This is a genomic window from Serratia sp. HNCC26DJ206 (genome assembly GCF_057180605.1).
Genome location: NZ_JBXUGP010000007.1, coordinates 56,639 through 114,309, shown reverse-complemented (window position 1 = coordinate 114,309; position 57,671 = coordinate 56,639). Strand labels below are relative to the sequence as shown.

Below are 57,671 nucleotides of genomic sequence, written 5' to 3'. Positions count from 1 at the left end.
CTGGCATTGCCAGCTCAAGATAGCGTTGATGCAGTGCGGCTACACAAGGCTCAATTCCCTGAGCTGTGCCGCTATTGTCAATAACGTCGTCGGCAACCGCCAAGCGCTGTTCACGCGTGGCCTGTGCAGACAAAATGTCCTGTGCCTGTTGGTGGCTGATACCGTCACGGGCGATAGTTCTGGCGAGCTGCGTCTCTGGATCAACATCGACAACCAAAACGCGATCGGCACGATCCTGCAGATGGTTTTCCACCAGTAACGGTACTACCCAAAGCGCATAGGGGCCGTTGATCGCTGCCAATTGACGCCGTGTTTCCTGATGAATCAGCGGATGCAGTAGCTGGTTAAGCCAGGTTTTTTCGTCAGGATGACTGAAGATACGCTGGCGCAAGGCCGAACGGTTGAGTGAACCATCGGCTAGCAACATTTCATTACCAAAATGTGCAGAAATAGCCGCTAATGCAGGGCTTCCTGGTTCAACAACCTGACGGGCGATCACGTCAGCATCAACGATGGCCACGCCGAGACGCGCAAAAGCGTCTGCAATGGTCGACTTGCCGCTGCCGATACCGCCTGTCAATGCAACAATGTAGGCCATGGTATGGGAAACATCCTGATATTCACAAAAAAATAATAAACGAATCATAAAGCGATCGCGCAGAAGTGCAAGCTAGCGCGCATAGTTTGCCCTGCATCACAGGATATCACTCCGCCAGAGGGGGAAAGGGGCGAAGAAAGTGAGGCAGGAATCACATTGCAGTGTCGTAGGTAAATTTATGGGATTGTAGCGTAAATAAAGGCGAAATCGCAGTCTTGCCGAGCGATTATTAGTGCGTATGATAGCGTCACTGGAACTGGCATTAATTTACCCGTCGCCTTTCAAGCCGCAGCGTTGTTGGTTGCGCTTGCCCACTCCAGTCACTTACTTAAGTAAGCTCCTGAGGATGGACAAGCTGGCCGCCTGGCTGCAACTTGAAATTCATAGGGTATAGGTTCGAATATTCCCCTGCGATCCGTCGCCAAAAACCAGGAAATGATTAGTCATGCGTATTGAAGAAGATTTGAAGTTGGGCTTTAAAGATGTGTTGATCCGCCCAAAGCGCTCCACGCTGAAAAGCCGCTCAGAAGTTGAACTGGAACGCCAGTTTACCTTCAAACATTCAGGTTGGAACTGGTCCGGTGTGCCGATTATTGCCGCCAATATGGACACGGTTGGAACCTTCCGCATGGCTGAGGCTCTGGCATCTTTCAATATCCTCACTGCTGTCCATAAACACTACACCGTTGAACAATGGGCTGAGTTTGTGCAGCGCGTGCCGGAATCCACACTGCGCCATGTGATGGTGTCTACGGGCACTTCTGAAGCTGACTTTGTGAAAATGAAGCAGATTCTGGCTTTATCCTCTGCGCTGAAATTTATCTGCATCGACGTAGCCAACGGCTACTCCGAGCACTTTGTTGCCTTCCTGCGAAAAGCGCGCGAAGCCTGCCCTAATCATGTGATTTGTGCGGGTAACGTGGTCACCGGTGAAATGGTGGAAGAACTGATCCTGTCGGGCGCGGATATTATCAAAGTGGGGATCGGCCCTGGCTCGGTCTGTACTACTCGTGTGAAAACTGGCGTGGGTTATCCGCAGCTTTCTGCTGTGATCGAGTGTGCCGATGCGGCACACGGCCTGGGTGGCCAGATTGTCAGTGACGGCGGTTGTTCTTCGCCGGGCGACGTTGCTAAAGCTTTCGGCGGCGGCGCAGACTTTGTGATGCTCGGCGGCATGCTGGCGGGCCACGATGAATGCGAAGGCGCCATTGTGGAAGAAAACGGCGAAAAATTCATGCTGTTCTATGGCATGAGTTCTGAATCTGCGATGAAACGCCACGTAGGTGGTGTTGCCGGATACCGTGCGGCAGAAGGTAAAACCGTCAGGTTGCCACTGCGTGGTGAAGTTGAGTTTACCGTGCGCGATATCTTGGGTGGCCTGCGTTCTGCCTGTACTTATGTCGGTGCAGAGCGCTTGAAAGAGCTGACCAAGCGCACAACTTTTATCCGCGTTGCGGAGCAGGAAAATCGCGTTTTCGGCAGTAAATAAGCCCCAACAACCCTCTTTAAACCCGGTTAACGCCGGGTTTTTTATTTCTGCATTACCCCAGCACGTTCCCCAGTTGGAAAATGGGTAAATACATGGCGATGACTAATGCACCGACAATGCCGCCTACCACCATCATCAACATGGGTTCCAGCGTTTGCGCCAACGTATCAGCGAGTTCGTGAGTCTGTTGTTCATGCCAGAGTGCCAGTTTCCCTAAAAGAGTATCCAGAGTGCCGGATTCCTCCCCAACCCGAACCAGTTGCTGGCATAGGGAAGGGAACAGCACCTGGTGGGCTAAGGCACTGTGGAAAGGATGCCCTTGCGCCAACTGTTGTTGAATAGTTTCCAGCGCCTGGCGATAAAACAAATTGCCTACCGACAGCGTGGCGGCATGCAACCCTTCGACCAGCGTCAGACCCGCCTGTTGGGTCATGGTCAGTATGCGGAATATCTGGCTAAGACAGTTACCTTTTATCAGCGAAGAAATCAGCGGAATGCGCAGCAGAGCCGCCTGTTCACGCTGTTGCCAATCAGGCAACGGATGCAGCCAGCGCAGATAAAATCCTATCAGTGACGCCAGGATCACCAGCAGATAAGGCCCAGAACCGATCAGCAGCGCAGAGAGATTCAGCAACCCTTGGGTAAACCAGGGGAGTGGCGCATTAAATGATTGGTATACCTTGGCAAACTCCGGCAGCACCATAACCAGCATCAGCATACTGACCAATATGGCCACCACGCAGATAAACAGCGGGTAGCGTAAGGCTTTCGCTACTTTTTTCTGTAGTTTTTGCTGGGCCTCCTGCTGCTGTGCCAACTGTAGGCAGCAGCGATCAAGATTGCCAGTCAACTCACCGATAGCAATCAGTTGGCGATAGATCAACGGGAACACGGCCTGCTGTTCGGTAATCACTTCGGAAAAGGGTTGCCCTTGCGCCACTTTGTTACTGATTTCCAACAGCAAACAGCGCCAGGCCGCTGACTGATGCTCTTTTGCCAGCAGTTGTAAGCTGTTCACCAGCGGCAGCCCAGCCTGTAACAACGTGGCCAATTGCCGGGTAAATTGGATCATCGGTTCACCGCGCCAGAGACGTGGGGCAATGCGTTTTCCAGCGCTGATTTGATAAGGTTGTAGCCCTTGCTCCAGCAGTTGCTGATAGACCTGATTTTTATCATCGACCATCAATTCCCCCTGGCGGATCCCGCCGTGAGAATCGATAGCCTGCCACAGATACAGGCGGCGTGTTTTCATGTTATCGCCTCGCTGTCCGTTGCTACTCCAACGACGCGGTACACCTCCTCCAGAGAGGTCACTCCCTCTGCCGCTAGCGTTAAACCGGCTTGCAGCAGCGTGACTTGCCCCTGCTGTTGCGCGATGTTTGCCAGTTGAGTGGCCGAGGCATTCTGCAACAGCGCGTTTTGTACTTCAGGCGTGATGGTCAGCAGTTCGTAGAGGCCAATGCGGCCGTAATAGCCACCAAAGCAATGTTCACAGCCTGTGGCATTCCAGGGGATCAAGGGTTCAGGCCACAGATTTACCGGGAAGCGCAGAGGCTCGCTTTGCGGATAACGACAGTGCGAGCATAAACGCCGTACCAACCGCTGAGCGATGATCAGTTTCAGGCAGGCCGCCAGCAGATAACCAGGGATACCCATTTGGGTCAGGCGAGTCAGGGTTTCGCTGGTGGAGTTGGTATGCAAAGTAGAAAGCACCAAGTGCCCGGTTTGCGCCGCTTTTACGGCGATCTCGGCGGTTTCTCTATCACGGATCTCGCCGATCATGATGACATCAGGATCCTGGCGCAGCAGGGCCCGCAGTACGCGAGCAAAATCGAGGTCGGTTTTGCTGTTGATCTGAGTCTGGTTGATACCAAACACTGGGATCTCGATGGGATCTTCCACGCTGCACAGATTGCTCTGTACATCATTCAGCTGTCGCAGGCCGCTGTATAGCGTAACGGTTTTGCCACTGCCGGTGGGGCCGGTCACCAGTATCATGCCTTGCGGGCTGGCAAGGGCATTGGCATACAGCCCAAGCGCTTTCGAGTTCATGCCGAGCTGGTCGAGAAGCAACTCCTGACGATCGGTTTGCAAGATCCTCAACACCACTTTTTCGCCATACAGCGTCGGCAAAGTTGAAATGCGCATTGAGAAGCTGGCGTTGTCCAACTGCACGCTAAGTTGACCATCCTGCGGCAGACGGCGCTCCGCGATATCCAACTGCCCCATGATTTTCAGCCTGGCGGTAATGCGCGCAGCGAGAGGAAACGGTGGAGAAATAATGGCCTGCAACACGCCATCAATCCTTAACCGGACGCGAAACGTCTGTTGGTAAGGTTCAAAGTGTACGTCAGAAGCCCGCCGCTGGATGGCGTTGCGCAGGGTCTGATTGATAAATTGCACCACCGGTGTATCACTGTCGTCGTTAAGCGAAGGTGTACTCTCTTCTAAAGCTTCTTGCGGTGGTGCGCTATCGGGTGATTGCCACTGATTCTGCGCCTGTTGCAGGCGAGCGAGAGGCCATTGCTCAACCACGATGCTTTTGCCAGCGGCAAAACGCAGCGCTTGCACCAGAGTGGGTGAGATCTCGCCGTGCAGGGCGATCGTCAGTTGCTGTGGGTCTTCGCTGAGCGCCAGCGCCTGATAGCGGCGGCACAGTGCGTGGATTTCATCGCTGATGCTCATTTCGGCTGCCCTCACTCAGCCGCATCATCAAAGCGGAAAACTTCCTGGCAGGTTTCCTGTAGGTTACTGTCACTGCTGCTGCATTGGCGCGTCCAGCGAATAAGGCCGGAAGGGTCTTGTACCGGTGTCAGCGTGGTGGTCAGCCCCTGCAAGCTTTGCGTACCGGTCAGGCTGATTGCCCCTTGGTTGACCTCAATTTTACTGACATAGCGCGATGTCGTACCGGAGGGGATGCCTTTGCTGCCTGCGTTACAGCCGGTTGGACTGCCGTTTTCCAGTGAGCAGAGTTCGACTGCCATCTTGTAAGGCGTCATGGCTTGCAACATGTCGGTCATGGCCGCTTTCTGGATATAGCGTTGATAAGCGGGAATGCCGATAGCGCTCAGTATGGCGATAATCGCAATCACAATCATTAATTCGACCAAGGTAAAGCCGCGTTGTGTTTCCATCTGTTGTTTCCTCCCAATAAACGTGGAGGCAACGTTAAAGCGCCGTGCGGCAGGTGGCGAGTGGGTGATTGCAATTGTGCGTAGGTTTTCCACCGCAAAGTGTTTATGTTGCGGGCGGTTGAAAAATAATGCGGGGTGTTTCGCAAATCAGGGGGAGAAAACCGCCTCTCTACGGCAGCAAAGAGGCGGTTTATGAGAAAGGATTATTTAAAACGCATCGATAAATCGAGAGCGGTGACGTGCTTGGTCAATGCTCCAACTGAGATGTAATCCACGCCGGTTTCGGCGTATTCCCGCAGTGTTTGAGCGGTGACGTTACCGGAGACCTCAAGCTGCGTTCTCCCCTGCGCCAAGGCCACGGCAGCGCGCATCATCTCAACGCTGAAATTATCCAGCATCACGATGTCGGCACCGGCATCCAGCGCCTGTTGTAGTTCGTCCAGCGATTCAACTTCTACTTCCACCGGAACGTCGGCGTGCAGCCAGAAGGCTTTCTCCACCGCGTTTTTAATCGAACCCGAGGCAATGATATGGTTTTCCTTGATCAGGAACGCGTCAGACAGGCCCAGGCGATGATTGCTGCCGCCGCCGCACAGAACGGCATATTTTAGCGCGGTACGCAGGCCAGGCAGCGTTTTACGCGTATCCAAAAGGCGGGTTTGCGTATCTTTAAGCAATTCAACGTAGTGACTGACTGCGGTAGCGACACCGGAAAGCGTCTGGACAAAATTCAGCGCGGTACGTTCCCCGGTCAGCAAGATACGCGCCGGGCCGCTCAGATGGCACAGGGGTTGGTTGGGTACCAGACGATCGCCGTCTTCCACCAACCATTCTACTTTCACCTGATTGCCCAATTGAATAAACACTTCACTCAGCCAGCGACGGCCACAGAAAATGCCCGTTTCGCGGGTAATAATAGTGGCTTCAGCCTGTTTATCTGCCGGGAGTAACTGCGCCGTAATATCGCGCTCGGCATCCACTTCGCCACCCAGATCTTCTCTCAGCGCTTGGGCAACGGTGTAGGGAATATCACTTTCAATACGTTCAAGCAGCGCGGTACGGCGACTGTCGGCACTGTAGCGGCGTGTCGGCATAGAAAACTCCTGAATGGACAGTAGGTTTGTAAGCGATCATGCTACTCTGTTGCAGGATCAAGTACCACTGCGGAGAGATGTCTGATGCTGTTGCAATGGGGTGGGAACCCGGTGTGAAAGGTGGTCTGATATCTCTGGAAAATACGTTCAGCAAAGATAAACGAAGGAGAGGATTAGCTAATGACGCTGTTTACGCTGTTACTGGTACTGGCGTGGGAACGTCTATTTAAACTGGGTGAGCACTGGCAGTTAGATCATCGCCTTGAGGTGGTGTTTCAGCGCTTGCATCGGGTTTCGCTGGCGCAGACGCTGGCTATGGCCATTATCTGGATGGCGGTGATCGGGGGCATTCTGTGGCTGGCTAAGGGGCTGTTTTTCGGCGTAGTGGTGCTGCTGCTGTGGATCCTGATTGGGCTGTTGTGCGTGGGGGCGGGCATCAAACGTAAGCATTACCGGGCCTATTTGAACGCTGCACGTCAGGGGGATGAGCACGCCAGCGATCAGATGGCGGAAGAACTGGCATTGATCCATGGCCTCCCGGTTGGCGGCAGCAAAGAAGAGCGGCTGCGTGGGCTGCAAAATGCGTTGCTGTGGATTAACTATCGCTATTATCTGGCTCCTCTGTTCTGGTTTGTGGTGTGTGGGCCCTATGGGCCGATTGCGCTGGCAGGGTATGCTTTTCTGCGCGCTTATCAGACTTGGCTGGCGCGGCACCAGACGCCGCTGGAGCGTTCTCAGGCAGGTATCGATTTTCTGCTGCACTGGTTGGACTGGATCCCGGTTCGGCTGGCTGGGGTGGCGTATGCGCTACTCGGGCATGGTGAAAGAGCGTTGCCCGCGTGGTTTGCATCGCTGGGCGATCGTCATACGTCGCAATATCAGGTGCTGACGCGTTTGGCCCAGTTCTCTTTGGCGCGCGATCCGCACAGCGATCCGGTGCAGACACCTCGGGCAGCGGTAACGCTGGCGCGGAAGGTGACCATGATTATCCTGGTGGTGGTGGCGTTGCTGACGATCTACGGTACGCTGGTCTAAACCATCGTGCGGGGATAACGCGGGCGCAGAATGCGCCCGCGAAGGTTTTTACAGCTTGGCGAAGCAGCGGCGAGCGGCGTCGACGGTGCGCTGAATGTCTTCATCGCTGTGCGCAACCGACATAAACCCAGCTTCGAATGCCGACGGTGCCAGATAAATCCCTTCATCCAGCATCAAGTGGAAGAAGCGCTTGAAGCGTTCAACATCACACTGCATCACGTCTTGGTAGCGGGTAACGGCTGGTGCGTCGGTAAAGAACAGGCCGAACATACCGCCGACATGATTGACGACAAACGGAATGTTTTCGGCTTTTGCTGCTGCCAGCAGGCCTGTCGCCAGTTTGTCGGTCAGTTCGGTCAGCGTCTGGTGGATGCCTACCTGTGAAACCTCGGTCAGACAGGCGAAGCCTGCCGCCATGGCAATCGGGTTACCAGACAGCGTTCCCGCCTGATAAACCGGCCCGGTGGGTGCCAATGCGGCCATCACGTCACGACGCCCACCGAACGCCCCGACCGGCATGCCCCCGCCGATGATTTTGCCCAGGCAGGTCAGATCTGGCACCACATTGTAATAACTCTGTGCCCCCGCCAGTGCGACGCGGAACCCGGTCATCACTTCGTCGATAATCAGCAGTGCGCCGTATTGATCACACAATGCACGCAAGCCCGGCAAGAATTCTGGCAGCGGCGGGATGCAGTTCATGTTGCCTGCTACCGGTTCAACGATGATACAGGCGATCTCCGTTGGGTATTGCTCAAACGCGCTACGCACTGACTCAAGATCGTTATAGGTGCAGGTCAGGGTGTGCTTGGCGAAATCGGCCGGTACGCCCGGTGAGTTTGGCTGGCCCAAGGTCAGGGCACCTGAACCGGCTTTTACCAGCAGGCAGTCGGCATGGCCGTGGTAGCAGCCTTCGAACTTGATGATTTTGTCACGGTGGGTGTAGCCGCGTGCCAGACGGATAGCGCTCATGGTGGCTTCCGTACCGGAATTCACCATGCGCACCATATCCATGGTCGGCACCAGTTCGGTCACCAACTGCGCCATCTTGACTTCCATTTCAGTTGGCGCACCAAAGCTCAGGCCGCGCTGTGCCGCTTCGATCACCGCATTGCGGATCGCCGGATGGTTGTGCCCCAGCACCATCGGGCCCCAGGAACCGACGTAATCGATATAGGCTTTGCCGTCGGCATCAAAAAGATAAGCACCATCAGCGCGTTCGATAAACAGCGGTGTGCCACCAACACCGGTGAATGCACGCACCGGAGAGTTAACCCCGCCGGGGATTAACTGCTGCGCTTGGGCATACAGACTTTCGGACTTGCTGTGTAAGCTCATAAATCGGCTCCTGGATTTTCATTTGAAGGATTTGACCGCGCTATTCTAGTGGAGTGCGCTGCGTTATGAAACGATCGTAGTCAGATACCTATTGATAGGGTAAAAGCAGGTTGCTCAGTTTCTGGGCGGTAATCTATTGTATTCCTGGTTATTGGCCTGCACATTATGCCAACGGGCTTGGGTTGTGGCAGAGAAAACAAGCAAATAAAATGCAACAAATGCGGTGAATACTTGAACGTAACACTCAGGTATTAGATAATCAAAGGCATTAATCAGGCTGCCATGGTAGCAACCTGATGTGGAACAATGTTGGGAGTAAAGAGTATGAGTGATGAAACAGCACTGCCCCTGCAATTTACCGAGGCAGCAGCAAGCAAGGTTAAGTTCCTGATTGCTGACGAAGAAAATCCAAACCTGAAGTTGCGGGTTTACATTACCGGTGGCGGTTGCAGCGGATTCCAATACGGCTTCACTTTTGATGACAAGATCAACGACGGTGACATGACCATTGAGAAACAGGGCGTTGCGCTGGTGGTTGATCCGATGAGCCTGCAATATCTGGTGGGTGGTTCGGTGGATTACACCGAAGGGCTGGAAGGGTCGCGCTTTGTGGTGACTAACCCGAATGCTAAAACCACCTGCGGCTGTGGGTCTTCATTCAGTATCTGATCCCCTCGCCGTCAGAAAACCCGCCAACCATAAACGGTTCGCGGGTTTTTTTATTACTTTTCGAGGATAAAGGCGGGTAACTTCAGGTGCCAGCGAATGGCGGCCAAACGGATACCCAGCGTGATCGCCATACCCAGCATCATGGCCTGTTGCAGCGGCATGCCGAAAGTGTAGAACGCGGTGGTATGCACGATCCCGCCCACAATACAGGCGGTGGCGTAGACCTCGGTGCGCAGGATCATCGGGATCTCACGAGCCAGTACGTCGCGGATAATCCCGCCGCCCACGCCGGTAATCACGCCCATACAAACGGCCACCAGCGGGCTGGTGCCAGCAGCTAGCGCTTTATTGACGCCAATGCCAACGAATACCGCCAGCCCAACCGCATCCAGCACCGGCAGGATCCATTTCGGCAAGCGACGCGGCTGGCGCACCAGCAGCAGCGTCAGCACGCAGGTGACCATTGCCACCACCAGATCGGTCGGATCTTGCACCCAGAATACCGGCCCGTTAGCCAGAGCCATATCCCGAATGGTTCCTCCGCCCACCGCGGTTACCACGCCCAGCACCAGTACGCCGAACGGATCCATGCGTAATTTGCCAGCCAGCAATACGCCGGAGATGGCAAACACCGCCGTACCGAGAATATCCAGCCAAAAAACCAGCATTATTTGATCTCCGCCAGTTGGTTACAGAGTTCCTGCGCCGCCAGCATAATGCGTGGCCCGGCACGGTTGAACCAGTCTTCATTCAGCGCAACGATCGGGACTGCCAACTGCGGAGCCCAGAAAGCCTTCACGCTGGCGATCTGCTTTTCGCCACCGGTAATGACGATCGCCTGCGGTTGGCGCGTCAGCACCTGTTCGCGGCTGATCTGCGGCCACGGCACGCGGCTGTCGGCAAAAATATTTTCCGCGCCGCACAGCGCAAGCACCTGGCTTTGCAATGTGGCTGCGGAAGCGGTGAACAACGGTTGAGTGCCAAACTGCAACAATACGCGTCTTGGTTGGTTATCGGCATATTGGGCTGTCAGCGTAGCCATTTTCTGGCGAATGCTTTCTGCGGCCTGATGCGCCTGTTCTGGATGCGGGCTGTACTGTGCCAACGCATCCAGCGACTTTGCGATGTCGTCGATATTTTTGGCATCGGCGTAGAAGATCGGGATGCCGAATGAGGCAAGCTGATCCAACAATCGCTGCGGATTACCCCCACGCCACGCTAGGATCAGATCTGGCTTCAGCGCCAGTATCCGCTCCAGATTGATGCCTTGCCAGGAAGCGACCTGTTCCAGCTTTTTTGCTTCCGGCGGATAATCCGAATAGGCGCTCACCGCTACCAGCGTTTCACCCATGCCAGCAGCATAAGCGAGCTCCGTGGTGCTTGGAGCCAGGCTGATTACGCGCTGAGCCGCGCTGGCTGGCAGGGCAAAACATAATGCCAGCAGCCATAACAGGGCCTTCACATTAACCGCGCTTGGCCAGAGTTTGCAGCATGGCGTTGACCATCATTGACGACTGTTTGGCGGCCACCGTCAGGAATTCGTCGAAGCTCATGTGTGATTGCTGATCGGCCACGTCGGAAATCGCGCGCACCACCACGAAAGGCGTGCCGAACTGGTGGCAGACATGGCCCACGGCGGCGGCTTCCATTTCAACTGCGGCAACGGTTGGGAAGGTGGCGCGGATGCGTGCCAGCGGTTCAGCGCCGTTGATGAACGCATCACCGCTGCAAATCAGGCCGCGCACGGCATTCAGATCAAGCTGTTTGATGCAGCTTTCCGCCAGGGTGATCAGTTCGTCGTTGGCAACAAAGGCGGGCGGGCAACCGGCCATCTGGCCCGGTTGGTAACCAAAGGCGGTGACGTCAGCATCGTGATAACGCACTTCTTCAGAAATCACGATATCACCCACTTTCAGCGTTGATGCCAGGCCACCGGCGGAACCGGTGTTGATCACCACATCGGGCTGGCAATGTTCCAGCAGCAGCGTAGTGCCCAATGCCGCCGCGACTTTACCGATCCCCGATTTCAGCAGTGCAACATCTACCCCGCCGATCTGGCCGGTATAGATTTCACAGCCAGCACGTTGAATGGTCTGACGGTTTTCAATTTGCGCGCGCAGCAGGGTAACTTCTTCTTCCATGGCGCCGATGATGCCTACTTTCATAAATAACACTCGCTGATTGGGTGTGGAAATTGCGGCATAGTCTATCATGGCTCTGAGAGAATACCGTTGCATCTGCTGCCGGGAATTGTTATCACGGAGGGAATGCTCAACGTTGGGAGAAACAGATGTCCGGGATCGACTTTAAGCAGAAGATCAGCTTCCAGCGGCCATTCAGCAAGCCGATTGAAGCCGAAGAAGAGTACGACATCGTCCGGCAGTTTGAGAGCGATCGCGGGCGTATCGTCAATTCCGCGGCGATCCGCCGTTTGCAGCAAAAAACACAGGTGTTCCCGCTGGAACGCAACGCCGCAGTGCGTAGCCGCTTGACCCATTCGATGGAAGTGCAGCAGGTGGGGCGGCATATTGCCAAAGAGATCCTCAACCGTTTCAAACAGGACCAGCGTATTGATACGCTCGGCCTGACCAAACTGCTCGATCCGTTTGAAAGCATTGTGGAAATGGCCTGCCTGATGCACGACATTGGTAATCCGCCCTTTGGTCATTTCGGTGAATCGGCGATTAACGACTGGTTCCGCCAGCGTCTCGATCCGGCCAACTGCGGCAGCGAGCCCAGTAGCCATGAACGTTGTCTGGTTGATGTGCTGCGCTTGCGTGACGGGGAGAGCGATCTGAACCGGCTGCGCAGTCGCATCCGTCAGGATCTCAGCCATTTCGAAGGCAATGCTCAGGCGATCCGGCTGGTGTATACCTTGCTGAAGCTGAACCTGACCTATGCGCAAGTCGGCTGTATCCTGAAATATACCCGCCCGGCCTATTGGGCGAGCGACATCCCGGCCAGCCACAGTTACCTGATGAAAAAGCCGGGTTTTTATCTGGCGGAAGAAGCCTTTGTCGATCGTTTACGGCGCGAATTGAATATGGGGGAATTCGATCGCTTCCCTCTGACTTATATTATGGAAGCCGCTGATGATATTTCTTATTGCGTGGCCGATCTGGAAGATGCGGTGGAAAAAAACATTTTTACCGTCGAGCAATTGTATCAACATTTAACGCAGGAATGGGGTGAGGTTGCTCCTGGGGATCTGTTTGATAAAACCATCGCCAGTGCATTCCGTAAAATCGATCGCGGCGGCGCGCGCCGAAGTTCAGAAGATCAATTCTTTATGTACCTGCGGGTATTCACCGTGGCACGTTTGGTGCCGCATGCCGCACAGCGTTTTATCGATAATCTGGACGCGGTTTTTCACGGCCACTTTAACGGCGCGCTGCTGGGAGATTCCGGCCCGGTGTATAAATTATTGGAAATCTTTAAAAACGTGGCCTTCAAGCATGTATTCAATCACCCAGAGGTGGAGCAGCTTGAACTGCAAGGCTACCGGGTGATCAGCGGCCTGCTGGATATCTATAGCCCCTTGCTGGCGATGTCGCTGGCGGATTTCAGCCAGTTGGTACGGGATGATAGCCACCGGGCATTCCCGATCGAAACGCGGTTGTTCCACAAGCTTTCCACCAAACATCGGCTGGCTTACATGGAAGCGGTAGAGGGCTTGCAGCATCTTTCTGCCGAGCAACAGGCGATCAGAGAATATTATTTCCGCGCACGGTTATTGCAGGATTATATCAGCGGAATGACCGATCTTTATGCCTATGATGAATATCGTCGCTTAATGGCAGCAGAATAATATACCCGTCATACTTCAAGTTGCTTGGGTGTTGGCTGCCTTCGTTCACCCCAGTCACTTACCTGAGTAAGCTCCTGGGGATTATGAGCCTCAGAGAGGCTCACCCTGCGGGCCAGCGCAAGCGCTGTTCAAATCGGTCTTTGACCGATTTGTCATTCAGTTGCCGCCTACAAGCAACTCGAATTATTTTGGGTATAAACTCACTACGAAATGTCTTATTTTATCGTTGTCATGGCCAGTTCGACGTATTATTTCGAGTTTTGTAAAGACGGACAATATTTATTTACTATTAGCCACCGCTCAGGGCCGGAACTTCGGTGTTTTAATAGGCTCTGAATAGACACAAATTCGCAGTATTTCTTGAACGACTTTAAAGAGACTCACAGATGAAAAAAACCGCATTAGCTTTAAGCGCCCTGGCATTCAGCATTGGTATGGCAATGGGGCCGGTAGTGGCTGCCAACGCCGCAGAAACGGCATCTGCTTCCCCTAGTATGCAGCAATTGCCGAGCTTGGCCCCGATGCTGGAAAAAGTCATGCCTTCCGTGGTGAGCATTAACGTTGAAGGCAGCACTCCGGTGAGTTCACAACAGAGAATGCCGCAACAGTTCCAGCAGTTCTTTGGTGAAGATTCACCGTTCTGCCAGGATGGTTCACCGTTCCAGGGGTCACCGATGTGTCAGGGCGGCCAAGGTGGCCCTGGTGGCGATCAGGGCACCAAGGAAACCTTTAAGGCTCTGGGTTCCGGTGTCATCATCGATGCCGCCAAAGGGTATGTGGTAACCAACAACCACGTGGTAGATAACGCCAGCAAGATCCAGGTGCAGTTGAGCGATGGCCGCCGCTTTGAAGCTAAAGTGATCGGCAAGGATCCGCGCTCCGATATCGCGCTGATCCAACTGAAAGAGGCCAAAAACCTGACGGCCATCAAGATGGCAGATTCCGAGCAATTGCGTGTGGGTGACTACACCGTGGCGATCGGTAACCCGTATGGCCTGGGGGAAACGGTGACTTCCGGTATCGTTTCTGCGCTGGGGCGTAGCGGCTTGAATATCGAAAACTACGAGAACTTTATCCAGACCGACGCGGCAATTAACCGTGGTAACTCTGGCGGTGCGCTGGTGAACCTGAACGGTGAACTGATTGGTATCAACACCGCGATTCTGGCACCGGACGGTGGCAACATCGGTATCGGCTTTGCAATCCCAAGCAATATGGTGAAAAACCTGACGGCGCAAATGGTGGAATTCGGCCAGGTGAAACGCGGCGAGTTGGGGATCATGGGGACGGAACTGAACTCCGAACTGGCGCAGGCGATGAAAGTTGATGCTCAGCGTGGTGCGTTCATCAGCCAGGTGATGCCGAAGTCTTCCGCTGAGAAAGCCGGTATCAAGGCGGGTGATGTGATCGTAACTCTGAACGGTAAAGCGATTTCCAGCTTCGCTTCGTTCCGTGCAGAAATCGGCACCCTGCCAATTGGCACCAAAATGTCGCTGGGCCTGATCCGTGACGGCAAACCGTTGACGGTTGAACTGACGCTGGAACAAAGCAGTCAGGCTCAGGTTGAATCCGGCAATATCTATACCGGTATCGAAGGGGCTGAACTGAGCAACGGCACCGGCCCTCAGAAAGGGGTGAAAGTGGACAATGTGAAGGCTGGCAGTGCTGCGGCGCGCATTGGCCTGAAGAAAGGTGACCTGATCCTCGGTGTGAACCAGCAGCCGGTAGAGAACCTGGGTGAATTACGTAAAATCCTCGACAGTAAACCTTCGGTGCTGGCGCTGAACATCCAACGTGGCGACTCGACGCTGTATCTGCTGATGCAGTAAGACTTTCTCGTTACCACACAGGGCACGCTACGGTGTGCCTTTTTTATGCGGCTAAATTGTGAGTCGCAGCACAATTAACATCATGTTTAAACCGTATTCGTGCATATGCACAATGTTCAGGGGCAGGTGCCCCGGTATGCTGGCTGCCTGTGTAATATCCGATAGGGACAAGACGCAATGGCGGAATATCATCTCGATGCCACACTAGCCAAGGAAATTGTCACTCGTACCATGCAAATCATTGACAGCAACGTCAATGTGATGGATACCCGTGGCCGCATTATCGGCAGCGGCGATCATGAACGCTTGGGGGAGCTGCATGAAGGGGCATTATTGGTGCTATCACAGGCCAGAGTGGTGGATATTGACGATGCCGTTGCCCGCCATTTGCACGGTGTTCGCCCTGGTATCAACTTGCCATTGCGTATCAACGGTAAAATTGTTGGGGTTATCGGTCTGACTGGTAATCCGGCACAGCTGCGTCAGTTCGGTGAGCTGGTCTGCATGACCGCAGAGATGATGCTGGAGCAGGCACGCCTGATGAGCATACTGGCGCAGGACAGCCGCTTTCGCGAAGAGCTGGTGCTCAACCTGATCCGCACCGAGGAGCTGTCACCCGCCCTGATGGAGTGGGCGCACCGATTGGGAATTGATCCTGACCAACCTCGCGTTGCGGCGGTCGTCGAGGTTGACAGTGGTCAACTGGGGGTAGATAGCGCCATGGCCGAATTACAGCAGCTACAGGCTTTGCTGACGATGCCGGAGCGTGACAATCTGATTGCCATCGTTTCCCTCAGCGAGATGGTGGTACTTAAGCCAGCGTTGAATAACCATGGGCAATGGGATGCGGAAAATCATCGGCGGCGGGTAGAAAACCTGCTGTCACGTATGAATGAAAGTAGCCGTTTGCGCGTGCGTATTGCGCTGGGTAACTATTTCAGTGGCCCAGGCAGTCTGGTGCGTTCTTACCGCACGGCGCGTACCACCATGGCGGTTGGCAAGCAGCGCATGCCGGGCCAACGGGCTTATTACTATCAGGATCTGATGTTGCCAGTGTTGTTGGGCAGCCTGCGCAGCGGTTGGCAGGCTGATGAATTGGCACGACCACTGGAACGTCTGAAGGCCATGGATAGCAACGGTCTACTGTTGCGTACCTTAAATGCCTGGTTCCTGAACAACGTGCAACCTATTGCCACCGCCAAGGCGCTCTATATCCACCGCAATACGCTGGAATATCGTTTGAATCGCATTTCAGAACTGACCGGGTTGAACCTGGCTAATTTTGATGCGCGTCTGCTGCTGTATGTTGGTTTGCAACTGAATGATAACTGAGTGGTATCCCGCAGTTGACCGGCCACCAGCGGCGCTCAACTGCGGGGTATGACTCAGGTCACCGGTGCGGGGTTAAATACCGCCAAGGCATTGTACAGCCCCCATTGATCCGACCAGGTTTTCTTCCGCCCACTGGCGATCGCCAGAATAAGTTCAAACAACTCCCAGCCCACCTGCTCAATGGTGGCTTCACCGGTGGCGATGGTGCCTGCGTTGATATCGATCAAGTCGTGCCAGCGTTCTGCCAGTGCGCTGCGCGTGGACATCTTGATGACCGGCACGGCAGTCAAGCCGTAGGGGGTTCCCCGGCCGGTAGTGAACACTTGCACCGTGATACCGGACGCCAACTGCTGGGTGCCACAAACAAAATCGCTGGCAGGAGTGGCGGCATAAATCAGGCCGCGTTTAGTGGGGCGTTGGCCGGGGGATAACACTTCGACAATCGCACTGCTGCCGGATTTGGCGATCGAGCCCAGCGCTTTTTCCACCACGTTTGCCAGGCCGCCTTTTTTGTTGCCCGGAGAGGGGTTGGCACTGCGATCGGTTTGGCCACTGCTCAGGTAATCATCATACCAGGCCATCTCCTCCAGTAAGCGCTTGCCAACCTGCTCATCGACGACCCGTGGCGTCAGCAGGTGAACCGCATCGCGTACCTCGGTCACTTCTGAGAACATCACGGTGGCGCCACAACGCACCAGTAAGTCGGAGGCAAAGCCTACCGCCGGGTTGGCGGTGACCCCGGAAAACGCATCGCTGCCGCCGCATTGCATACCCACCACCAGTTCTGATGCGGGGACGGTTTCCCGTTGACGGCGGTTCAGCCGTTGCAGATGCTGTTCGGCGACGCGCAGGATATCTCTCACCATTGCCTGAAAACCGATATGCTTTTCATCCTGTAGGCGAACGATATGATTTTCATCCAGCGAGATCGGCTGCACATCTTCGGTGCCTAACAGCAGGCGTTCGGGCTGTAGTTTTTCGCAACCGAGGCCCACCACCATCACTTCGCCACCAAAGTTAGGGTTGAGCGCCAAGTTATGGATGGTGCGGATCGGCACCACCGCGGCGGGCGCATTGATGGCGACGCCGCAGCCGTAAAGGTGATTCAGGCCCACCACGCCGTCAACGTTCGGGTATTTCGCCAGCAGGTCGCGTTCAATGATTTTCACCACATAATCCACCACACCGGCTACGCAGTGTACGCTGGTGGTAATGCCCAGCAGGTTTTTGCTGCCAACGCTGCCATCAGCATTGCGGTAACCTTCGAAGGTATAGCCTTCCAAGGGGGGCAATGTCTGCGGCACCTGGTTAGCGAGCGGTAGGCTGGCCAGCTCGGGTGCAGGCGGTAGCGTCACCAGCGACTCGTCAATCCAACTGCCACGGAGGATATCTCGCTGAGCAAAACCGATCACCTCGCCGTAACGCAGGATATCGCCACCTTCAGGGATATTCTGCAACGCCACTTTGTGCCCCTGCGGAATATGCTCCAATAACGTCAGCCCACAGGGGAATATTTCTCCTTTAGCCAGTCCGTTATTATTGACCACAATAGCCACGTTATCCTGCGGGTGAACTTTTATATATAACGGTGTTTCTTTAATACGATTAACTTCGGACATTGAAACCTCACATACCCTAACCTGTTATCCCCATTATCTTGCAAGCCGCAACTTGAAAAGTATCGGGTTTATATTGTGCGCCGTAAGTCATAATCGAAAGTCTTGCTCGTGGAGAATTATAGCGTTCACCGGTCTGCCAGGCATTATGCAGATGACCTATATTCTGTGGTTTCTGAGCGCTATTCTTTGGCATTGGTCCAGTTGGCTGTGAGATGGCTCACGCCGCGGTGGGCGGTAGGTGATTCCGTGAGCCAGCCAACGTCATTTTGGGCGGATGCCATAAATTACCCCTGATATTGTCGGAATTATTGGGGTATTGCCCGATGAGTCTGCGTGGCGTGATCTCTATACTTTGATACCAGCAGGATTTATTGCGTTTAAAAATTGCCAGCGCCGTATTTATATTAATCGAATTGCTCAAACAGGCCGCAATTAATTAAACCATTTCGTTCTGAGAATCGTTCAGGATGAATATAGCTACGGCTATCATTCAGGAGAGCACCATGTCTACTATCAGCACTGAGGGCAGTGCAATAATAAAAAGAACTAATAAGCGTTATTGGATCGTGGTGATGTTGTTTATCGTCACCTCATTTAACTATGGCGATCGTGCCACGCTGTCTATTGCCGGTACTTCGATGGCCCAGGATATTGGCCTCGATCCGGTTGGGATGGGCTATATCTTCTCGGCGTTTTCCTGGGCTTATGTGATCGGGCAGATCCCCGGTGGCTGGTTGCTGGATCGCTTCGGTTCGAAGCGGGTTTATTTCTGGAGCATCTTCATCTGGTCGCTGTTTACCTTATTACAAGGCTTCGTTGATATCTTCAGTGGTTTTGGCATCGTGGTCGCGCTGTTTGCACTGCGCTTCCTGGTCGGCCTGGCGGAGGCGCCATCCTTCCCCGGCAACAGCCGGATTGTGGCTGCCTGGTTCCCCGCCCATGAGCGCGGCACAGCGGTAGCGATCTTCAACTCGGCACAATACTTTGCCACGGTGATCTTCGCGCCGATCATGGGCTGGTTGACGCATGCGGTGGGTTGGTCACACGTCTTCTTCTTTATGGGGGGATTGGGCATCATCCTGAGCTTTGTCTGGCTCAAAGTGCTGCACGATCCTAAAGATCACCCGAGCATCAATCAGGCCGAACTGGATTACATCGAAGCCGGTGGTGCCTTGATCAACATGGATCAGCAACAGAAAAAACAGCAGAAGGTCAAAGGCGAGAAGTGGTTCCAGATCAAGCAGCTATTGCAGTCACGCATGATGATTGGCGTGTATATTGGCCAATACTGCATCAACGCCATGACCTACTTTTTTATCACCTGGTTCCCGGTGTATCTGGTGCAGGCGCGTGGCATGTCGATCCTCAAGGCGGGTTTTGTCGCTTCGGTTCCGGCAATCTGCGGTTTTATCGGTGGAGTGCTCGGCGGCGTGATTTCCGATTACCTGATGCGCCGCACCCAGTCACTGACCTTCGCCCGTAAAACACCGATCGTGCTGGGCATGCTGTTGTCGATGTCGATGATTTTCTGCAACTACGTCGATACCGAATGGATGGTGGTGGGCATTATGGCCGCCGCGTTCTTCGGTAAAGGGCTGGGGGCTTTAGGCTGGGCCGTGATGGCCGATACCGCACCGAAAGAAATCAGCGGGTTGAGCGGGGGTCTGTTCAATATGTTCGGCAATATTTCCGGCATCGTTACACCGATCGCCATCGGATACATCATCGGCACTACCGGGTCGTTCAATGGTGCGCTGGTGTATGTCGGCATTCATGCGCTCATGGCGGTGGCCAGCTACCTGTTTATTGTCGGTGATATCAAACGTATTGAATTGAAACCTATGACAAGGAGTGGACGATGAATACCGCACCAAAAATTACCTCCATGCAGGTTGTGCCGGTCGCTGGTCACGACAGTATGCTGCTTAATCTCAGTGGCGCCCATGCGCCGTTCTTCACCCGTAATATCGTGATCTTGCAGGATAACGCCGGTAACACCGGGTTGGGCGAAATTCCAGGGGGCGAGAAAATCCGTCAAACTCTGGAAGAGGCGCAATCGCTGGTGGTAGGTAAAACCCTCGGTGAATACAAGAACGTCATGAACGAGGTGCGTAACCGTTTTGCCGATCGCGATGCGACCGGGCGCGGCCTACAGACTTTCGACCTGCGTACCACGATTCATGTGGTCACCGGGATTGAGGCGGCGATGCTGGATCTGCTGGGCCAATTCCTCCATGTGCCAGTGGCCGCACTGTTGGGTGACGGGCAGCAGCGTGATTCGGTCGAGATGCTCGGCTATCTGTTCTATATCGGCGATCGCAATAAAACGCCGCTGCCTTACCAGAGCCAGCCCGCTGAGGCCTGCGACTGGTATCGCCTGCGCCATGAAGAGGCGCTGACGCCACAAAGTATTGTGCGCCTGGCGGAAGCGGCCTACGAGAAATATGGCTTCAACGATTTCAAGCTGAAAGGTGGCGTGCTGGCGGGCAGTGAAGAAGCGGAGGCGGTCACCGCGCTGGCGCAGCGCTTCCCTGAGGCGCGCATTACCCTTGATCCTAACGGGGCCTGGTCGCTGAAGGAAGCGATCGCGCTCGGCAAACAGCTGCGCCATGTGCTGGCTTACGCCGAAGATCCTTGTGGCGCAGAACAAGGGTTCTCCGGCCGGGAAGTGATGGCGGAATTCCGCCGCGCTACCGGGCTACCGACGGCCACTAACATGATCGCCACCGATTGGCGGCAGATGGGCCACACGCTGCAATTGCAGTCGGTCGATATCCCGTTGGCCGATCCCCACTTCTGGACCATGCAGGGCTCGGTACGGGTGGCGCAGATGTGCCACGAGTTCGGCCTGACCTGGGGTTCACACTCTAATAACCACTTTGATATTTCTCTGGCGATGTTCACCCACGTGGCGGCAGCGGCACCGGGCAACATTGCGGCGATCGATACTCACTGGATCTGGCAGGAGGGCAACCAGCGCCTGACGCGGGAACCGTTGCAGATCGTCGGGGGCCGCGTGGCGGTTCCACAACGGCCGGGGCTGGGGATCGAACTGGATCAGGATCGGTTGATGCAGGGCCATGAGCTTTATAAAAAACATGGGCTGGGCGCGCGCGACGATGCGCAGGGTATGCAGTATCTGATCCCTAACTGGGTCTTTGATAACAAGCGTCCGTGCCTGGTTCGTTAATTATTTTTTGAGCAGAGGAAACTCCATGAATAGCTGCCATAACCGTTTTCGCCAGTCGCTGCTTGAGGGGGAAACCCTGATCGGCTGCTGGTCGGCACTCGCCAACCCGATCTCCACCGAAGTGTTGGGGCTGGCTGGTTTCGACTGGCTGGTGCTGGATGGCGAACATGCACCAAATGATATCGGCACGTTTGTGCCGCAACTGATGGCGCTGAAAGGCAGCCACAGCGCGGCGGTGGTGCGCCCGCCGTGCAACGAGCCGATCATCATCAAGCGCCTGCTGGATATCGGCTTTTACAACTTCCTGATCCCGTTTGTGGAAAGCGCCGAACAGGCACAACAGGCGGTAGCGTCAACCCGCTATCCACCAGCCGGTATCCGCGGTGTGTCGGTTGCGCACCGCAGTAACGGTTACGGCACCGTGCCGGATTATTTTGCTCAGATTAACGAGCAGATCGCCGTTCTGGTGCAGATCGAAAGCCAACTGGGGGTGGATAACCTGGATGCTATTGCCACAGTCCCAGGGGTTGACGGCATCTTTGTCGGGCCGGGGGATCTTTCTGCGGCGCTGGGCTATCTCGGCCAGCCGAATCACCCAGAAGTGCAGGCGGTGATCCGCCATATTTTCGAGCGCGCCAGTGCGCATGGCAAAGCCAGCGGCATTCTGGCCCCGGCTGAAGCCGATGCCCGCCGTTATCTGGAATGGGGAGCCCGCTTTGTAGCGGTTGGCAGCGATCTCGGCGTTTTCCGCAGTGCCACACAGGCATTGTGCGATCGTTTTAAACACAGCGGTAAATAAGGGGAATTAGGATGAAAATCGGATTTATTGGCCTGGGTATCATGGGCAAACCCATGAGCAAAAACCTGCTGAAGGCAGGTTATTCACTGGTGGTGATGGATCGTAATACCGACGTGGTGGCTGAATTGGTCGAGTTGGGTGCTGATGTGGCCGCAACGCCGAAGGCCGTGGCGGCACAAAGTGATATCGTGATTACCATGCTGCCGAACTCACCGCAGGTGCGGGAAGTCGCTCTGGGGGAAAACGGCATTATTGAGGGAGCCAAAGCGGGCACCGTGCTGATCGACATGAGCTCTATCGCCCCGCTGGCGAGCCGTGAAATCAGCACTGCCCTGGCCGCCAAACAGATTGCCATGCTCGATGCCCCGGTGAGCGGCGGTGAACCCAAGGCGATAGATGCTACGCTGTCGGTGATGGTAGGCGGCGACAAAGAGGTTTTTGAACGCTGTTTTGAAGTAATGAAAACCATGGCCGGTTCGGTGGTGCATACTGGTGATATTGGTGCCGGTAATGTGACCAAATTGGCGAACCAGGTGATCGTCGCGCTGAATATTGCGGCGATGTCGGAAGCACTGGTGCTGGCGACCAAAGCCGGGGTGAACCCGGATCTGGTGTATCAGGCGATCCGCGGTGGGTTGGCGGGTAGCACGGTATTGGATGCCAAAGCGCCGATGGTGATGGATCGCAATTTCAAACCGGGTTTCCGCATCGATCTGCACATTAAAGATCTGGCTAATGCGTTGGATACTTCTCATAGCGTGGGTGCCCAGTTGCCGCTGACCGCCGCGGTGATGGAAATGATGCAGGCACTGCGTGCCGATGGCCTTGGCAATGCCGATCACAGCGCACTGGCGTGCTATTACGAGAAATTGGCCAAGGCAGAGGTCACCCGATAAGGGTACCCGATGTCGCGCCCGTTAAATCCGATGGGGCTGGATGCTCGGCCCTTATCGATCGGTCGCTTGGGAGTTGATAGCTTATGAAAATAGTGATTGCGCCGGATTCATACAAAGAGAGCCTGTCTGCGTTTGAAGTCGCCTCGTGTATTGAGGCGGGATTTCGGGAAATTTTCCCGCAGGCCAGCTACCTGAAGCTGCCAATGGCGGACGGGGGTGAGGGAACGGTGGAGGTGATGGTTGCCGCTACCTCGGGCCGTAAGATTGACGTGGAAGTCACCGGGCCATTGGGTGAGAAGGTGATGGCTTTTTTTGGTTTATCCGGCGATGGGCAAAGCGCTTTTATCGAAATGGCGGCGGCCAGCGGGTTGGAGTTGGTGCCGGGGCAACGGCGTAATCCGCTGAAAACCACCTCTTACGGCACCGGTGAACTGATTCGCTGTGCGCTGGATCAGGGCGTTCAGCATTGCATTATCGGCATCGGTGGCAGCGCCACCAACGACGGCGGTGCGGGCATGGTTCAGGCATTGGGTGCCCGATTGCTGGACAGTCAAGGTGAAGAACTGGGTTTTGGTGGCGCAGCATTGGCCGGGTTGGTGAGCATTGATATCAGCGGGCTGGATCCGCGTATCCACCAGTGCAAATTTGAGATTGCCTGCGACGTTACCAATCCACTGACCGGTAAAAACGGCGCGTCGGCGATTTTTGGCCCACAGAAAGGTGCCACGCCGCAGATGGTTGAACAACTGGATCGCGCTTTGCAGCATTACGCGAGCATGATCAAATACTGGTTGGATATTGACGTTGAGCAGGTCGCCGGGGCGGGAGCGGCTGGGGGCATGGGGGCGGCATTGCTGGCCTTCTGCCGGGCGGATCTGCGTCAAGGAATTGAGATTGTCACCGACGCTTTGGGGTTGGATGAACTGGTGCGCGATGCCACCTTGGTGATCACCGGTGAAGGGCGGATTGATAGCCAAAGCCTCAACGGCAAAGTCCCGATCGGTGTTGCCAGGGTGGCCAAGCGCTATCACAAGCCGGTGATTGGCATTGCCGGTAGCCTGAGCTCAGATGTCAGCGTGGTGCATCAGCATGGTTTGGACGCGGTGTTCAGCGTGCTGCCCCGCATCTGCACGCTGGAAGAGGCATTGGCTAATGCCGGGGAAAATGTGCGCATGACGGCGCGCAATATTGCCGCGCTCATCAAACTGGCACAACAGTAAATTGCTCTGCCCCTTTCTGATCGAAAGGGGCACAACGTTATTCCAGATGGAACCGCGCTTCAGTAGTGACCAGCTCTATCTCATCCAATAACTCCAGCCATTCAGGTTCCAAGTCGTGACTGTTGGCACCTTGGCGCAGTTGCTGTTCGAGGTAGTAACACAGTTGCTTGAGGCGTGGCACGCCGCTGTAACTGCAACTGCCATGCAGTTTGTGGATCAGATCGAGAATACTGTCGTCTGCTTCCCCTTCCAACAGCGCTCTGACCCGTTCACTGACCTCGGGCAGGAACTCCACCAGCATCTGGAGCAGATCGTTGGCCAAATCTTCTTTGTTAGCCGCTTGGCGCAGGGCCAACTGCCAGTCTAACGACAGGGATTGTTCTGATACATTGCGCGGAGCCATCACCTCTTGCACGACTTCATGGGTGTGGTAACGGGCCAGCACCTGCGTCAGCATGGCTTCATCGATCGGCTTGGCCAGGTAATCATCCATGCCCGCCTGCAACAGATACTCGCGTTCGCCGCTGATCGCATGAGCGGTGACTGCGACGATCGGCGTGGAGTTGTGATGTGGCATCTGGCGGATCAGTTCACCAGCACGGATGCCATCAATATTCGGCATCTGGATATCCATCAGGATCATATCCAGCACGTTATCGCGTGCCAGCGCAATCGCTTCTTCACCGCTACCGCACAGCAGCGTATTTTCCACCTGTTCTGCCAGTAAGGTACCAATCAGCTTCAGGTTAGCGGGGTTATCATCCACCGCCATCACCGTCAGTGGCAGAAGCTTACGTACCGGTGGTGCAACCAGCGGATATTGGCTCTCCATACGCAGCAGTGGATACAGGCGATTGCTGGTGATCGGCTTAATCAGGCAACCGATCGCGCCGAGCTTTTTCATTTCTTCGGCATCGACCTGCGACTGGCTTGGCAGCGCGAGGATCACCCGGTTGGCGATTTTCAGCGCATCGTTTAGCTTGTTCCGATGCTGAGGGATGCTGTCACGATAGGGGATCGGGACGCCAACCAGCAGGAAGTCGTAATCGTTTTTCGGCAGTTTCCCCAGCGTTGGCGAATGGGTAACGATCAGTTGAGTGACGCTCAGCATGTTCATCGTCGCCTGAGCGGCAGTCGGGTTGGCTTCGATGTAAGCCAGCATTTTGCCACGTAAATCCGGCAGGCTTGGCGGTAGCGACAGCATGCCTTCATTAAGATCGAGCGTAATATGGAACCAGAAGGTTGAACCCCGGTTTAACTGGCTGTAGAAGCAGATATCGCCGCCCATTTCCTTCACCAGCTTCTGGGTGATCACCAGACCTAAGCCGGTGCCACCATGACGGCGTGAAATGCTGGCGTCCGCCTGGCGGAATGCCTGAAACAGCTGTGATTGCTGGCGTTCAGAAATACCAATACCGGTATCGTGGATCTGCATTTCCAGCTCTACCTGCCGCTCCAATTGGTTACGTAGTTCGATGCGGATATCGATATTGCCGGTTTCGGTGAATTTGATGGCATTCCCCAGCAGATTGGTGATCACCTGTTGCAGACGCAGAGAATCGCCAATGACCTGATCAGGCACATCATTTTGCACATCCAGCGTCAGTTCCAGCCCTTTTTCGTGTGCGCTGGGGGCCAGCAACACGATCACTTCGTCCAGCGTTTCACGCAGCGCGAACGGGATATGTTCCAGCACCAGTTTACCGGCCTCCAGCTTGGAGAAGTCCAGCACGTCGTTGATGATGGTCAGCAGGTTATTGGCTGAACGCTCAATGGTTTGCAGATAATCGATCTGCGTGGCGCTCAACGTTGTTTTCAGCATCTGGCGGGTAAAGCCAATCACGCCGTTGAGTGGCGTGCGCAACTCATGAGACATATTGGCCAGGAATTCAGACTTGATACGTGCGGCTTCCTGCGCCCGTTTTTTGGCCAGATCCAGTTCAACGTTCTGGATCTCCATCTGCTCCAGCGTTTCGCGCAGGTCGGAGGTGGCCTGATCGATGTTCTGCTGCATTTCCTCGTGATAGGCGGTCAGCGACATCGCCATGGAGTTAATGCCGTTTTTGAGCATATGCAGTTCGCCGAGCATAAAGCCTTCTACCCGGCTGTCGAGCTGGCCCCGGCGGATACGGTCAACGGTGTTGACCATATTGCGGATCGGGCCGGTCACGTCGCGCATCAGGCGATAGGCGAACAGCACGGCGATACACATGCACAACAGCAACAGCATGCTGGAAACGAACACTTCTTTGTATTGCTGTAGCCGTACCGACTTCAGATCCAGTTCGATCGCCACATAGCCAAGCTTGTTGTCGGCATGCACTTCGTTCCCGGCTGTTTCGTCTGGATACGGGTTTTCTGACAGGATCGGCGTACGCAGGATCAACGAATCACCGCGCCGGGTTAACATCAGTTCGGTGGGAAATGGCACATCTTTCGGCAACTGCAACTGGGTATAATTGTGATGATAATTGGAGGTGACGAAAAGATTGTTCTGCGCGTCAAACACGGTAATCGAACGGACAATATCGGAATGGCGGCGGTGCAACAGGCTGACCAACTGCCTGACCGATTCGCGGCTGCGGAATGTCATGCCGTATTCGCTGGCTACCGCCAGAGGTTCGATGATGCTGGCACCAGAATCAACTAATTGTTCCTGCAGCTCGTTGTAGCGGTGAACCACAAAGAAAGTACTGAGCAACAGACCGATCAGTAATGTCGGTGCCAGGATCAGTATCATCATGCGCGCACGCAGGCTGTATTTGGTCATGAGATTCCAATGTGGGAGAATTGGGCTAATCCTAGCTTAGTGAACCAGCGCTCAATCGACAATTATGGTGCAATTCTACTCTCCCAAACGCCGCGTGACGACCCGGTAAAGATTATTTGGCTCCAGGCTGCGATCGGCTCAAAAAACTGTGCGGTGAAGCGCCGTATTATCAGGCTGACGGGCTACGCTTAGAGTTCAGTTTGCACGAGGTTATTCAGCTTAATACTGTGATAAATCGGCAAATAGTGGCTCAGACCCTTGAATGGTTAGAAATTGAGCCCCATGATCGCATATTGGACCTATTTTGCGGATGGGTAATCGGTAGCAGACATTGAAGGTGTTGCCACGCTGGTAGCGAATGGGCAATATAATGCGCATAAGAATTTGCTGAGTAATCTGTCATTTTCCTATCAGAATCTGGAAAACGATGTTGCACGGCAGCCTTGGGCAGCTCAAGGGTTTGATTAAAGTGATGTTGGATCCTGCCTGTGCTGGTGGTGCGGCTGGAGTGATATCACAGAGTGTAAAACTGGCGCCAGAGCGGGTGGTTTATGTTTCTTGTAACCCCACGATGCTGGCACGTGACAGTAAAGTGCTACTGGACGCCGGTTATCGTCTTGTCCGCGTGCGGATGTTGGATAGGTTTCCGCACGCGGGGCATCTTGAATCCATGGCGTTGGTGCTAAAAACGCCAGGAGTCGCTGCAAAGTAGGGAGAAGTTATGGTCGCGGTAAGAAGTGCACATCTGAATACGGCGGGTGAATTCGCTCTTGATGATTGGATTGCCAGCCTGGGGCTACCTAACCCGCAGTCATGTGAGCGATTAGCCGAAACCTGGCGTTACTGCGAGCAGCAGACCAAAAGCCATTCTGACGCCCCCTTGTTGCTGTGGCGCGGGGTGGAAATGGTGGAAATCCTCTCAACCCTCAGCATGGATAACGACAGCATGCGTGCCGCGCTGCTGTTCCCGCTGGTGGACGCCGGTATCGTGCCGGAAGACATCCTGACCGAAGCCTTTGGCTCCGGTATTACTTCGCTGGTGCACGGTGTGCGTGATATGGACGCCATTCGCCAACTGAAAGCCACGCATAACGACTCGATGGGTTCCGAGCAGGTCGACAACGTGCGCCGCATGCTGCTGGCGATGGTGGAAGATTTCCGCTGCGTGGTGATCAAACTGGCGGAGCGGATTGCCCATCTGCGTGAAGTCAAAGATGCGCCGGAAGACGAACGCGTACTGGCGGCCAAAGAGTGTTTTAACATCTACGCCCCACTGGCCAACCGCCTCGGTATCGGCCAACTGAAATGGGAGCTGGAAGATTTCTGCTTCCGCTATCTGCACCCGGACGAATACAAACGTATTGCCAAATTGCTGCACGAACGCCGTATCGATCGTGAACATTTTATTGATGATTTCGTGGCTGAGTTGCACCAAGCGATGGTGGATGAAGGCATCAAGGCGGAAATCTATGGCCGCCCGAAACATATCTACAGCATCTGGCGCAAGATGCAGAAAAAGTCACTGGCGTTTGATGAATTGTTCGATGTGCGCGCGGTGCGCGTGGTGGTGGAACGATTGCAGGATTGCTACGCAGCACTGGGCATCGTGCATACCCATTTCCGCCATCTGCCGGACGAGTTTGACGACTATGTCGCCAACCCGAAACCCAACGGCTATCAGTCGATTCATACCGTGGTGCTTGGGCCACGCGGTAAAACGCTGGAAATCCAGATCCGTACCCGTCAGATGCACGAAGACGCTGAACTGGGCGTGGCCGCGCACTGGAAGTACAAAGAGGGCGCGGTAGTCACCGCACGTTCCGGCTACGAAGAGCGCATTGCCTGGCTGCGTAAGCTGATCGCCTGGCAGGAAGAGATGGCGGATTCGGGCGAAATGCTCGACGAAGTGCGCAGCCAGGTGTTCGACGATCGCGTCTACGTGTTTACCCCGAAAGGTGATGTGATCGATCTACCGGCGGGTTCAACGCCGCTTGATTTCGCCTACCATATTCACAGTGACGTCGGCCACCGCTGTATCGGTGCCAAAATTGGCGGCCGTATCGTGCCCTTCACCTATCAGTTGCAGATGGGCGATCAGATTGAAGTGATCACCCAGAAACAGCCGAACCCAAGCCGCGACTGGCTGAACCCGAACCTCGGCTACATCACCACCAGCCGTGGGCGCTCGAAGATCCACAACTGGTTCCGCAAGCAGGATCGTGACAAAAACATCCTGGCCGGGCGGCAGATGCTGGACAATGAGCTGGAACACCTCGGCATCAGCCTGAAAGAGGCCGAGAAGCTGCTGATCCCTCGCTATAACGTCAATTCGCTGGATGAAGTGCTGGCGAGCATTGGCGGTGGGGATATCCGCCTGAATCAGATGGTGAATTTCCTGCAAGGCAAGCTCAACAAGCCGAGCGCCGAAGAGCAGGATCGCCAGGCGCTGCGTCAGTTGACCCAGCAGAAAGCGCCATCCGCCGCGACTCGCAGCAAAGACAATGGGCGCGTGGTGGTGGAGGGCGTCGGCAATCTGATGCATCACATTGCGCGTTGCTGCCAGCCGATCCCAGGCGACGATATCATTGGTTTTATCACTCAGGGGCGGGGGATTTCGATCCACCGGGCGGATTGCGATCAACTGGCCGAGCTGCAATCCCATGCGCCGGAGCGCATCGTTGACGCGGTGTGGGGCGAGAGCTATTCCAGCGGCTATTCGCTGGTGGTGCGCGTGGTAGCAAACGATCGCAGCGGCTTGCTGCGTGATATCACCACGATACTGGCCAACGAGAAGGTCAACGTGCTGGGCGTCGCCAGCAGGAGTGATACCAAAAAGCAGTTGGCCACCATCGATATGGATATCGAGATCTACAACCAGCAGGTGCTGGGGCGGGTGTTAGCCAAACTTAACCAGTTGCCGGACGTGATTGACGCTAAGCGTCTACACGGTAAGTGATGTTCCTTTTTTCCTAAGGGCCCAGCTTGCTGGGCCCTTAATTATTCAGAGATTTTTCTATGACCCAATCCACCCCGTTGCAACGCTTGCTGACCATCATGAAAACCTTGCGTGATCCGCAGTCAGGCTGCCCGTGGGATCGCCAGCAGACCTTCGCGACTATCGCGCCTTACACGCTGGAAGAAACGTACGAAGTGCTGGATGCCATCGAGCGCCAGGATTATGCCGATCTGCGTGATGAACTGGGGGATCTGTTGTTCCAGGTGGTGTTTTATGCCCAGATGGGGCAGGAGCAAGGGCTGTTTGATTTCGACCAGATCTGCAACGCCATCAGCGACAAACTGGAGCGCCGCCATCCGCACATTTTCGGTGAGGCCGATGCCGCCGACAGCGCAGCGGTTTCCGCCCGTTGGGAGCAATTGAAGGCCGGTGAGCGCGCTGAGAAAGCGCTGCATTCGGCGCTGGATGATATCCCCAATGCGCTGCCCGCGCTGATGAAAGCCCACAAAATCCAGAAACGCTGCGCGACGGTCGGCTTCGACTGGCATACGTTGGGCCCGGTGCTGGACAAGGTGTATGAAGAGATCGACGAAGTGATGCACGAAGCGCAGCAGGCGGTGGTGGATGAGCAGAAGCTGGAAGAAGAGATTGGCGATCTGCTGTTTGCCACGGTCAACCTTTCCCGCCATCTTGGCCATAAGGCAGAAAATGCCTTGCAGGCCGCCAACCGCAAGTTCGAACGCCGTTTCCGCCAGGTTGAAGAGATTGTGCAGCAGCGTGGCCTGAAGATGGAACAGGCGACGCTGGAGCAGATGGAAGAAGCCTGGCAGCAAGTGAAACAACAGGAAAATTAATCTGAGTCTGGGGGCTCAACCGCATCACTTGTTTGATCGGCAACAAGGTTTGCTCACGCTGAAACGGTTAAGCTCGCCACCCTATCTTGCTGAATTGCGCATTGTATGGCAGAAAAGTCAACAAACTGAATTGTAAGGCGTTTTATTACGGCAGAAGGCATTTTACCGACAAGTTTTTATGCTAACCTGTTGTTTTAAAAAGACAGAGAGAGTGAGGCTGGCTGACTAAACCTGGATGAACTCACGGCGGTGACAGAGATGATGGATAGCAAAACGATCGTTTGTAGGTCTAGAGAGGTTCGGGTATACTACTTTCCCGTCCTGGTTCTTCCATCGTCTTTAAACCTAAACTCTCAGGTTCAGCATGACAACTAATTATATTTTTGTGACCGGCGGGGTCGTCTCCTCTCTGGGTAAAGGCATTGCCGCAGCCTCTCTGGCGGCTATTCTTGAAGCCCGTGGCCTCAACGTTACCATCATGAAACTGGACCCGTACATCAACGTGGATCCGGGCACCATGAGCCCGATTCAGCATGGGGAAGTTTTCGTCACCGAAGACGGCGCAGAAACCGATCTGGATCTGGGTCACTACGAGCGTTTCATCCGCACCAAAATGACGCGTCGTAACAACTTCACCACCGGCCGTATCTACTCCGACGTTCTGCGTAAAGAGCGCCGTGGCGACTATCTGGGCGCAACCGTACAGGTTATTCCGCACATCACCAATGCCATTAAAGAACGCATCATCGAAGGCGCTGAAGGCCACGATGTGGTGCTGGTGGAGATCGGCGGCACCGTGGGTGATATCGAATCCCTGCCGTTCCTGGAAGCGATTCGCCAGATGGCGGTCGAAGTGGGCCGTGAGCACACGCTGTACATGCACCTGACCCTGGTGCCGTATCTGGCGGCTGCCGGTGAAGTGAAAACCAAACCAACCCAGCATTCGGTTAAAGAGTTGCTCTCCATCGGTATTCAGCCGGATGTGTTGATCTGCCGTTCCGATCGCACCGTGCCTGCCAACGAGCGCGCAAAAATCGCTCTGTTCTGCAACGTGCCGGAAAAAGCGGTTATCTCGCTGAAAGATATTGATTCTATTTATAAAATTCCAGGTCTATTGAAATCTCAGGGGCTGGACGACTATATTTGCAAACGATTCAACCTCAATGCACCGGAAGCCAACCTGAGCGAGTGGGAGCAGGTGGTGTACGAAGAAGCCAATCCGGGCGGCGAAGTGACCATCGGCATGGTCGGCAAATATGTCGAACTGCCGGATGCGTACAAGTCCGTCATTGAAGCGCTGAAGCACGGTGGTCTGAAAAATCGTCTGACCGTTAATATCAAGCTGATCGATTCGCAGGATGTTGAAACTCGCGGTGTGGAAGTCCTGAAAGGGCTGGACGCGATCTTGATCCCTGGCGGCTTTGGCTACCGTGGCGTGGAAGGTAAGGTGATGACCGCGCAGTACGCGCGTGAAAATAACATTCCTTATCTGGGTATTTGCCTGGGTATGCAGGTAGCGCTGATCGAGTTTGCCCGTCACGTTGCGGGTATGGCGAATGCCAACTCAACCGAATTTGTGCCAGACTGCAAGTACCCGGTGGTAGCGTTAATCACCGAATGGCGTGATGAAGACGGCAACGTTGAAGTGCGCACCGAAGAAAGCGATTTGGGCGGCACGATGCGCGTTGGCGGGCAGCAATGCCATTTAACCGATAACAGCCTGGTGCGCCAGATGTACGGCGAGCCAACCATCGTTGAGCGCCATCGTCACCGTTATGAAGTTAACAACATGCTGTTGAAGCAGATCGAGGCCGCAGGTTTACGCGTTGCCGGTCGCTCTGCGGATAACAAGCTGGTTGAGATTATCGAGCTGCCTAACCATCCGTGGTTTGTTGCTTGCCAGTTCCACCCGGAGTTTACTTCGACGCCGCGTGATGGGCATCCGCTGTTCGCTGGTTTTGTCAAAGCGGCGGGTGAGTATCAGAAGCGTCAGGCGAAATAAGAGTTTTAGTAAGCAACGCGCGGCCAAAACCGCGCGTTGTTTGTCTGGAGTTTTAGTTTAACTTGTGACTTGAGGAAAACCCATATGTCCAAAATTGTGAAAGTCATCGGCCGTGAAATCATCGACTCACGCGGCAACCCAACTGTTGAAGCCGAAGTGCATCTGGAAGGCGGTTTCGTGGGTCTGGCTGCTGCGCCGTCAGGTGCTTCTACCGGTTCCCGTGAAGCTCTGGAACTGCGTGACGGTGACAAATCTCGTTTCCTGGGTAAAGGCGTACTGAAAGCCGTTGCTGCGGTTAATGGCCCAATTGCTCAGGCAGTACAGGGTAAAGATGCCAAAGACCAGGCTAACATCGACAAGATCATGATCGATCTGGACGGTACTGAGAATAAATCCCTGTTTGGCGCTAACGCCATCCTGGCGGTTTCTCTGGCCGCTGCCAAGGCTGCTGCTGCTTCCAAAGGCATGCCGCTGTATGAGCACATTGCTGAACTGAACGGCACCCCAGGCAAATTCTCTATGCCTCTGCCAATGATGAACATCATCAACGGCGGTGAGCACGCAGACAACAACGTCGACATTCAGGAGTTCATGATTCAGCCAGTTGGCGCGAAGACCCTGAAAGAAGCCGTGCGTATGGGTTCTGAAGTGTTCCATCACCTGGCAAAAGTGCTGAAGTCCAAAGGGATGAACACGGCGGTGGGTGACGAAGGTGGTTATGCGCCAAACCTGGGCTCTAACGCTGAAGCTCTGTCTGTGATCGCTGAAGCAGTGAAAGCGGCAGGCTATGAGCTGGGTAAAGACATTACTCTGGCGATGGACTGTGCGGCGTCTGAATTCTACAAAGACGGCAAATATGTGCTGGCTGGCGAAGGCAACAAAGCCTTCACTTCTGAAGAGTTCACTCACTTCCTGGAAGATCTGACCAAGCAGTACCCAATCGTTTCTATCGAAGACGGTTTGGATGAATCTGACTGGGCTGGTTTTGCTTACCAGACCAAAGTGCTGGGTGACAAGATCCAACTGGTGGGTGACGATCTGTTCGTAACCAACACCAAGATCCTGAAAGAAGGCATCGATAAAGGCATCGCTAACTCTATCCTGATCAAGTTCAACCAGATCGGTTCTCTGACCGAAACTCTGGCTGCGATTAAGATGGCAAAAGATGCAGGCTACACTGCGGTGATCTCTCACCGTTCAGGTGAAACCGAAGATGCGACCATCGCCGACCTGGCGGTAGGTACTGCGGCTGGCCAGATCAAAACCGGTTCTATGAGCCGTTCTGACCGCGTTGCCAAATACAACCAACTGATCCGTATCGAAGAAGCGCTGGGCAACCGCGCACCGTTCAATGGCCTGAAAGAAGTTAAAGGTCAGTAATCGTTATAACGGCTTCGTTTGTTTACGGGGAGTGTCATTAGACACTCCCCGTTTTTTATTGTGATTGACCCCCTAGCGCTGTGACTGAAGCGAGTTACAGCATGGCGATCATTTTCAGCAGTTCTACGCGGTTGCGAATGCCGAATTTTTTACTCGCGTTGTTCAGATGGGAGTAGATTGTTTTCGGGTGCAGATGCAAGCGTTGCGCAATGTTACCAATGCTGGCATTACGCGCTATCTCACAGAGCACAATGATTTCACCAGGCGTAATTATCGTCGGTTTTTGGGTTCCCCACATGTGACCGTTGGCTACTGGTCTTTCTTGTTCTATCAAGAGCATGCACATTTCAAGCACCACATTTAACTTTTCTTTCTTATTCAATATCGCATCTGGACGTGCGCGGGCGATCAACGCCAAGATTAAAGGTGATGCTTTGTCGATAAAGAATAGCGTCTTGATTTTAGGATGGTTCGTCCTCAGCTTCTTAAGAAAAAGAAGACACTCTTCAAAAAGATAAATCTGTTCGGGGAAACTCATTATTACCAGATTCGGTGGGGATTCCTCCGATCGTAACAGGTTTGTGGAAGGGTATGATAAACAAAAAATATCTTGTGCCAGCAGTGCCTTCATTCCTAGTTGACACAGTGGCGAGCGGTCAATATAAATAATACCCACACTGATTCTCCTTTTTCAGAAAATTAACCGCACTGTTTCACAGTATCTATATAATGTCATGGTTTATTTTATTGGTAATTAATTGGCAGATATAAAAAGGAAAAATCATTGATAATAAATGATCAATATTATGTATGTATAATGCTTTACTAGTGAAGCAAATGTTTCCTTACGCTTCAGTTTTTGCAAGTGATTTCAACCAGCTAACAAGATAGTGATAAGCATATCTCATTGTTATAAAATGTATTTATAAGAACGCCTTCATTGAGTGCTGTCTATACTGGCATCAAGAGTGTTCGGTAAAAATACAGTATTCAATTCGGTTTTTGCGAGAATGTAATATAATTATTTCTATAAAAAAGTAGAGGAAGCTATTTTTTAAGTAAATGCTTAATGCGGTTTAAGAAGCGTGCCGGTAAAATAAGATAAGTCATGCTGGAGTTGATGTTGCTTATCGAAGGTATTCGCTAAAATCTACGTGGTTTGCACACACAGATTAATCATATTCTTCAGTGGTAGTGAGAAGCGGCAAGAGATCATGGGGGCAATATAAGGCTTGAAAAGCAGACTTAGTGCAATCCACCGAAGCGAACTGCTCTAAGTCTGTTTAAATCACGCTAAATCCATTCTTAAAGGTTTTGCGCCGAGGCTACGGTTGATGGGTTTTTCTTACGCACCCACAGCCAGTAAGCCAGAGTAAGGAAAGCGACCCAGACTAAGCCGACATACAGTGCAATACGGCTTGCTTCGAAATAACCCAACAGACCGATCACAAACAGCATAAATGCCGTTGCTATTGCCGGGGCCAACGGCCACCAGGGTACCGGGAAACTCAGTTGGCTGACTTCTTCTTTGCTGAGCGTGCGGCGCATAGCGATCTGCGAAAGCAGAATCATCAGCCATACCCAAACGGTGGCAAAGGTAGCGATTGACGCAATGATCATGAAGATCTGTTGCGGGATGAAATAGTTGAGTACCACCGCCAGCAGCAGCGCGATGGACATCACCAACACCGTCATCCAGGGTACTCCGCTGGCAGTCAGCTTAGAGAAGCTTTTTGGTGCCTGGCCGTCATGAGCCATGCCATACATCATGCGGCCTGCGCCAAAGATATCGCTGTTGATGGCGGAAATAGCGGCGGTGATCACCACGACGTTCAACACGTTGGCAGCGGAACTGATCCCCAGATTGCTGAAGATTTCCACGAACGGGCTGCCTTTCTGGCCGATGCTGTTCCAAGGGTAGATCGCCATCAGCACCAGTAAGGTCAACACGTAGAATAACAGTATGCGTATTGGCACGGAGTTGATGGCTTTTGGCAGCACGGTGGCCGGATCTTTCGCTTCGCTGGCGGTGATACCGATAATTTCAATACCGCCGAAGGCAAACATCACCACGGCCAGTGAAGCCACTACGCCGCCAATGCCGTTTGGCATAAAACCGCCGTGTTGCCACAGGTTACTGAAGCCGGTGGCTTCTTGCGTTTGGCCGAAGCCAAACATCATCACTGCCGCCCCGCCGATGATCATCGCCACAATGGCCGCGACTTTCACCAGTGAAAGCCAGAACTCCATCTCACCGAATACTTTGACGCTGCACATGTTGAGCGCACCAATAAACATAATGATGCTCAGTACCCAAACCCACTGTGCGACATCCGGGAACCACAGCCCCATATAGATACCAAAAGCCGTGACGTCGGCCAGGGCTACGATCACCATTTCAAAGGTGTAGGTCCAACCGGTGAGAAACCCCGCCAGTGGGCCAAGGTAGTGGCTGGCGTAGTGGCCGAAGGAGCCGGAAACCGGCTGATGAACCGCCATTTCCCCCAGCGCTCGCATCACCATAAACACCGCCGCTCCGCCGACCAGATAGGCCAGGAGGACGGCAGGGCCAGCCAGTTGAATAGCGCCTGCGGAACCGTAGAACAGCCCGGTGCCGATGGCGGAACCCAAGGCCATAAAGCGAATGTGCCGTGCGTTCAAACCGCGCCGGAGTTGAGTTTTTTCGTTACGCATGTTGCTTCCCCGTTTTAGAGTTGTTGTCGGACAGGCAGCACTGCCCACATCGGGGAAACGAGCCCGATGGGACAGAGTACGAACTTGTAGGGTATATCCCTTTTGTCATGCAAACCGCAACGTTGCTAGCTGCGATTTGCAATCCAGAGGGCAGATTAAAGAAACGGCTACGCCTGGCTAGGCAACAGCGCCGCGGGTATCAGTGATGTCAGATGACCGGCCGCCAACAGCGCACTGGCGGCTTCGATATCGGGAGCGAAGAACCGATCCTTATCGTAGTAGCTGACATATTCGCGCAGCAGGCGGCGCGCCTGTTCCAGGCCTTCGGTGGTTTGCAGACCCTTACGCAGATCCAGCCCTTGGCAGGCCGCCAGCCACTCTACCGCCAGGATACCGCGCACGTTATCGGCCATTTCCCACAGGCGACGGCCAGCGGCTGGGGCCATAGAAACGTGGTCCTCCTGGTTGGCCGACGTCGGAATACTGTCGACGCTGGCCGGGTGTGCCAGTGCTTTGTTCTCGCTGGTCAAGGCTGCTGCGGTGACCTGTGCGATCATAAAGCCGGAGTTCACGCCGCCGTTATCCACCAGGAATGGTGGTAGCTGCGACATGTGTTTATCCATCATCAGAGAAATACGGCGCTCGGCGAGCGAACCGATTTCAGCGAACGCCAGTGCCAGATTGTCGGCAGCCATGGCCACCGGTTCAGCGTGGAAGTTACCGCCGGACAGCACATCACCTTGGTCAGCAAACACCAGCGGGTTATCGGAAACCGCGTTGGCTTCGATCTCCAGGACTTCTGCTGCATTGCGGATCTGCGTCAGGCAGGCTCCCATCACCTGTGGCTGGCAGCGCAGGGAGTAGGGATCCTGCACTTTGTCACAGTTGTGGTGCGAGTCAGATACGCCGCTACGTTCCCCTAGCAGATGGCGATACGCGGCGGCTGCATCGATCTGGCCACGTTGGCCGCGCACTTCATGGATCCGTGCATCGAACGGGCTGCGGGAGCCCAACGCTGCTTCTACCGTCAGGCTGCCGGTGACGGTCGCCGCCGCGTACAGATCTTCTGCATCAAACAGGCCGCGTAGGGCAAAGGCGGCAGAAACCTGAGTACCGTTCAACAGTGCCAGCCCTTCTTTAGCGGCGAGCTGAATCGGCTTCAGGCCCGCTTTAGCCAGCGCATCGACCGCTGGCAACCATTCGCCCTGATAACGGGCTTTGCCTTCACCCAGCAAGACCAGGCTCATGTGTGCCAGCGGTGCCAGATCGCCGGAAGCACCGACGGAACCCTTCAGCGGAATATGCGGATAGACTTCGGCATTCACCAGAGCCATCAATGCCTGAATCACTTCCAGACGGATACCGGAAAAACCGCGCGACAGGCTGTTGATCTTCAGCACCATGATCAGGCGCACCAGATTGTCATCGGTCGGCGCGCCAACGCCGGCGGCGTGAGAAAGCACAAGGGAGCGTTGGAGGTTTTCCAGATCGTTACGGGCGATACGGCTTGAGGCCAACAGACCAAAACCCGTGTTGATCCCATAGGTGGTGCGGTTTTCTTCCACAATGCGTTCTACACAGGCCACGCTTTGTTGGATCGCGCTATAAGCATGGTCGTCCAGAGTCAGTTTTACCGGCTGTTGATAAACCTGGCGCAGCTCGGCAAGCGTCAGTTTGCCTGGGCGAATAGTCAGTGCTTTCATGCTTTGTCTCCCTGAGTGGCCGCGATCATTGGCAGGTTGAGGCCCTGCTCGCATGCACAATCGATAGCAATATCATAGCCTGCGTCAGCATGACGCATCACGCCGGTGGCCGGATCGTTATGCAGCACGCGAGCAATTCGCTCAGCGGCCTCGTCGGTGCCGTCACAGAGGATCACCATTCCGGAATGCTGCGAGAAGCCCATGCCGACACCACCGCCGTGGTGTAGAGAAACCCAGGTCGCGCCGCTGGCGGTGTTCAGCAGGGCATTGAGTAACGGCCAGTCGGATACCGCATCGGAACCGTCTTTCATCGATTCGGTTTCGCGGTTGGGGCTGGATACTGAACCGGAGTCCAGATGGTCACGACCAATCACGATCGGTGCAGAGAGTTCGCCACGGCGTACCATCTCGTTGAACGCCAGCCCTAGCTTGGCGCGTTGGCCCAAACCGACCCAGCAGATACGTGCGGGTAAGCCTTGGAAGCTGATGCGCTCACGCGCCATATCCAGCCAGCGATGCAGATGCTCATCGTCTGGGATCAGCTCTTTCACCATCGCATCGGTTTTGTAGATATCTTGCGGATCGCCAGACAGCGCTGCCCAGCGGAACGGGCCGATGCCGCGACAGAACAGTGGGCGGATGTAGGCTGGGACAAATCCTGGGAAATCAAAGGCATTGCTGACGCCCATCTCTTTTGCCATCTGACGGATGTTGTTGCCATAGTCAAAGGTCGGCACGCCCATTTTCTGGAAGGCCAGCATGGCTTCAACATGTTCAGCCATTGATTGCTTGGCCGCGTTGACCACCAGCGCGGGTTCGGTCTGCGCACGGCGGCGATACTCTTCCCAGCTCCAGCCTTTCGGCAGATAACCGTTCAGCGGATCGTGGGCGCTGGTCTGATCGGTGACCATATCCGGGCGCACGCCGCGTTTGACCAACTCCGGCAGGATCTCGGCCGCGTTACCACACAGGGCGATGGAGATGGCTTTGCCTTCGGCGGTGTAGCGCTTGATGCGCGCCAGCGCGTCGTCGAGATCGGTAGCTTGTTCGTCGACGTAGCGGGTTTTCAGGCGGAAATCGATACGGCTCTGCTGACATTCGATATTCAGCGAGCAGGCCCCGGCCAGCGTGGCGGCCAGTGGCTGCGCGCCGCCCATGCCACCCAAGCCTGCGGTCAGTACCCAGCGGCCTTGCAGGCTGCCGTTGTAATGCTGGCGGCCAGCTTCGACGAAGGTTTCATAGGTGCCCTGCACGATGCCCTGGCTGCCGATGTAGATCCAACTGCCAGCGGTCATCTGGCCATACATCGCCAAGCCTTTGGCATCCAGTTCGTTGAAGTGTTCCCAAGTCGCCCAATGCGGAACCAGGTTGGAGTTGGCGATCAGCACACGCGGGGCGTTGCTATGGGTTTTGAATACGCCGACCGGTTTGCCGGACTGCACCAGCAAGGTTTCGTCGTCTTCCAGTTTTTTGAGGGTTTCAACAATCTTGTCGTAACAATCCCAATCACGGGCAGCACGGCCGATACCGCCGTACACCACCAGTTCGTGCGGGTTTTCCGCCACTTCAGGATCGAGGTTATTCATTAGCATACGCAGGGGGGCTTCGGTCTGCCAACTTTTGGCATTTAGTTGAGTGCCGCGGGGCGCGCGTATATCGACGTTGCGAACTTTGTTATTTGCAGTCACAGCTATTTCCTCAAACAGTATCGGTACAAATTTTATGACGCAGCAGATCTCTCACCATGTCATAACAATGCGTCGGGATAATTAACATATACTTGTATGTACAAGCATATGCAACACTGACCAGTCAGCGGTGAAAAAGTCATAATGAAAAGTAATTTCTTTTTTTAATCAATCGAGTAGATGGTTTTTTAGCAGGAAAACCATGAATTAAGCCCGGCAGAATAGTGAGTTACTCTGCAAAAATGAATTAAAATAGCGTCATTTTTGAGCGTTAAATCACAATAAATTTACATACCCATTACAAGTTAGATGCAAGGATAAGGAAGTTATATTGCGGAGAAAGAACAAAAACCCATGAAGGGCATTTGAGGTTGATGACAAAGTGGTTTTTAAGCCCGAGATACTCGGGCCTAGCGCACCGAGGGGCGCTCCGGCGGCTTACGCCGCTACGACCCCTTCGGCACGCTCTCCCTAATATCTGGCTTTGTCAGCAGTCTGAAAGCCCGTGAAGGGCTTTTGCTGTTTAGGCGGGTTTAACTTGGGAGGTGGTGGCTTTATCTGAGCTGAGCTTGCGTGAAAACCATTGCTCAATGTACTTGTAAGAAAAATGTGCCAGCAGGATAGCTAAAGCGGAATACAGTATAAAACGTGGCCAACCGTAAGGTATCCCCAGTTTATCTATGCGACCATCTAACGCTGCATTGAGCATTGTATGGAGCAGATAAAGTGAGTAGGAAATTTTCCCAAGATAAACCAAAAAACGTGGGGTATATCTGGCTAGATAACGATCGCATATTACCACTGCCAAGAAAAGCAAGGTAAGAAAAGCACCCGCAGAATCAATACCATGGTTGTTATAGCCATTAAAGTACATTCCCCACACAGCGGCAGCGATAGCGAGGATCAACAGAGGAAATGACCATTTTGCTGGGGTATTCTTCAGGTAAGGGTATAACAAGCCAATTGTCACACCCGCCAAGAACTGCCAGATAATAGGATTCGTCATCAGGTTTAAATGGGCTGAACCAAAATTATAGCCTGACACACTCAACGTCGGCGTTAATCCCACAAGCAAAGGCAGAGCAACCAACGTACAGGCAAAAAAGCTATACAACACGACCCAGTGTTTTTTAAACAGCAGGCTAAGAGCAGTGACCAAATAGAAATAAATTTCGTAGTTCAGCGTCCAGCGAATGCCGTACATACCACTATCATCCACATAGAAAGGGGCGTGCGTGGTATCGTAGGGGGTAAAAGTGAGTGCACTGAGCAAGTTACGCACCTTTTCAGGGTAATGAAAGGTACTCATTGCCCCCGAAAATAGGAAAGTAATCAACAGTAAAACGTAATAAGCCGGTAGCAGACGTATTGCCCGTTTTTTAATGAAAGTTAGGGTGCCAATCTGCTTAGGCTGCGCCCTTTCTATAGAAAGGGTAATAACGAATCCACTGATAATAAAGAATAAATCAACACCCACTGCGCCAAGGCCAAATATTTGATTACCTAAGCTTGGTGTGTCTGAGTTTAGAATCCAGCGGTAATGAAAAAACATGACGGCAAGAGCAGCCAAACCGCGCAAAGCTTGCACGCTTTCAATTTTATTCTCTTTCAAATGTTGTCGTCCATGGGGGAGAAAAAGTGTCGTATAGCCTAAAGGTATTGCCATGAAATCGAAAGTGAATTGTTAGATTTTCTTCTCGATAGGGAGCTCAATATTAACAGGCGGTTTGCAATGCCGGGTGCTCAGAAATGTGTGATAACTCAGTGGCAGATATTACGCAGCTACCAACGGGCTATGCTCTGGTAATCCTGACCCCGTTTGGCCGCAGAAGCAGGATCTGCGATAATGCGTTTTTACCCTGCCTGATTGAGAAAACGATGCAGTATCCGATTAACGAGATGTTCCAAACCTTGCAAGGGGAAGGCTATTTTACCGGCGTTCCGGCTATTTTTATTCGTCTGCAGGGCTGCCCGGTGGGGTGTAGCTGGTGCGATACCAAACACACCTGGGAAAAGGATGCCGATCGGGAAGTGGATATGCAGCGGATCCTGGTAAAAACCGCTGAAAGCGATGCCTGGGGCAGCGCCAGCGCCGAGCAATTACTCAAGGTGATCCAGCAGCAAGGTTATACCGCGCGCCATATTGTGATCACCGGCGGTGAACCTTGTCTCTACGATCTGATCCCGCTGACCACATTGTTTGAAAACAGTGGCTATGGCTGCCAGATAGAAACCAGTGGCACCCATGAAATCCTCTGCTCCCCCAATACCTGGGTGACGGTTTCACCGAAAGTAAACATGCGCGGTGGAATGAAAGTCTTGCAGCAAGCGCTGGCGCGTGCTGATGAGATCAAACACCCGGTCGGGCGTGAGCGTGATATTGAGGCACTGGATGAGTTACTGGCAACGCTGCATGATGAGAAGCGCCGTATCATCGCACTGCAACCGATCAGCCAGAAAGAAGAGGCGACGCGTTTGTGTATTGCAACCTGCATCGCACGCAACTGGCGGCTTTCGATGCAAACCCATAAATATTTGAATATTGCCTAAGACTGGCCAGTTCCCTCTCCTTTGGGGAAAGGGTTAGGATGAGGGGATTAAGCCCCTCACTCTGTACCTTGCTCTTTCAGCCCTTATACACACAGCCTGCGGTACAGGTCTCTTTCACCATTACCGCCGTTAATTCTGGCAACCGTGGTTTGAGCTGTTGCCAGATCCAGGCGGCAAGCACTTCGCTGGTGGGATTTTCCAATCCTGGAATATCGTTGAGATAATGGTGATCCAGGCGTTGCCAAATCGGATCAAACGCCGCCTTCAGTTCGGCAAAATCCATTACCCAGCCGGTGTGTGCATCCACTTCACCGGTGACTTCCAAACGCACCATAAATGAATGCCCGTGCAGGCGGCCACATTTATGGCCCTCGGGAACGTGCGGCAAACGATGGGCGGCTTCAAACAGAAAATCTTTAAACAGCGTGGTTGCCATTATTTTGGCCTCATTGATTCAAAAAACGCCGCACAGTGTAGCGAAAAGCGGCTTTGCTTACCATTTATACCCTTCCATACCTTCAGTATTCTAACTACCGCAGCTCAGCAGCTTGGGCTTAACACTTTTTTTGTTTGGTCCGTGTGTTGCTTATCGGATGAGGTCATCAACCATAAATGCGATTCATTCCATAATGACCGTAAAAAGTGTTTTACTTTCATGTGGATAAAAAAACGCTCTTAACGCTTTAACCGCTATCCCTTACCAGAAAAACAGCTTAGTCATTTTGGTTATTAATTATTGCTATCCCTTATTTAATCGTTGCAATTGCGCTCGGTAACCTTACAAACTCTCCTGATCTTTTCAGGCAAGCAAACAGCGACCGACATTGGCTAAGCATAGGATATCCGTACTGCGATGACGACTCAGGCACCTCCAACATCTTTGCTCCCGCTGACACCCGAACAGTTGGCGCGCCTTCAGGCCGCAATTGGTGAGTATTCACCAACGCAACTGGCGTGGCTGTCCGGTTACTTCTGGGGAATGGTTAATCAACAACCGGGAGCTGTCGCCAACGCGCCAGCGGTGCCTGCTGCCGCTGCGGCCAGCATTACCGTGATTTCTGCTTCCCAGACCGGCAATGCGCGCCGGCTGGCGGAACAGCTACGTGACGATCTACTGGCGGCCAAACTGAGCGTCACCTTGGTGAATGCTGGCGACTACAAGTTCAAGCAAATCGCTCAGGAGCGCCTGCTGGTGGTGGTGGCCTCTACCCAAGGAGAGGGCGAACCGGCGGAAGAAGCGGTCGCGCTGCATAAATTCCTGTATTCGAAAAAAGCGCCAAAGCTCACCGACACCGCCTTTGCCGTATTCGGTTTAGGCGACACTTCTTACGAGAACTTCTGCCAGTCCGGTAAAGATTTTGACGCCAAGCTGGCAGAGTTGGGTGCAGAACGTTTGGTTGAACGTATCGATGCCGATGTGGAATATCAGGAACTGGCAAGCGCATGGCGCAAGCAGGTAGTTGAAGTGCTGAAGGGGCGTGCGCCCGTAGAAAGCAGCGCGCCGAGCGTATTGGCGAGCGGTGCCGTCGATCAACTCGACAGCAGTCCTTACAGCAAAGAACAGCCGTTGACCGCGCAACTGGCGGTGAAGCAACAGATCACCGGCCGTGGTTCAGATAAAGATGTGCGCCATATCGAAATTGACCTAGGGGATTCCGGCTTGCGTTACCAACCGGGAGACGCGCTGGGCGTCTGGTTCGATAACGATCCGGAATTGGTGAGCGAATTGGTGCAATTGCTGTGGCTGAAAGGCGACGAACCGGTTGAGGTCGAAGGTAAAACTTTGCCGCTGCGCGAGGCTTTACGTAATCACTTCGAGCTGACGCAGAACACCACGCCGATCGTGGAAAAATATGCCGCACTGTCGCGCGATGAAAAACTGATTGGCCTGCTGGCCGATAAAGCCAAGCTGCAGCACTACGCGCAGAATACGCCGATTGTTGATATGGTGCGTCAGGCTCCTGCGGATTTGAACGCCGAGCAGTTGCTTGGCCTGCTGCGCCCGTTGACGCCGCGTTTGTATTCAATCGCCTCCTCACAGGCGGAGAATGAAAACGAAGTGCATATCACCGTTGGCGTGGTGCGCTACGACATCGACGGCCGTGCCCGTGCGGGCGGTGCCTCCAGTTTCCTGGCGGATCGCCTGGAAGAAGAGGGCGATCTGCGGGTGTTTATCGAACATAACGACAATTTCCGCCTGCCTATTAATCCAGAAACGCCAGTGATCATGATCGGCTCAGGCACCGGTATTGCGCCGTTCCGCGCCTTTATGCAGCAGCGTGAAGCCGATGGCGCAACGGGGAAAAACTGGCTGTTCTTCGGCAACCCGCACTTTACCGAAGATTTCCTGTATCAGGTTGAATGGCAACGCTATGTGAAAGACGGATTATTGACCCGCATCGATCTGGCCTGGTCGCGCGATCAGCAGCATAAAGTCTACGTGCAGGACAAACTGCGCGAACAGGGGGCAGAAGTCTGGCGCTGGATCCAGCAAGGCGCACACATTTATGTCTGTGGCGATGCTAACCGCATGGCGAAAGACGTTGAAAATACATTATTAGCACTGGTGGCCGAGCACGGTGGTATGGATACCGAGCAGGCAGATGAGTTTTTAAGTGAGCTGCGCCTTGAGCGCCGTTATCAACGGGATGTGTACTGATGAGTGATAAACACCCTGGGCCTCTGGTTGTGGAAGGCAAATTGGCCGATGCCGAACGCTTGAAGAAAGAGAGCAACTTCCTGCGCGGCACCATTGCGGAAGATTTAAAAGACGGCCTGACCGGCGGCTTCAACGGCGACAACTTCCTGCTGATCCGTTTCCACGGCATGTACCAGCAGGACGACCGTGATATTCGCGCCGAACGTGCTGAGCAGAAGCTGGAGCCGCGCCACGCTATGATGCTGCGCTGCCGCCTGCCGGGGGGGATTATCACTCCGCAGCAGTGGTTGGGTATCGACAAGTTTGCGCAGGAAAGCACCCTGTACGGCAGTATCCGTATTACCAACCGCCAGACGTTCCAGTTTCACGGCATCCTGAAAGGCAATGTGAAGCCGGTGCATCAGTTGCTGAATCGCCTGGGGCTGGACGCATTGGCAACCGCCAATGACGTTAACCGCAACGTGCTCTGTACGTCGAACCCGGTAGAGTCTGAACTGCATCAGCAAGCCTACGAGTGGGCGAAGAAAATTTCCGAACACCTGCTGCCACGTACCCGTGCCTATGCCGAAGTGTGGCTGGATCAAGAAAAGGTGGCGACTACCGATGAAGAGCCGATCCTCGGGGCTACCTATCTGCCGCGCAAGTTTAAAACCACGGTAGTGATCCCGCCGCAAAACGATGTCGATCTGCACGCCAATGACATGAACTTTGTGGCTATCGCCAAAAACGGCAAGCTGGTGGGCTTTAACCTGTTGGTGGGCGGTGGTCTGTCGATCGAGCATGGTAATAAGAAAACCTATGCACGTAAGGCGAGCGAATTCGGCTATATCCCGCTGGAGCACACGCTGGCGGTCGCTGAAGCGGTGGTCACCACCCAACGCGATTGGGGGAACCGTACCGATCGCAAAAATGCCAAAACCAAATACACGCTGGAACGTGTTGGTGTGGACACCTTCCGCGCCGAAGTAGAAAAACGCGCCGGTATTACCTTTGAACCGGTACGTCCGTATGAATTTACCGGCCGTGGCGATCGTATCGGCTGGGTAAAAGGCATCGATCAACAGTGGCACTTAACGTTGTTTATTGAGAATGGCCGCCTGCTGGACTATCCAGGGCGCCCGCTGAAAACCGGCATGGCCGAGATCGCCAAGATCCACAAGGGCGATTTCCGCCTGACGGCCAACCAAAACCTGATTGTGGCCGGGGTCGCGGAGAGTGAAAAGGCGAAGATCGAAGCGCTGGCGCGTAAGCATTGCCTGATTGACGACGCGGTCAGCGAGCAGCGCAAAAACTCGATGGCCTGCGTGTCTTATCCTACTTGCCCGTTGGCGATGGCCGAGGCCGAACGCTTCCTGCCCGAGTTTGTCACCAAGGTGGAAGGCATCATGCAGCAGCACGGCGTGGGTGATGAGCACATCGTGTTGCGTATCACCGGTTGCCCGAACGGCTGTGGCCGTGCACTGCTGGCGGAGATCGGCCTGGTGGGCAAAGCGATTGGCCGCTACAACCTGCATTTGGGCGGCAACCGCGAAGGCACGCGTATTCCACGCATGTACCGTGAGAATATTAATGAAGCCGACATTTTGCAGGAAATTGATCGACTAGTAGGCCGCTGGGCGCAAGAGCGCAATGCGGGCGAAGGTTTTGGCGATTTCACGATCCGCGCCGGGATTGTTCGGCCGGTGGTGGATTCAGCCCGGGACTTCTGGGATTAAAAAACGCGGCATGCGAGTCGGGTGTCTATATTCGCCCTCACCGAAAGTAAAAGGGAACGGTTTGAGCTTGCTGGTTCAATAGGAATCAGGAACTTATCAAGTGCACAGTCTTACTCCCTCTACTTGGGGGAGAGGGCCGGGGTGAGGGAATTAATGAGCAGTATCAGGAGGCAAGCAACATGGCTGAACTCGATCTGGTAGCGCTGAATGCCTTGCCAAAATCAGGGCAGGCGCTGGCACTGGCGGTAGTTAATGGTCAGTTGGAACACTTCTCGGCGCAGGAACGAGTCGCCTGGGCGCTGGAGCATTTGCCGGGTGAATTCGTGCTTTCTTCCAGCTTTGGTATTCAGGCGGCGGTCTGTCTGCATCTGGTCACCCGCATCAAACCGGATATCCCGGTGATCCTGACCGATACCGGTTACCTGTTCCCGGAAACTTATCAGTTTATCGATCAACTGGCCGACAAACTGCAGCTCAATCTGCAAGTGTTCCGTGCCGAGCATTCACCGGCCTGGCAGGAAGCGCGTTACGGCAAACTGTGGGAGCAGGGCGTTGAGGGGATTGAGAAATACAATCAGCTCAACAAGGTTGAACCGATGAACCGTGCGCTGGAAACACTGGGTGCACAGACCTGGTTCGCTGGTTTACGCCGCGAGCAGTCCGGCAGCCGTGCCAACCTGCCGGTGATCGCGGTACAACGCGGGGTGTTCAAGATTTTGCCGATCATCGACTGGGATAATCGTCAGATTTACCAGTATCTGACCGAGCACGGGCTGAGTTATCACCCGATGTGGGAACAAGGGTACTTATCGGTTGGCGATACGCACACCACCCGTAAATGGGAAGAGGGCATGAAGGAGGAGGAAACCCGCTTCTTCGGCCTGAAGCGTGAGTGCGGGCTGCACGAAGGCTGAGGTTACTGGCAATGAGGGGGGAAACCCCTCATTGTGTTTACCAGATAGTCGAAGACCAGAAAACCCGGCCAATAATATGGATGCGTTGTTCAAATTCCTGACGATTCAGAGACTCATCGGGATACTCAGCACTATTAAAGCTCTTGATGATCACCCCACCATCAGGCTTGGCCACCAACTGCTTGACGCGGATTAAATCCCCATCCCGGATCGCATAATAATCGCCATCGTTGATCGGAAACTGATTCGCGGTATCAATCCCTACCACGTCGCCGCTGCGCAACAGCGGTGCCATGCTGTTGCCAATCACTCTGACAACCCGCGCATCACGGGCATTCACCCCCAAGCGCCGCAGGGTATAGCGCCGAAACGGCAGGCGATAGATTTCCCTTTCCTCTTCTGGCATTGCACCGCTACCCGCCGACGCCTCAACGTCTAGCACCGGTATATCGATGAACTCTTTCTGATCCTGCTCCATGGATTCCCACTCTTCAACGCGTAAGCGGCTCTCTTTGATTTCATCGAGTTTAGGTGACGTTGCTGCTGAGTTGCTCTCACCAAACAGCAACCACTGTGATGTTACCGAAAGAGCCTCTGCCAGTTTCTCCAGATTGCGTGGTGAGCGGGTTTGCCCAGTCTCAATTTTATTGATCGACTGCTGGCTGACCCCGACTTTTTCTGCCAAGGCCTTTTGGCTCAAGCCCAGTTGTTCGCGCCGCTTAGCAAGGCGTTCACCTAAAGTTTGCATAATTCATCTCCTGTTCCCCTGATTATAAATGAAAAAAATTCAATAACAACCTGTGAGGGTTGATACAACGTGATTATATTGATTTAACAACTATAAGTATGTAGTATACAACAACTGTATTTAGTCTGTCTTGGAGCAAAAATGAACAATGTAAAGGCAAGCCTTGAGACGTGGGGAAACTGGGCTCGTTGCCATCTGGGAACAGAGTTCGCAACGGTAAATATTACTTTTCAAGAAGCATTGCCGATGAGTACATCCAACCGGATCCGTATTGATGATAAGGAAGGCATGCTGATCGACGCGGCGGTTGCCGGGCTTAAACGCTTTGATTTACTGGCTTATAAATTGATTGTTGCGCATTATGTTTATCGCGTCAGCCAGAACCGTTTGGCGAGAGAGATCGGTAAGGCACAGAGCTATGTCGCCAATCTACTGCGTGTTGCCGAGGCCTTCATCGCTGGGCAAATCTTCTCTTATACCGAGACTGCCGCAACCGCTTGAAGACACTTCCAACCTGTTTTCTTGAGATACCGCCGTAAGGCGGTATTTTTTTGCCCACAACAAAAATAACAACAAAAAAGTGTTGATCTAATCTGATTAACAGGTATAGTAACAACTATAAGGTCAAAGAGTTGTATCTTGAACTCAGCCACCTGAAGCCCTTCTCCTCTGCGTGAAGGGCTTTTTTGTTTGTACCTCTGAAAAACGTATTCACGGTCAATAGGCGCGTTGCTGTCGGTGACGACTTATTGCCGTAAATCATATGCACACTGAATCGGTGCGTATGTACACCGGGAAGAACGCTTTTCCCACCGCCAATCGGGCAAAAAACAATAATAGTTAAGTAATTGGAGACGACTATGTCACAGGGCGCACGCCATTCGGTTTACTTTGTTAAAGAAGCAATTAGCGGAACTACCCCAAATACTCCAGCGCTGACGGTGTTCCGCGCAACGCAAAACTCACTGGATATCAAAATCAGTACGCTTGAATCTTCTGAGTTGCGCAGCGATGCAGAGCTTTCTGATCTGCGTTTGGGGACTCGCAGCGTTGAAGGTTCTCTGTCTGCAGAACTGACTTTCGGCACTTTCGATGATTTGATCGCTGCGGCATTACGCAGCACATGGACTACCGATAATAAATTGACGGCGGGTGTTCTGCGTCAGTCATTTACCTTTATTGATTACCAGGCAGATCTGCCTGCTGCTGATGGTCAGTACACTATCTACCGCGGCTGTGAAATCAACTCTATGTCGATGAAAGTGAGTGCCGAAGGGATCACCACTATCGAGTTTGGCATCATCGGCCGTACCATGGAGATTGCCACCGCGCTGCCAACGGGAGCAACTATTACTGCTGCAACCACAACGGCACCAATGGATGGTTTCTCAGGTTCGCTGCTGGAAGGGGGCAAAGCAGTCTCTGTGGTTACCGAAGTGGATCTGACGGTAGAAAACGGCATTGAATCGCGTTATGTCGTTGGTTCAAAAACCGCCATTACGCCAAGCACCAAGCGCCGTACGGTAAGCGGCACCCTCAACACCTATTTTGAGGATAACACCTACCGTAAGAAATTTATCAACGAAACGGAGAGTAATATCAGTTTTGATTTGCTAGATCCCAATAGCGCAACCAAAAAATACACGGTCAAAGTACCTCGCCTGAAATTTACTGAAGCACCGCGCAGTATTGATGGCGAAGGCGATATTATGATCAACCTCAATTATCGCGGGTTACTGGATCGCACCGTTGGCGCCAGCGTGCAGATTACGCGGGTCGTGGCGTAATAATATCCAGGTTTGAAGAATAACAAAAATAATAAAAATATCTGCCTAAGCGATCCTTTGGCTCAGGCAGTGTGATTTTTTTAGTTTTAAAGATAAACACTCCCGGCCATCAGAAAGTCATTTTTCGGTGGTTCGGGATTTTTAAATAAAATCATAACAAGTAGGATAATAATTATGGCCAGTTTTCGTGAGTTAAATATTGCCTCTAAAGCTAATGCCGGTATCGAGATCCCTGTAGTGATCCCTGGTGGCGATAAAGGGGTGCAAACCGGTGAACTCCTTACCGTATTAAGTACCTACAGCGAACGCTTCCGTAAAGCGGAGGCTGATGGTTATCGCCGTATTCGCGAATATGTGCGTGATGCGGAAGCCAAAAATAAAACCATGGATGATAAAATCTATGAAGAAGTGGCGTTAGATTCCATCGCCCAATTGATTATTGACTGGACCTATGACGAACCCTGTACCACAGAGAACGTCAAACTCTTTTTACAAACCAACCCCCATATGTATGACACGGTGAATCGTGTTGCAGCGGACCACAGCGTTTTTTTCGCCAACGCCGCGATCAGTTAATTCAACGCCTCGCGGCGGAATGGGAACTGAATATTCCCCCCAAGGGGAGTAAAGTTGCTCTGCGTAAGCATCTGGAAAAAGTGTGGCAAGTGACCGGTAAAAAACCGGCAAAGCTTGTTGAACTGGATAATACGCCCTTCCCGGAAGAGCTCGGCTATCTCTACCAATGGTTTGCCGAATTTTATAATGGTCAGCCCTTCAGCTACGGCGAGTTGGAGGCATGGTGTCGTTTGACCTGCCGGCAGTTGGATCCAATCGAAGTCGAAATAATGCGTCACTTGGTGCTGATACGCGAGGGAAACCGGACATGAGCCGGGTTAATGATAAGGCAGGTAATATATGGCAAATAACACCGTCATTATTGACAACAAAAGTATAGATAAAAGCACGCAATCTATTAAAGAGTATTGCAAAAATATAAAGAATGCGGCATCGGGAACGGCCTCTCTAGCACAGGCTACTGACAAATTAAATGCTATTGCTGTTGATTGCAGCGATGCTTTAAACAGCTTAAAGGGGAATAGTGGGAAAAGCGGCAATACAGTGATTAATATTTCACTGAATGGTGCGGCTAGTTCTGAGAATAACAACCAAAGTGCCATAAAGAAACTCTTATCCGATAAAATCTCAGGCGACGCTTATTCTGTCTCAAAAAAGAATAATGATTCATATAATCGTGTCGCTGATGAGGTTTCATCTTTGGCACCAAGTTTTGGTCCCTATGGGGTTGCAACAGCAGTCGGTACAAGAATAACTATTGGTGTCATAAATTCCATTGATAAAAAAATAAGTGAAATGGAGCGCGATGCTATCAGCGTACTGGAGTATTATGATAAAAAACCGTTAACAACCAAAGCGGATAAAGATAGATACAATCTAGCTTTAAATCAATTAATTACAGCAATGGAGCGTGAGAAGTTATTAAAAGAGGAGGGGGTTAAAGAAAAAGAGAATGAATATAAAAGAGCATCCGAGCCAATGTCTTTGGCGGACCCAGATAATCCGCAATACGATAATATAAAAGTCACCCCACCAGAATTTTACTCCAATCCTGCAAAATTGGCCGTTGAAGCAGCAAAATTACAACTTAAAAACCACAATGAGATATTAGATAGGTTAAAAGGAGTAAAAGAGTCTGTTAGTAAATCTTTAAATAATCCATTAGAAAGTAGCAATCATTTAAATCAGTTACCGGACCCACAACCCGAAGACTCACAAAACAGGCTGACCGCCACCATTACCTTACAAAAGGAATCGGTCAATTTTGCTGAGCAACACCTTGCTATCCGCCGTCTGGAGCGGGAAGAAGAACAGAAACTACAAGAATTGGCGGCTGCCAAGGCAAAAGAAGACGAAAGAAAGCAAAAAATAGCCGCCGGGCAACAATACGCCAAAGATTTAATTACTAAAGCCAATCCCCCCTCTGCGTTAGATCAGATCAATAATAATGAACAAGATCAATTGGCTACAGTTGGGCAAAGCCAAATGGTAGACCTGGCCAACTATCAGCTTTATGAAGACACGAAAACCGCTATTGCTACCACGGCCTCGCAGCAGCGGATAGAGCTTCATCGTCAAGAAGAGCAGACGCAGATGGCCTCCTTGCAAAGCGGCATGGATAGCATGAGTGGCGCAGTGGGTAGTTTAATGAATGTGGCAGAACTAACGGGAGGGAAAGACTCTGCCGCTTATCAACAAATGTTTGCGCTCTCGAAAGGTTTTGCGGTTTCTAAAGCGATGCTCAATCTACAAGTTGCCATTATGCAGGCTATGAGCGATGAAACAGCAGTAACTCCGATGCAAAAATTTGCCAACATGGCCGCTATCGCAGCTGCTGGTGCAGGTGTTCTCTCAACTCTCGCCAGTGTCACTCTCTCCGGTCAGGCCCATAGCGGCATTGATTATATTCCAAGGGAAGGCACCTGGTTGCTGGATCGCGGCGAGCGGGTGGTGGATAGCCGCACTAACGCCGATCTAAAACAGTTCCTGAACGGCGCACCGTCGTCGGGCGGTGGCTCATCGCTCTCCATTAATGTCCCGGTTACCGTGCAAAACGAGGGCGGCGGTTCGTCAATGTCTGCCGAAGGGCTAAGCCAACTGGCCGGTATGATCAAGAGCAAGGTGTATGAGGTGGTCAGTAATGAGCAACGCCCTGGTGGGTTATTAAATAGAGGAGCATACGCGTGAAAACCTTTACTTGGATCCCGGAAGAATCGCTGCAAGTGAGTGTAAAGCCGAAAGTCAAAGTGGTCTCTTTTGGCGATGGTTATGAGCAGCGCTCACCCGACGGTATCAATAACCAGTTGCGCAGTTACTCGCTGCAGTTTTCTGGCAGCGCGGAAGATGTCAGGACCATCGATCAGTTTCTGACTGAGCACGGTGGAGCGCAGGCTTTCAGTTGGCTGCCTCCCGACACCCTGAAAAGTGCGCTGTTCAAATGCGAAGAGTGGAACCTGACCGTTAACGGTTATTGGAATTCGCTGAGTGCTACTTTCCAGGAAGTTGTCGCCTGACAGTAAGGATCAATAAAATGAGAAATATCAGTAACTCACTGGTGCAATCCAGTGCTGCCATTGAGCAGGATACTTTGCTCGATCTCTACCAGGTCGATCTCACCTTTATCGGTGGTGATTTGCTGCGTTTCCACGCCGGACTAAATGAAAAAGGGGAAACGCTGGTGTGGCAAGGGAAGAGTTATCCTCCTTACCCGATTCAAGCCAATGGTTTTGAATTTAATGGCCAGGGCACCAGCAATCGACCCAAACTTACCGTGGCTAATATCAGCGGTTTGCTCACTGGTTTGAACGAAGATTTTGACGATCTGGTGGGTGCGGTCGTCACGCGTCGCCAAGTTCCGCGTCGCGCGCTGGATGCGGTGAACTTCAAGCAGGGGAACCCGCAGGCGGATGCTACGCAGGAATTAGTCAGCCGCTATGTCATTGAGCGGCTGACTAATCTTACCAGTGAGGCGGCGACCTATGAACTGGCACTGCCCAGTGAAAGCGATGGTGCCATGCTGCCTGCTAGGGTAATTATCAGCGACATCTGCCCCTGGGAATACCGTTCAGCCAACTGTAGCTATCGTGGTAGCCCGGTGGCGGATGAGAAAGACAATCCCACCACATCGGCACAGCTGGATAAATGCGGTAAACGGCTGAACTCCTGCAAAATGCGTTTCGGCAAGAACGGCATCTTGCCATTTGGTGGCTTCCCGTCCGCTGCCAAACTCAGCCGCTGATAGGGGGCATTATGGGCATTGAGCAGCAGATTCTGCAGCATGCCGCCGCAGAAGCACCGCTTGAGTGCTGCGGACTGGTGGTCAGCACTGAAGATCAACCACGCTATCTGCCTTGCAAGAATATCGCCGATTGTCCGGAGCTGAATTTTGAAATCTCACCCGATGATTGGTTACGTGCGCAACTGCAAGGCGACATTCTGGCGGTGGTACATAGCCACCCCGGCGGGCCGAACTATCTCAGCGAAGCCGATCGCGCGATACAAAAACGTACCGCCTGCGAATGGTGGCTGGCGAGCCGCGGAGATCTCCTGCGCTTTCGCAACTGTTTACCGCTGTTGGGCCGTCAATTCCTGCATGGTACGACCGACTGTTACACCTTGATTCGTGATGCTTATCATCTGGCTGGTATCGAATTACCGGAGGCAGAACGTGAAGATGACTGGTGGCTCGGTGAACAGGAGCTTTATCTGGAGAATATCGTCAGCGCCGGTTTTAGCCGCATTGCTGACGACAAGCCCCAACCCGGCGATGTGTTGCTGATCTGCCTTGGCAGCGCACGAGCCAATCATGCCGCCATCTACTGCGGCGATCAGACCATTCTGCATCATGTGCCGCACCGTTTAAGCCGCCGGGATACCTATGGCGGTTACTGGCAGCAATACACGCATTCAATATGGAGACATCAAGCATGGCAACCGTCTGCTTTTACGGCGATCTGCAACGATATGGCCGCCGCTTTCACTTAGAAGTCCATACCGCAGGGGAAGCGCTGCGTGCGCTGATCTCGCAAATTCCTGGGCTGCGCCAGCATATCCAGCCTGGATATTACCGAGTTCGTATCGCTAAAAACGACCTCAATGACGAAACGCTGGATAAGGGGATGAGTTCTCCGCTACCGGAACATGCGGTAATCCACATCGTGCCGCATCTAGCTGGTGCCAAAAACGCCGGACTATTCAGCGTGGTGCTGGGTGTTGCCATGATTGGTGCCGCATTCGTCACGGGGGGGTTATCTATGGCCGCTTGGGGAGCAAGTACCTGGGGGCTTGCGGTCTCAGGTTTGGGGATGGCGCTCAGTGGAGTTGCTAGCATGCTGACCAAAATGCCAACCACACCCATAGCAGGAGACAAAAACATCACCAATACCGCCTTTTCCAATCTGGATAACGGCATTGCTCAAGGCGCAGCCATTCCCCTGTGTTATGGGGAAGTGCGAATTGGCTCCAAGGTGCTGAGCCAAGGGCTAGCCACCGAGTAAGTTCGCGTCAATCAGCAATTTTTCTTTTCACTCAACCCTGGCCTCGCTGGGGTTTTTTTATCTGAGGTATGTATGGGCAAAGGTGGCGGTGGCGCTCGCACGCCAGTAGAACAAGCGGATAACTTAAAGTCAAAACAGCAATTATCCATTATCGATCTGCTTTGCGAAGGGCAGATCGAAGGCCCGGTTGGTGGGCTAAAAGGGGTCTATCTTAATGATACTCCGATTCAGAACAGCGATGGCTCCAACAACTTTTCCGGCGTTAATGCGCAATGGCTGGCTGGGACACAGCAGCAATCCTGCCTGGAAGGGTTTTCATCCGCAGAGAATGAAGTGCCGGTTTCTACCGAAGTGAAATATGGCGCACCGCTGATCAGAACCATCTCTTCTACGGATATCGACCGTGTTCGTGTCACCGTTGGCGTCAGCGCGCTGTTCTCGCAAACCTCGGAAGGGGACATTAACGGCAGCAGCGTTGAGTTGCTGGTTCAGGTCAGCAACGGTAGTACCTGGCAAACCCGTGAAACGGTGAAGATTGAGGGAAAAATCCGTTCACAATACCTGCGTTCGGTATTTTTGACCGCGCTACCGAAGGCTCCGTTTAATATCAGGGTGGTACGTAACACCCCAGACAGCACCAGCAGTAAAGTCGAGAATAAAACCCTGTGGTCCAGCTATACCGAAATCATCGACAGCAAACTCAGTTACCCGAATACCGCGCTGGTGGGGCTCTCTTTTGATTCCTCGCAGTTTCAGGGAGTGCCAAAGCGTAACTATCTGATTCGCGGCCTGATGATCAAAGTTCCCAGCAACTATGCGCCGGAAACCCGTACTTACACTGGGATGTGGGATGGCAGCTTCAAGATTGCCTGGAGCAATAACCCGGCGTGGATCTTCTACGACCTGGTGATGAACGAGCGTTATGGCTTGGGGAAACGCCTAGGGAATTTTGGTTGCGACAAGTGGGCCATGTATAGCATTGCACAATACTGCGATGTGATGGTCGACGACGGTTTCGGTAACAAAGAACCGCGCATGACCTGTAACTGCTATATCACCGATCGTCGTCAGGCGTATGAGGTGGTGAACGATCTGGCTTCGATCTTCCGTGCCATGCCGGTGTGGGATGGCATGCAGATGAGCTGTGTGCAGGATCGGCCCAGCGATCCTGTCTGGCGTTATACCAATGCCAACGTGGTGGATGGCAGCTTCAGTTATCAATCCAGCGCCCAGAAGGCACGGCATACGGCGGCCCATGTGCGCTATATCGATCCCGCCAATGGTTGGAAAACCGCGACGGAATACGTTTCTGACGATGTGATGATTGCCCGTTACGGTCTCAACGTCACCGAGATCGATGCCTTCGGCTGTACCTCGCGCGGTCAGGCCCGTCGCACTGGTCAGTGGATCCTGCAAACCGAACGGCTGGAAAAGCAGTCGGTCAGTTTCAATGTCGGGCGCGAAGGTATGAAGCATCTGCCAGGGGATATCATTGAAATCGTTGATAACCAGTATACCGGCAGCCGCAGCGGTGGGCGCATCAAGGCCATCAGTGGCCGCACTGTTACGCTGGACCGCGACATCACCATCCCCGCTGGGCAGCGCGCTTACTTGGGGTATATCGGGAAAGATAATAAGCCTGCTCAGGTGGATATCGCCTCGCGGCCACTGCCTAATCAGGTGGTATTGGCTCAGGATGTGACAGGCCTCCAGTTGCAAGGCGTTTGGACGCTCTCGCTTGCCAGCCTGAAGCCGCGGCTGTTCCGCGCCATGTCGATCGGTGAAAACGACGATGGCACTTACAGCATTAATGCATTGCAACATGTGCCGGAAAAAGAAGCGGCGGTGGATAACGGCGTCCGCTTTGATCCCAAGCCTGCTCGGCCTTATGGCGGTAACCTGCCGCCGGTGGAACATCTGCTGGTGGAAGCGATCCCAGACAGCAGCGTCACGCAGGCTCGCGCTTACTGGTCGACTCCAACGGTGAACCAGCATGTCACTTTTGAGGTGAAGCTCACCAGGGGCGGGGCGGTGGTATTGCGGGAAAATACCCCCGATACGCAATATCTGCTGAACGGCCTAGAGGTAGCTAATTATCAGATCTCCGTACGCTGCCGCGACAGCGAGGG

The 57,671-nt window shown here is 53.4% G+C and carries 47 protein-coding genes and 1 pseudogene (2 of these 48 running past the window's edge); 30 read left to right on the top strand and 18 right to left on the bottom strand.

The annotated features are described in order from the left end of the window. A protein-coding gene (coaE, locus tag AC2A1E_RS06600; RefSeq protein ID WP_484383093.1) for a dephospho-CoA kinase crosses the window boundary here: on the bottom strand, window positions 1-598 show its 5' portion. It extends 26 nt beyond the left edge of the window; the window shows 598 of its 624 coding nt (coding positions 1-598); it begins with the start codon at window positions 596-598; the stop codon falls past the left edge of the window. Between the two features lie 445 nt (window positions 599-1,043). Between coaE and AC2A1E_RS06595 the strand changes: the two genes are divergently transcribed. Continuing rightward, entirely contained in the window at window positions 1,044-2,087 is a 1,044-nt protein-coding gene (locus AC2A1E_RS06595; RefSeq protein WP_484383092.1) for a GMP reductase, read from the top strand. Between the two features lie 52 nt (window positions 2,088-2,139). Here the strand turns inward: AC2A1E_RS06595 and hofC are convergent, their stop codons facing one another. The 4 genes from hofC to nadC form a co-directional block, all read right to left on the bottom strand. Then, window positions 2,140-3,339 carry a protein transport protein HofC gene (gene hofC, locus AC2A1E_RS06590; protein WP_484383091.1) on the bottom strand — a complete coding sequence of 400 codons (1,200 nt, stop codon included), beginning with the start codon at window positions 3,337-3,339 and terminating at the stop codon, window positions 2,140-2,142. Then, window positions 3,336-4,772 (bottom strand): type II secretion system protein GspE, encoded by a 1,437-nt coding sequence (gene gspE, locus AC2A1E_RS06585; RefSeq protein WP_484383090.1) that lies wholly within the window; start codon window positions 4,770-4,772, stop codon window positions 3,336-3,338. Before gspE ends, hofC begins: the two co-directional genes overlap by 4 nt. Window positions 4,773-4,783: 11 nt before the next feature. Next, window positions 4,784-5,221, bottom strand: a complete 438-nt coding sequence (gene ppdD, locus AC2A1E_RS06580) for a prepilin peptidase-dependent pilin (protein WP_484383089.1) — start codon at window positions 5,219-5,221, stop codon at window positions 4,784-4,786. A 203-nt stretch (window positions 5,222-5,424) separates the two neighbouring features. Further along, a complete protein-coding gene (gene nadC, locus AC2A1E_RS06575) occupies window positions 5,425-6,315 on the bottom strand; it encodes a carboxylating nicotinate-nucleotide diphosphorylase (protein WP_484383088.1) in 891 nt (296 codons plus the stop codon). A gap of 180 nt (window positions 6,316-6,495) precedes the next feature. Between nadC and ampE the strand changes: the two genes are divergently transcribed. Then, window positions 6,496-7,350, top strand: coding sequence for a beta-lactamase regulator AmpE (gene ampE, locus AC2A1E_RS06570; protein WP_484383087.1), 855 nt, complete (start codon window positions 6,496-6,498; stop codon window positions 7,348-7,350). 48 nt (window positions 7,351-7,398) lie between these two features. On the opposite strand, the gene hemL is transcribed toward ampE, so the two are convergent. After that, a complete protein-coding gene (gene hemL / locus AC2A1E_RS06565) occupies window positions 7,399-8,688 on the bottom strand; it encodes a glutamate-1-semialdehyde 2,1-aminomutase (RefSeq protein WP_484383086.1) in 1,290 nt (429 codons plus the stop codon). Window positions 8,689-9,012: 324 nt separating this feature from the next. On the opposite strand from hemL, the gene erpA reads away from it, so the two are divergent. Then, window positions 9,013-9,357 carry an iron-sulfur cluster insertion protein ErpA gene (gene erpA / locus AC2A1E_RS06560; protein WP_234588914.1) on the top strand — a complete coding sequence of 115 codons (345 nt, stop codon included), beginning with the start codon at window positions 9,013-9,015 and terminating at the stop codon, window positions 9,355-9,357. A 53-nt stretch (window positions 9,358-9,410) separates the two neighbouring features. Here erpA and AC2A1E_RS06555 read toward each other — a convergent pair whose 3' ends face one another. From AC2A1E_RS06555 to mtnN, 3 genes are read right to left on the bottom strand one after another with little or no spacing between them, the layout of a single operon-like run. After that, the gene (locus AC2A1E_RS06555) at window positions 9,411-10,025 is read right to left on the bottom strand and encodes a TRIC cation channel family protein (protein ID WP_459401320.1); all 615 of its coding nucleotides are present in this window, start codon (window positions 10,023-10,025) and stop codon (window positions 9,411-9,413) included. After that, window positions 10,025-10,819: a vitamin B12 ABC transporter substrate-binding protein BtuF gene (btuF, locus tag AC2A1E_RS06550; protein WP_484383085.1), complete on the bottom strand. Its 795-nt coding sequence runs from the start codon at window positions 10,817-10,819 to the stop codon at window positions 10,025-10,027. Before btuF ends, AC2A1E_RS06555 begins: the two co-directional genes overlap by 1 nt. Before the next feature lies 1 nt (window position 10,820). Beyond that, entirely contained in the window at window positions 10,821-11,522 is a 702-nt protein-coding gene (gene mtnN, locus AC2A1E_RS06545) for a 5'-methylthioadenosine/S-adenosylhomocysteine nucleosidase (protein WP_484383084.1), read from the bottom strand. Between the two features lie 125 nt (window positions 11,523-11,647). On the opposite strand from mtnN, the gene dgt reads away from it, so the two are divergent. The 3 genes from dgt to AC2A1E_RS06530 all read left to right on the top strand — a co-directional run bounded on the left by dgt (window position 11,648) and on the right by AC2A1E_RS06530 (window position 16,326). Then, window positions 11,648-13,165: a dGTPase gene (gene dgt, locus AC2A1E_RS06540; RefSeq protein WP_484383083.1), complete on the top strand. Its 1,518-nt coding sequence runs from the start codon at window positions 11,648-11,650 to the stop codon at window positions 13,163-13,165. Between the two features lie 386 nt (window positions 13,166-13,551). Then, entirely contained in the window at window positions 13,552-14,994 is a 1,443-nt protein-coding gene (degP, locus tag AC2A1E_RS06535; protein ID WP_484383082.1) for a serine endoprotease DegP, read from the top strand. Between the two features lie 177 nt (window positions 14,995-15,171). Next, entirely contained in the window at window positions 15,172-16,326 is a 1,155-nt protein-coding gene (locus AC2A1E_RS06530; protein ID WP_484383081.1) for a CdaR family transcriptional regulator, read from the top strand. Between the two features lie 53 nt (window positions 16,327-16,379). On the opposite strand, the gene garD is transcribed toward AC2A1E_RS06530, so the two are convergent. Beyond that, entirely contained in the window at window positions 16,380-17,945 is a 1,566-nt protein-coding gene (gene garD, locus AC2A1E_RS06525; RefSeq protein ID WP_484383080.1) for a galactarate dehydratase, read from the bottom strand. A gap of 503 nt (window positions 17,946-18,448) precedes the next feature. Here garD and AC2A1E_RS06520 point away from each other — a divergent pair. The 5 genes from AC2A1E_RS06520 to AC2A1E_RS06500 all read left to right on the top strand — a co-directional run bounded on the left by AC2A1E_RS06520 (window position 18,449) and on the right by AC2A1E_RS06500 (window position 24,050). Further along, a complete protein-coding gene (locus AC2A1E_RS06520; protein ID WP_459401327.1) occupies window positions 18,449-19,807 on the top strand; it encodes an MFS transporter in 1,359 nt (452 codons plus the stop codon). Then, window positions 19,804-21,135: a glucarate dehydratase gene (gene gudD / locus AC2A1E_RS06515; RefSeq protein WP_459401328.1), complete on the top strand. Its 1,332-nt coding sequence runs from the start codon at window positions 19,804-19,806 to the stop codon at window positions 21,133-21,135. The genes AC2A1E_RS06520 and gudD overlap by 4 nt, the downstream gene beginning before the upstream one ends. Window positions 21,136-21,160: 25 nt before the next feature. Then, the gene (gene garL, locus AC2A1E_RS06510) at window positions 21,161-21,934 is read left to right on the top strand and encodes a 2-dehydro-3-deoxyglucarate aldolase (RefSeq protein ID WP_484383079.1); all 774 of its coding nucleotides are present in this window, start codon (window positions 21,161-21,163) and stop codon (window positions 21,932-21,934) included. A 5-nt stretch (window positions 21,935-21,939) separates the two neighbouring features. Continuing rightward, complete coding sequence (gene garR, locus AC2A1E_RS06505) at window positions 21,940-22,830, top strand: 2-hydroxy-3-oxopropionate reductase (RefSeq protein ID WP_473191658.1); 891 nt, start codon at window positions 21,940-21,942, stop codon at window positions 22,828-22,830. Window positions 22,831-22,913: 83 nt separating this feature from the next. Continuing rightward, on the top strand, window positions 22,914-24,050 hold the full coding sequence (locus AC2A1E_RS06500) for a glycerate kinase (RefSeq protein WP_484383078.1): 1,137 nt from the start codon (window positions 22,914-22,916) through the stop codon (window positions 24,048-24,050). Between the two features lie 37 nt (window positions 24,051-24,087). Here AC2A1E_RS06500 and barA read toward each other — a convergent pair whose 3' ends face one another. Beyond that, window positions 24,088-26,820, bottom strand: a complete 2,733-nt coding sequence (barA, locus tag AC2A1E_RS06495; protein ID WP_484383077.1) for a two-component sensor histidine kinase BarA — start codon at window positions 26,818-26,820, stop codon at window positions 24,088-24,090. Window positions 26,821-26,933: 113 nt separating this feature from the next. Between barA and AC2A1E_RS06490 the strand changes: the two are divergent. From AC2A1E_RS06490 to eno, 5 genes and pseudogenes are all read left to right on the top strand, one after another. Further along, window positions 26,934-27,532 (top strand): annotated as a pseudogene (locus AC2A1E_RS06490) (class I SAM-dependent RNA methyltransferase family protein); the annotation flags it as partial. Window positions 27,533-27,541: 9 nt separating this feature from the next. Beyond that, complete coding sequence (gene relA / locus AC2A1E_RS06485; RefSeq protein ID WP_484383076.1) at window positions 27,542-29,776, top strand: GTP diphosphokinase; 2,235 nt, start codon at window positions 27,542-27,544, stop codon at window positions 29,774-29,776. Between the two features lie 59 nt (window positions 29,777-29,835). Beyond that, entirely contained in the window at window positions 29,836-30,630 is a 795-nt protein-coding gene (gene mazG / locus AC2A1E_RS06480) for a nucleoside triphosphate pyrophosphohydrolase (RefSeq protein WP_484383075.1), read from the top strand. Between the two features lie 364 nt (window positions 30,631-30,994). Beyond that, window positions 30,995-32,632, top strand: a complete 1,638-nt coding sequence (gene pyrG, locus AC2A1E_RS06475; RefSeq protein WP_484383074.1) for a glutamine hydrolyzing CTP synthase — start codon at window positions 30,995-30,997, stop codon at window positions 32,630-32,632. 84 nt (window positions 32,633-32,716) lie between these two features. Beyond that, window positions 32,717-34,012: a phosphopyruvate hydratase gene (gene eno / locus AC2A1E_RS06470; RefSeq protein WP_459401336.1), complete on the top strand. Its 1,296-nt coding sequence runs from the start codon at window positions 32,717-32,719 to the stop codon at window positions 34,010-34,012. Window positions 34,013-34,106: 94 nt separating this feature from the next. On the opposite strand, the gene AC2A1E_RS06465 is transcribed toward eno, so the two are convergent. The 5 genes from AC2A1E_RS06465 to AC2A1E_RS06445 form a co-directional block, all read right to left on the bottom strand. Beyond that, window positions 34,107-34,688: a response regulator transcription factor gene (locus AC2A1E_RS06465; protein ID WP_484383073.1), complete on the bottom strand. Its 582-nt coding sequence runs from the start codon at window positions 34,686-34,688 to the stop codon at window positions 34,107-34,109. A 629-nt stretch (window positions 34,689-35,317) separates the two neighbouring features. Next, the gene (locus tag AC2A1E_RS06460) at window positions 35,318-36,706 is read right to left on the bottom strand and encodes an amino acid permease (RefSeq protein ID WP_484383072.1); all 1,389 of its coding nucleotides are present in this window, start codon (window positions 36,704-36,706) and stop codon (window positions 35,318-35,320) included. 167 nt (window positions 36,707-36,873) lie between these two features. Further along, window positions 36,874-38,409 (bottom strand): histidine ammonia-lyase, encoded by a 1,536-nt coding sequence (hutH, locus tag AC2A1E_RS06455; RefSeq protein WP_484383071.1) that lies wholly within the window; start codon window positions 38,407-38,409, stop codon window positions 36,874-36,876. Continuing rightward, complete coding sequence (gene hutU, locus AC2A1E_RS06450) at window positions 38,406-40,097, bottom strand: urocanate hydratase (protein WP_484383070.1); 1,692 nt, start codon at window positions 40,095-40,097, stop codon at window positions 38,406-38,408. Before hutU ends, hutH begins: the two co-directional genes overlap by 4 nt. Before the next feature lie 523 nt (window positions 40,098-40,620). Then, window positions 40,621-41,709, bottom strand: coding sequence for an acyltransferase family protein (locus AC2A1E_RS06445; protein WP_484383069.1), 1,089 nt, complete (start codon window positions 41,707-41,709; stop codon window positions 40,621-40,623). Window positions 41,710-41,975: 266 nt separating this feature from the next. Between AC2A1E_RS06445 and queE the strand changes: the two genes are divergently transcribed. Then, the gene (queE, locus tag AC2A1E_RS06440) at window positions 41,976-42,647 is read left to right on the top strand and encodes a 7-carboxy-7-deazaguanine synthase QueE (RefSeq protein ID WP_484383129.1); all 672 of its coding nucleotides are present in this window, start codon (window positions 41,976-41,978) and stop codon (window positions 42,645-42,647) included. 76 nt (window positions 42,648-42,723) lie between these two features. Here the strand turns inward: queE and queD are convergent, their stop codons facing one another. Continuing rightward, a complete protein-coding gene (gene queD, locus AC2A1E_RS06435; protein WP_484383068.1) occupies window positions 42,724-43,083 on the bottom strand; it encodes a 6-carboxytetrahydropterin synthase QueD in 360 nt (119 codons plus the stop codon). A gap of 417 nt (window positions 43,084-43,500) precedes the next feature. Between queD and cysJ the strand changes: the two genes are divergently transcribed. From cysJ to cysH, 3 genes are all read left to right on the top strand, one after another. Then, window positions 43,501-45,306, top strand: coding sequence for an NADPH-dependent assimilatory sulfite reductase flavoprotein subunit (cysJ, locus tag AC2A1E_RS06430; protein WP_484383067.1), 1,806 nt, complete (start codon window positions 43,501-43,503; stop codon window positions 45,304-45,306). Next, the gene (cysI, locus tag AC2A1E_RS06425) at window positions 45,306-47,021 is read left to right on the top strand and encodes an assimilatory sulfite reductase (NADPH) hemoprotein subunit (protein ID WP_484383066.1); all 1,716 of its coding nucleotides are present in this window, start codon (window positions 45,306-45,308) and stop codon (window positions 47,019-47,021) included. The genes cysJ and cysI overlap by 1 nt, the downstream gene beginning before the upstream one ends. 179 nt (window positions 47,022-47,200) lie before the next feature. Continuing rightward, window positions 47,201-47,935, top strand: coding sequence for a phosphoadenosine phosphosulfate reductase (gene cysH / locus AC2A1E_RS06420; protein ID WP_484383065.1), 735 nt, complete (start codon window positions 47,201-47,203; stop codon window positions 47,933-47,935). Window positions 47,936-47,972: 37 nt separating this feature from the next. On the opposite strand, the gene AC2A1E_RS06415 is transcribed toward cysH, so the two are convergent. Continuing rightward, window positions 47,973-48,683, bottom strand: a complete 711-nt coding sequence (locus tag AC2A1E_RS06415) for an XRE family transcriptional regulator (protein WP_484383064.1) — start codon at window positions 48,681-48,683, stop codon at window positions 47,973-47,975. 141 nt (window positions 48,684-48,824) lie between these two features. On the opposite strand from AC2A1E_RS06415, the gene AC2A1E_RS06410 reads away from it, so the two are divergent. From AC2A1E_RS06410 to AC2A1E_RS06365, 10 genes are all read left to right on the top strand, one after another. Next, on the top strand, window positions 48,825-49,184 hold the full coding sequence (locus AC2A1E_RS06410; protein ID WP_484383063.1) for an antiterminator Q family protein: 360 nt from the start codon (window positions 48,825-48,827) through the stop codon (window positions 49,182-49,184). A 359-nt stretch (window positions 49,185-49,543) separates the two neighbouring features. Beyond that, window positions 49,544-50,470, top strand: a complete 927-nt coding sequence (locus tag AC2A1E_RS06405) for a phage tail tube protein (protein ID WP_484383062.1) — start codon at window positions 49,544-49,546, stop codon at window positions 50,468-50,470. Between the two features lie 174 nt (window positions 50,471-50,644). After that, window positions 50,645-51,046, top strand: coding sequence for a hypothetical protein (locus AC2A1E_RS06400; protein ID WP_484383061.1), 402 nt, complete (start codon window positions 50,645-50,647; stop codon window positions 51,044-51,046). An 89-nt stretch (window positions 51,047-51,135) separates the two neighbouring features. Continuing rightward, window positions 51,136-51,357 carry a phage tail assembly chaperone gene (locus AC2A1E_RS06395; protein ID WP_337261180.1) on the top strand — a complete coding sequence of 74 codons (222 nt, stop codon included), beginning with the start codon at window positions 51,136-51,138 and terminating at the stop codon, window positions 51,355-51,357. 28 nt (window positions 51,358-51,385) lie between these two features. Further along, window positions 51,386-53,233 (top strand): hypothetical protein, encoded by a 1,848-nt coding sequence (locus AC2A1E_RS06390; protein WP_484383060.1) that lies wholly within the window; start codon window positions 51,386-51,388, stop codon window positions 53,231-53,233. Continuing rightward, window positions 53,230-53,559, top strand: a complete 330-nt coding sequence (locus AC2A1E_RS06385) for a phage tail protein (RefSeq protein ID WP_473188534.1) — start codon at window positions 53,230-53,232, stop codon at window positions 53,557-53,559. Before AC2A1E_RS06390 ends, AC2A1E_RS06385 begins: the two co-directional genes overlap by 4 nt. Before the next feature lie 17 nt (window positions 53,560-53,576). Further along, on the top strand, window positions 53,577-54,284 hold the full coding sequence (locus AC2A1E_RS06380) for a phage minor tail protein L (protein ID WP_473188533.1): 708 nt from the start codon (window positions 53,577-53,579) through the stop codon (window positions 54,282-54,284). Window positions 54,285-54,292: 8 nt separating this feature from the next. Beyond that, window positions 54,293-55,030: a C40 family peptidase gene (locus AC2A1E_RS06375; RefSeq protein ID WP_484383128.1), complete on the top strand. Its 738-nt coding sequence runs from the start codon at window positions 54,293-54,295 to the stop codon at window positions 55,028-55,030. Next, window positions 54,973-55,542, top strand: coding sequence for a tail assembly protein (locus AC2A1E_RS06370; RefSeq protein WP_484383059.1), 570 nt, complete (start codon window positions 54,973-54,975; stop codon window positions 55,540-55,542). The genes AC2A1E_RS06375 and AC2A1E_RS06370 overlap by 58 nt, the downstream gene beginning before the upstream one ends. Window positions 55,543-55,614: 72 nt before the next feature. Further along, window positions 55,615-57,671: the 5' portion of a TipJ family phage tail tip protein gene (locus AC2A1E_RS06365; protein WP_484383058.1), read on the top strand. Its footprint extends 1,420 nt past the window's final position; only the first 2,057 of its 3,477 coding nucleotides appear in the window; it begins with the start codon at window positions 55,615-55,617; the stop codon falls past the right edge of the window.

Coding starts and splice junctions, on each gene's coding strand:
- AC2A1E_RS06595 (WP_484383092.1), top strand. CDS start 1,044: ATGCGTATTGAAGAAGATTTGAAGTTGGGCTTTAAAGATGTGTTGATC.
- hofC (WP_484383091.1), bottom strand. CDS start 3,339: ATGAAAACACGCCGCCTGTATCTGTGGCAGGCTATCGATTCTCACGGC.
- gspE (WP_484383090.1), bottom strand. CDS start 4,772: ATGAGCATCAGCGATGAAATCCACGCACTGTGCCGCCGCTATCAGGCG.
- ppdD (WP_484383089.1), bottom strand. CDS start 5,221: ATGGAAACACAACGCGGCTTTACCTTGGTCGAATTAATGATTGTGATT.
- nadC (WP_484383088.1), bottom strand. CDS start 6,315: ATGCCGACACGCCGCTACAGTGCCGACAGTCGCCGTACCGCGCTGCTT.
- ampE (WP_484383087.1), top strand. CDS start 6,496: ATGACGCTGTTTACGCTGTTACTGGTACTGGCGTGGGAACGTCTATTT.
- hemL (WP_484383086.1), bottom strand. CDS start 8,688: ATGAGCTTACACAGCAAGTCCGAAAGTCTGTATGCCCAAGCGCAGCAG.
- erpA (WP_234588914.1), top strand. CDS start 9,013: ATGAGTGATGAAACAGCACTGCCCCTGCAATTTACCGAGGCAGCAGCA.
- AC2A1E_RS06555 (WP_459401320.1), bottom strand. CDS start 10,025: ATGCTGGTTTTTTGGCTGGATATTCTCGGTACGGCGGTGTTTGCCATC.
- mtnN (WP_484383084.1), bottom strand. CDS start 11,522: ATGAAAGTAGGCATCATCGGCGCCATGGAAGAAGAAGTTACCCTGCTG.
- dgt (WP_484383083.1), top strand. CDS start 11,648: ATGTCCGGGATCGACTTTAAGCAGAAGATCAGCTTCCAGCGGCCATTC.
- degP (WP_484383082.1), top strand. CDS start 13,552: ATGAAAAAAACCGCATTAGCTTTAAGCGCCCTGGCATTCAGCATTGGT.
- AC2A1E_RS06530 (WP_484383081.1), top strand. CDS start 15,172: ATGGCGGAATATCATCTCGATGCCACACTAGCCAAGGAAATTGTCACT.
- garD (WP_484383080.1), bottom strand. CDS start 17,945: ATGTCCGAAGTTAATCGTATTAAAGAAACACCGTTATATATAAAAGTT.
- AC2A1E_RS06520 (WP_459401327.1), top strand. CDS start 18,449: ATGTCTACTATCAGCACTGAGGGCAGTGCAATAATAAAAAGAACTAAT.
- gudD (WP_459401328.1), top strand. CDS start 19,804: ATGAATACCGCACCAAAAATTACCTCCATGCAGGTTGTGCCGGTCGCT.
- garL (WP_484383079.1), top strand. CDS start 21,161: ATGAATAGCTGCCATAACCGTTTTCGCCAGTCGCTGCTTGAGGGGGAA.
- AC2A1E_RS06500 (WP_484383078.1), top strand. CDS start 22,914: ATGAAAATAGTGATTGCGCCGGATTCATACAAAGAGAGCCTGTCTGCG.
- barA (WP_484383077.1), bottom strand. CDS start 26,820: ATGACCAAATACAGCCTGCGTGCGCGCATGATGATACTGATCCTGGCA.
- relA (WP_484383076.1), top strand. CDS start 27,542: ATGGTCGCGGTAAGAAGTGCACATCTGAATACGGCGGGTGAATTCGCT.
- mazG (WP_484383075.1), top strand. CDS start 29,836: ATGACCCAATCCACCCCGTTGCAACGCTTGCTGACCATCATGAAAACC.
- pyrG (WP_484383074.1), top strand. CDS start 30,995: ATGACAACTAATTATATTTTTGTGACCGGCGGGGTCGTCTCCTCTCTG.
- eno (WP_459401336.1), top strand. CDS start 32,717: ATGTCCAAAATTGTGAAAGTCATCGGCCGTGAAATCATCGACTCACGC.
- AC2A1E_RS06460 (WP_484383072.1), bottom strand. CDS start 36,706: ATGCGTAACGAAAAAACTCAACTCCGGCGCGGTTTGAACGCACGGCAC.
- hutH (WP_484383071.1), bottom strand. CDS start 38,409: ATGAAAGCACTGACTATTCGCCCAGGCAAACTGACGCTTGCCGAGCTG.
- queE (WP_484383129.1), top strand. CDS start 41,976: ATGCAGTATCCGATTAACGAGATGTTCCAAACCTTGCAAGGGGAAGGC.
- queD (WP_484383068.1), bottom strand. CDS start 43,083: ATGGCAACCACGCTGTTTAAAGATTTTCTGTTTGAAGCCGCCCATCGT.
- cysJ (WP_484383067.1), top strand. CDS start 43,501: ATGACGACTCAGGCACCTCCAACATCTTTGCTCCCGCTGACACCCGAA.
- cysI (WP_484383066.1), top strand. CDS start 45,306: ATGAGTGATAAACACCCTGGGCCTCTGGTTGTGGAAGGCAAATTGGCC.
- cysH (WP_484383065.1), top strand. CDS start 47,201: ATGGCTGAACTCGATCTGGTAGCGCTGAATGCCTTGCCAAAATCAGGG.
- AC2A1E_RS06415 (WP_484383064.1), bottom strand. CDS start 48,683: ATGCAAACTTTAGGTGAACGCCTTGCTAAGCGGCGCGAACAACTGGGC.
- AC2A1E_RS06410 (WP_484383063.1), top strand. CDS start 48,825: ATGAACAATGTAAAGGCAAGCCTTGAGACGTGGGGAAACTGGGCTCGT.
- AC2A1E_RS06405 (WP_484383062.1), top strand. CDS start 49,544: ATGTCACAGGGCGCACGCCATTCGGTTTACTTTGTTAAAGAAGCAATT.
- AC2A1E_RS06400 (WP_484383061.1), top strand. CDS start 50,645: ATGGCCAGTTTTCGTGAGTTAAATATTGCCTCTAAAGCTAATGCCGGT.
- AC2A1E_RS06390 (WP_484383060.1), top strand. CDS start 51,386: ATGGCAAATAACACCGTCATTATTGACAACAAAAGTATAGATAAAAGC.
- AC2A1E_RS06380 (WP_473188533.1), top strand. CDS start 53,577: ATGAGAAATATCAGTAACTCACTGGTGCAATCCAGTGCTGCCATTGAG.
- AC2A1E_RS06370 (WP_484383059.1), top strand. CDS start 54,973: ATGGCAACCGTCTGCTTTTACGGCGATCTGCAACGATATGGCCGCCGC.